This window comes from Pseudomonas sp. A125, assembly GCF_055409485.1.
Map to the genome: position 1 here is coordinate 168182 of NZ_JBUZVP010000005.1, position 57671 is coordinate 225852.

At 62.0% G+C, this 57671-nt stretch carries 47 protein-coding genes and 1 pseudogene (2 of these 48 running past the window's edge); 26 read left to right on the forward strand and 22 right to left on the reverse strand.

The genetic code is table 11. From position 1 onward, the window contains the following. Positions 1 to 930, reverse strand: the 5' portion of a protein-coding gene (locus tag ACZRN6_RS09115) for an acyl-CoA dehydrogenase family protein (RefSeq protein WP_322145487.1). The gene continues 234 nt to the left of window position 1, outside the view; the window shows 930 of its 1164 coding nt (coding positions 1–930); it begins with the start codon at positions 928 to 930; its stop codon lies off the left edge, out of view. Positions 931 to 961: 31 nt separating this feature from the next. After that, complete coding sequence (locus tag ACZRN6_RS09120; protein ID WP_464007765.1) at positions 962 to 1780, reverse strand: HTD2 family dehydratase; 819 nt, start codon at positions 1778 to 1780, stop codon at positions 962 to 964. 128 nt (positions 1781 to 1908) lie between these two features. On the opposite strand from ACZRN6_RS09120, the gene ACZRN6_RS09125 reads away from it, so the two are divergent. The 4 genes from ACZRN6_RS09125 (at position 1909) to ACZRN6_RS09140 (ending at position 6080) form a co-directional block, all read left to right on the forward strand. Continuing rightward, positions 1909 to 2820 (forward strand): LysR family transcriptional regulator, encoded by a 912-nt coding sequence (locus ACZRN6_RS09125; protein ID WP_322145489.1) that lies wholly within the window; start codon positions 1909 to 1911, stop codon positions 2818 to 2820. A 43-nt stretch (positions 2821 to 2863) separates the two neighbouring features. After that, positions 2864 to 3352 carry a GFA family protein gene (locus ACZRN6_RS09130; protein ID WP_322145490.1) on the forward strand — a complete coding sequence of 163 codons (489 nt, stop codon included), beginning with the start codon at positions 2864 to 2866 and terminating at the stop codon, positions 3350 to 3352. Between the two features lie 94 nt (positions 3353 to 3446). Next, positions 3447 to 5270: a serine hydrolase domain-containing protein gene (locus ACZRN6_RS09135; protein WP_464007766.1), complete on the forward strand. Its 1824-nt coding sequence runs from the start codon at positions 3447 to 3449 to the stop codon at positions 5268 to 5270. Between the two features lie 6 nt (positions 5271 to 5276). After that, complete coding sequence (locus tag ACZRN6_RS09140; RefSeq protein WP_464007767.1) at positions 5277 to 6080, forward strand: MipA/OmpV family protein; 804 nt, start codon at positions 5277 to 5279, stop codon at positions 6078 to 6080. A gap of 132 nt (positions 6081 to 6212) precedes the next feature. On the opposite strand, the gene ACZRN6_RS09145 is transcribed toward ACZRN6_RS09140, so the two are convergent. Further along, positions 6213 to 7490, reverse strand: a complete 1278-nt coding sequence (locus ACZRN6_RS09145) for an ATP-binding protein (protein ID WP_322145493.1) — start codon at positions 7488 to 7490, stop codon at positions 6213 to 6215. Further along, positions 7491 to 8198 (reverse strand): response regulator, encoded by a 708-nt coding sequence (locus ACZRN6_RS09150; protein WP_322145494.1) that lies wholly within the window; start codon positions 8196 to 8198, stop codon positions 7491 to 7493. It lies immediately after the preceding gene. Positions 8199 to 8352: 154 nt separating this feature from the next. Here ACZRN6_RS09150 and ACZRN6_RS09155 point away from each other — a divergent pair, with 154 nt between their 5' ends. Beyond that, on the forward strand, positions 8353 to 9558 hold the full coding sequence (locus ACZRN6_RS09155) for an MFS transporter (RefSeq protein ID WP_464007768.1): 1206 nt from the start codon (positions 8353 to 8355) through the stop codon (positions 9556 to 9558). Here ACZRN6_RS09155 and ACZRN6_RS09160 read toward each other — a convergent pair. Beyond that, positions 9514 to 10116, reverse strand: a complete 603-nt coding sequence (locus ACZRN6_RS09160; RefSeq protein ID WP_464007769.1) for a MiaE family protein — start codon at positions 10114 to 10116, stop codon at positions 9514 to 9516. The genes ACZRN6_RS09155 and ACZRN6_RS09160 overlap by 45 nt on opposite strands. Before the next feature lie 151 nt (positions 10117 to 10267). Here ACZRN6_RS09160 and ACZRN6_RS09165 point away from each other — a divergent pair, with 151 nt between their 5' ends. Continuing rightward, positions 10268 to 11128 (forward strand): universal stress protein, encoded by an 861-nt coding sequence (locus ACZRN6_RS09165; protein ID WP_322145497.1) that lies wholly within the window; start codon positions 10268 to 10270, stop codon positions 11126 to 11128. A 789-nt stretch (positions 11129 to 11917) separates the two neighbouring features. Here ACZRN6_RS09165 and ACZRN6_RS09170 read toward each other — a convergent pair. Then, entirely contained in the window at positions 11918 to 12388 is a 471-nt protein-coding gene (locus tag ACZRN6_RS09170) for a DUF1289 domain-containing protein (protein ID WP_322145498.1), read from the reverse strand. A gap of 394 nt (positions 12389 to 12782) precedes the next feature. On the opposite strand from ACZRN6_RS09170, the gene acnB reads away from it, so the two are divergent. The 5 genes and pseudogenes from acnB to poxB all read left to right on the forward strand — a co-directional run bounded on the left by acnB (position 12783) and on the right by poxB (position 20306). Beyond that, positions 12783 to 15383 (forward strand): bifunctional aconitate hydratase 2/2-methylisocitrate dehydratase, encoded by a 2601-nt coding sequence (gene acnB, locus ACZRN6_RS09175; protein WP_322148698.1) that lies wholly within the window; start codon positions 12783 to 12785, stop codon positions 15381 to 15383. A gap of 267 nt (positions 15384 to 15650) precedes the next feature. Continuing rightward, a complete protein-coding gene (locus ACZRN6_RS09180; RefSeq protein WP_322145499.1) occupies positions 15651 to 15965 on the forward strand; it encodes a hypothetical protein in 315 nt (104 codons plus the stop codon). A 157-nt stretch (positions 15966 to 16122) separates the two neighbouring features. Then, a complete protein-coding gene (locus ACZRN6_RS09185) occupies positions 16123 to 18243 on the forward strand; it encodes a TonB-dependent receptor (protein ID WP_322145500.1) in 2121 nt (706 codons plus the stop codon). Between the two features lie 89 nt (positions 18244 to 18332). Next, positions 18333 to 18467 (forward strand): annotated as a pseudogene (locus ACZRN6_RS09190) (2,4-dienoyl-CoA reductase); the annotation flags it as partial. 114 nt (positions 18468 to 18581) lie between these two features. Further along, on the forward strand, positions 18582 to 20306 hold the full coding sequence (gene poxB, locus ACZRN6_RS09195; protein WP_464007770.1) for a ubiquinone-dependent pyruvate dehydrogenase: 1725 nt from the start codon (positions 18582 to 18584) through the stop codon (positions 20304 to 20306). A 117-nt stretch (positions 20307 to 20423) separates the two neighbouring features. Here the strand turns inward: poxB and ACZRN6_RS09200 are convergent, their stop codons facing one another. Further along, the gene (locus ACZRN6_RS09200) at positions 20424 to 20981 is read right to left on the reverse strand and encodes an NADPH-dependent FMN reductase (protein WP_322145502.1); all 558 of its coding nucleotides are present in this window, start codon (positions 20979 to 20981) and stop codon (positions 20424 to 20426) included. Positions 20982 to 21209: 228 nt separating this feature from the next. Here ACZRN6_RS09200 and ACZRN6_RS09205 point away from each other — a divergent pair, with 228 nt between their 5' ends. Continuing rightward, complete coding sequence (locus tag ACZRN6_RS09205) at positions 21210 to 21446, forward strand: hypothetical protein (RefSeq protein WP_010171188.1); 237 nt, start codon at positions 21210 to 21212, stop codon at positions 21444 to 21446. A gap of 4 nt (positions 21447 to 21450) precedes the next feature. Here ACZRN6_RS09205 and gspG read toward each other — a convergent pair whose 3' ends face one another. After that, a complete protein-coding gene (gspG, locus tag ACZRN6_RS09210; RefSeq protein ID WP_322145503.1) occupies positions 21451 to 21879 on the reverse strand; it encodes a type II secretion system major pseudopilin GspG in 429 nt (142 codons plus the stop codon). A gap of 175 nt (positions 21880 to 22054) precedes the next feature. Between gspG and ACZRN6_RS09215 the strand changes: the two genes are divergently transcribed. Next, positions 22055 to 22948 (forward strand): LysR substrate-binding domain-containing protein, encoded by an 894-nt coding sequence (locus ACZRN6_RS09215; protein ID WP_464007771.1) that lies wholly within the window; start codon positions 22055 to 22057, stop codon positions 22946 to 22948. 5 nt (positions 22949 to 22953) lie between these two features. On the opposite strand, the gene ACZRN6_RS09220 is transcribed toward ACZRN6_RS09215, so the two are convergent. Next, a complete protein-coding gene (locus ACZRN6_RS09220; protein WP_464007841.1) occupies positions 22954 to 23535 on the reverse strand; it encodes a GNAT family N-acetyltransferase in 582 nt (193 codons plus the stop codon). A gap of 8 nt (positions 23536 to 23543) precedes the next feature. Continuing rightward, on the reverse strand, positions 23544 to 25799 hold the full coding sequence (locus ACZRN6_RS09225; protein WP_464007772.1) for an Orn/Lys/Arg family decarboxylase: 2256 nt from the start codon (positions 25797 to 25799) through the stop codon (positions 23544 to 23546). A 146-nt stretch (positions 25800 to 25945) separates the two neighbouring features. Between ACZRN6_RS09225 and ACZRN6_RS09230 the strand changes: the two genes are divergently transcribed. Continuing rightward, entirely contained in the window at positions 25946 to 27094 is a 1149-nt protein-coding gene (locus tag ACZRN6_RS09230; RefSeq protein WP_464007773.1) for a MalY/PatB family protein, read from the forward strand. 94 nt (positions 27095 to 27188) lie between these two features. Further along, on the forward strand, positions 27189 to 30536 hold the full coding sequence (locus ACZRN6_RS09235; protein ID WP_464007774.1) for a hypothetical protein: 3348 nt from the start codon (positions 27189 to 27191) through the stop codon (positions 30534 to 30536). Positions 30537 to 30662: 126 nt separating this feature from the next. On the opposite strand, the gene ACZRN6_RS09240 is transcribed toward ACZRN6_RS09235, so the two are convergent. Then, positions 30663 to 30878, reverse strand: coding sequence for a TOBE domain-containing protein (locus tag ACZRN6_RS09240; RefSeq protein ID WP_003217010.1), 216 nt, complete (start codon positions 30876 to 30878; stop codon positions 30663 to 30665). Between the two features lie 413 nt (positions 30879 to 31291). On the opposite strand from ACZRN6_RS09240, the gene ACZRN6_RS09245 reads away from it, so the two are divergent. From ACZRN6_RS09245 to ACZRN6_RS09255, 3 genes are read left to right on the forward strand one after another with little or no spacing between them, the layout of a single operon-like run. After that, a complete protein-coding gene (locus ACZRN6_RS09245; protein ID WP_322145508.1) occupies positions 31292 to 32263 on the forward strand; it encodes an aliphatic sulfonate ABC transporter substrate-binding protein in 972 nt (323 codons plus the stop codon). A gap of 10 nt (positions 32264 to 32273) precedes the next feature. Continuing rightward, positions 32274 to 33107 carry an ABC transporter permease gene (locus tag ACZRN6_RS09250; protein ID WP_464007775.1) on the forward strand — a complete coding sequence of 278 codons (834 nt, stop codon included), beginning with the start codon at positions 32274 to 32276 and terminating at the stop codon, positions 33105 to 33107. Positions 33108 to 33109: 2 nt separating this feature from the next. Then, positions 33110 to 33823, forward strand: a complete 714-nt coding sequence (locus ACZRN6_RS09255; protein WP_464007776.1) for an ABC transporter ATP-binding protein — start codon at positions 33110 to 33112, stop codon at positions 33821 to 33823. Positions 33824 to 34641: 818 nt separating this feature from the next. Here ACZRN6_RS09255 and ACZRN6_RS09260 read toward each other — a convergent pair. The 4 genes from ACZRN6_RS09260 to ACZRN6_RS09275 all read right to left on the reverse strand — a co-directional run bounded on the left by ACZRN6_RS09260 (position 34642) and on the right by ACZRN6_RS09275 (position 37922). Next, positions 34642 to 35577: a FecR domain-containing protein gene (locus tag ACZRN6_RS09260; RefSeq protein WP_464007777.1), complete on the reverse strand. Its 936-nt coding sequence runs from the start codon at positions 35575 to 35577 to the stop codon at positions 34642 to 34644. After that, positions 35574 to 36092, reverse strand: coding sequence for a sigma-70 family RNA polymerase sigma factor (locus tag ACZRN6_RS09265; protein WP_464007778.1), 519 nt, complete (start codon positions 36090 to 36092; stop codon positions 35574 to 35576). The genes ACZRN6_RS09260 and ACZRN6_RS09265 overlap by 4 nt, the downstream gene beginning before the upstream one ends. An 84-nt stretch (positions 36093 to 36176) precedes the next feature. After that, positions 36177 to 36797, reverse strand: a complete 621-nt coding sequence (locus ACZRN6_RS09270) for an LbetaH domain-containing protein (protein WP_322145515.1) — start codon at positions 36795 to 36797, stop codon at positions 36177 to 36179. Positions 36798 to 36845: 48 nt separating this feature from the next. Continuing rightward, a complete protein-coding gene (locus tag ACZRN6_RS09275; RefSeq protein WP_464007779.1) occupies positions 36846 to 37922 on the reverse strand; it encodes a sigma-54 interaction domain-containing protein in 1077 nt (358 codons plus the stop codon). A gap of 402 nt (positions 37923 to 38324) precedes the next feature. Between ACZRN6_RS09275 and ACZRN6_RS09280 the strand changes: the two genes are divergently transcribed. From ACZRN6_RS09280 to ACZRN6_RS09310, 7 genes are all read left to right on the forward strand, one after another. Next, positions 38325 to 39401, forward strand: coding sequence for an ABC transporter substrate-binding protein (locus ACZRN6_RS09280; RefSeq protein WP_464007780.1), 1077 nt, complete (start codon positions 38325 to 38327; stop codon positions 39399 to 39401). A gap of 14 nt (positions 39402 to 39415) precedes the next feature. After that, the gene (locus ACZRN6_RS09285) at positions 39416 to 40639 is read left to right on the forward strand and encodes an alpha/beta hydrolase (RefSeq protein WP_464007781.1); all 1224 of its coding nucleotides are present in this window, start codon (positions 39416 to 39418) and stop codon (positions 40637 to 40639) included. A 13-nt stretch (positions 40640 to 40652) separates the two neighbouring features. Beyond that, positions 40653 to 41861, forward strand: coding sequence for an LLM class flavin-dependent oxidoreductase (locus ACZRN6_RS09290; RefSeq protein ID WP_322145519.1), 1209 nt, complete (start codon positions 40653 to 40655; stop codon positions 41859 to 41861). Positions 41862 to 41865: 4 nt separating this feature from the next. Then, positions 41866 to 43422, forward strand: coding sequence for an ABC transporter substrate-binding protein (locus tag ACZRN6_RS09295; protein WP_322145520.1), 1557 nt, complete (start codon positions 41866 to 41868; stop codon positions 43420 to 43422). A gap of 148 nt (positions 43423 to 43570) precedes the next feature. Beyond that, positions 43571 to 46132, forward strand: coding sequence for a TonB-dependent receptor plug domain-containing protein (locus ACZRN6_RS09300; RefSeq protein WP_464007782.1), 2562 nt, complete (start codon positions 43571 to 43573; stop codon positions 46130 to 46132). Positions 46133 to 46151: 19 nt separating this feature from the next. Continuing rightward, the gene (locus ACZRN6_RS09305; RefSeq protein WP_464007783.1) at positions 46152 to 47231 is read left to right on the forward strand and encodes an LLM class flavin-dependent oxidoreductase; all 1080 of its coding nucleotides are present in this window, start codon (positions 46152 to 46154) and stop codon (positions 47229 to 47231) included. A 167-nt stretch (positions 47232 to 47398) separates the two neighbouring features. After that, positions 47399 to 47857 carry an REP-associated tyrosine transposase gene (locus ACZRN6_RS09310; protein WP_322145523.1) on the forward strand — a complete coding sequence of 153 codons (459 nt, stop codon included), beginning with the start codon at positions 47399 to 47401 and terminating at the stop codon, positions 47855 to 47857. Between the two features lie 68 nt (positions 47858 to 47925). Here ACZRN6_RS09310 and ACZRN6_RS09315 read toward each other — a convergent pair whose 3' ends face one another. The 7 genes from ACZRN6_RS09315 to ACZRN6_RS09345 all read right to left on the reverse strand — a co-directional run bounded on the left by ACZRN6_RS09315 (position 47926) and on the right by ACZRN6_RS09345 (position 56253). Further along, a complete protein-coding gene (locus ACZRN6_RS09315) occupies positions 47926 to 49704 on the reverse strand; it encodes a dipeptide ABC transporter ATP-binding protein (protein WP_464007784.1) in 1779 nt (592 codons plus the stop codon). After that, positions 49701 to 50537, reverse strand: a complete 837-nt coding sequence (locus ACZRN6_RS09320; RefSeq protein WP_464007785.1) for an ABC transporter permease — start codon at positions 50535 to 50537, stop codon at positions 49701 to 49703. The genes ACZRN6_RS09315 and ACZRN6_RS09320 overlap by 4 nt, the downstream gene beginning before the upstream one ends. Next, a complete protein-coding gene (locus ACZRN6_RS09325) occupies positions 50534 to 51580 on the reverse strand; it encodes an ABC transporter permease (protein WP_322145526.1) in 1047 nt (348 codons plus the stop codon). The genes ACZRN6_RS09320 and ACZRN6_RS09325 overlap by 4 nt, the downstream gene beginning before the upstream one ends. Further along, positions 51573 to 53123 carry an ABC transporter substrate-binding protein gene (locus ACZRN6_RS09330; protein ID WP_464007786.1) on the reverse strand — a complete coding sequence of 517 codons (1551 nt, stop codon included), beginning with the start codon at positions 53121 to 53123 and terminating at the stop codon, positions 51573 to 51575. The genes ACZRN6_RS09325 and ACZRN6_RS09330 overlap by 8 nt, the downstream gene beginning before the upstream one ends. A 3-nt stretch (positions 53124 to 53126) precedes the next feature. After that, entirely contained in the window at positions 53127 to 54302 is a 1176-nt protein-coding gene (locus ACZRN6_RS09335) for an LLM class flavin-dependent oxidoreductase (RefSeq protein ID WP_464007787.1), read from the reverse strand. A gap of 159 nt (positions 54303 to 54461) precedes the next feature. Beyond that, positions 54462 to 55193 (reverse strand): class II aldolase/adducin family protein, encoded by a 732-nt coding sequence (locus tag ACZRN6_RS09340; protein ID WP_322145529.1) that lies wholly within the window; start codon positions 55191 to 55193, stop codon positions 54462 to 54464. A gap of 16 nt (positions 55194 to 55209) precedes the next feature. Continuing rightward, the gene (locus ACZRN6_RS09345) at positions 55210 to 56253 is read right to left on the reverse strand and encodes an ABC transporter substrate-binding protein (RefSeq protein WP_322145530.1); all 1044 of its coding nucleotides are present in this window, start codon (positions 56251 to 56253) and stop codon (positions 55210 to 55212) included. A gap of 410 nt (positions 56254 to 56663) precedes the next feature. Between ACZRN6_RS09345 and ACZRN6_RS09350 the strand changes: the two genes are divergently transcribed. Continuing rightward, positions 56664 to 57671 carry the 5' portion of an acyl-CoA dehydrogenase family protein gene (locus ACZRN6_RS09350; RefSeq protein WP_464007788.1) on the forward strand. 225 nt of this gene lie beyond the right edge of the window, so the window shows 1008 of its 1233 coding nt (coding positions 1–1008); the start codon lies at positions 56664 to 56666; its stop codon lies off the right edge, out of view.

Genomic DNA, 57671 nt, shown 5'->3' on the forward strand with positions numbered 1-57671 from the left:
GTCGTACTCCTCACAGGCACGCCAGCGCATCAGGTCGGCCGCTTCGATCTCGATATGCGCTTCGGCAATCGGGAACTGCACGCCCTGGTTCTGCCCGATCGGCCGGCCAAACACCACACGGTCGCGGGCATAGGCGCTGGCCTTTTCGATAAACCAGCGGCCGTCGCCGATGCACTCGGCGGCGATCAGGGTGCGCTCGGCGTTGAGCCCGTCGAGGATGTAGCGAAAGCCCTTGCCCTCCTCACCAATCAGGCTGTCCAGCGGCAACTCCAAGTTGTCAAAGAACAGCTCGTTGGTCTCGTGGTTGACCATATTGGCGATGGGCTGCACGGTCAGGCCGTTGCCGATGGCTTCGCGCAGGTCGACCAGGAAGATCGACATACCCTCGGATTTTTTCTTCACCTCGGCCAGCGGCGTGGTGCGCGCCAGCAGGATCATCAGGTCGGAATGCTGCACCCGCGAGATCCACACTTTCTGGCCGTTGATCACGTACTTGTCGCCACGCTTGACGGCGGTGGTCTTGATCTTGGTGGTGTCGGTGCCGGTGGTGGGCTCGGTCACCGCCATCGATTGCAAGCGCAGTTCGCCGCTGGCGAGCTTGGGCAGGTAGAAGCTTTTTTGCGCTGCGCTGCCGTGGCGCAGCAAGGTGAACATGTTGTACATCTGCCCGTGGACGGTGCCGGAGTTGCCACCGCAGCGGTTCACTTCTTCCAGGATCACCGACGCTTCTGCCAGCCCGAGGCCCGAGCCGCCGTACTCTTCGGGGATCATCGCCGACAGCCAGCCGGCTTCGGTCAGGGCCTTGACGAAGGCTTCGGGGAAGCCTTTTTCTTCATCAACCTTGCGCCAGTAGGCGGCGTCGAATTCAGCGCACAGTGCGCGCACGCCTTCGCGGATGGCATTCAGTTCTTCGTTGTCATTAGGGTTCATCAACGGCTCTCCGCCTGTTGTTCTTGGAGGTTTATTCGAAATGCAGTTCGGCGCGCTGGGCCAGGCCGCCAGCGTTGCCGGCCCAGAGTTCAGCCACGCCAGGCGCGGTGATTCGCCCACCGACTTCAAACGGCTGCGGGGCGATCAACGGCCGCACGCCGCGATACGAGAAACGGCGCAATGTGGCCCCGGGGTTTGCCCGGCAAAACGCACGCAGACTCAAGGTGGCGATCAACGGCCCATGCACTACCAGCCCCGAATAACCTTCGGTGCCGGTGACATAGGGATAGTCGTAGTGAATGCGGTGGCCGTTGAAGGTCACCGCGCTGTAGCGAAACAGCAGGGTTGGCGTTGGGTCGACGGCTTCGCGCCAATCGCCTTCAGGCAACGCGTCACCATTGCCCTGCTTGGGCGGCGTGGGTTCGCGGTAGACAATGTCCTGTTCTTCGCGCTGGGCCAGGCGGCCGCCCTGGGAGTAGTCGTGGCGCACGGTGACAAACAGCAGCGAGCCGGTGCGGCCGGTTTTTTCTTCCACCTGGGTGATGGTCGACACGCGAGTGGCGGGCTCACCGGCACGCAACGCATGGAAGAACTCAATGCGCCCGCCGGCCCACATGCGGTTGCGGTTATCGGCCGGCGGCAGGAACCCGCCACGGGCCGGATGGCCGTCACCGCCCAGGGCCGATTCGGGCAGCGGGTCCTGGAAAAAGCACCATTGCCACAACGGTGGAACCGCCTCGCCGTCTGCCGGTACCGCTTCGCCAAAGGTGGAAGCGATGCGTTTGAGCAGGTTGTGGCTCAAGTGATCGTGGGCTGTTTCGCTACGGCCGATCCAGTCTGTGGCGCTCATCAGGTGCATGTCCTCGGGCAGGGAATCTGAACCGGATGATGCTGGGCCGTGGCCGTTCTGAGAATTTGCATTTCAATAAAGCAGCGTTCGGCTATGCTGAACGCCGCTGACCGAAACCGGAGCCTTCCATGCACTTTGATCTGGCTGACTTACGCCTGTTTATCCATATCGCCGAGTCCCCGAGCCTGACCCAGGGCGCCAAGCGTGCCTTCCTCTCGCCGGCCGCCGCCAGTGCGCGGATCAAGGCCCTGGAAGGTCAACTCGACACACGGCTGCTGTACCGCGACAGCCGTGGCGTGGAGATCACCCCGGCGGGCGAACGGCTGTTGCACCATGCGCGGTTGATCATGCGCCAGGTGGATTACCTGAAAAGCGAGTTCACCCAGTACGGCATCGATTCGGCCGGGCACATCCGCATCTTTGCCAACACCACTGCCGTAACCGAGTTTCTCCCGGAAGTACTGGCCGGCTTCCTGTCCCAGCGTCCCGGTGTGACCGTAGACCTGCAGGAGCGGCTGTCACGGGACATTGTGCGAGGTGTGCTCGATGGCACCAGTGACATGGGCATCATTGCCGGCCCGGTGGAAGCGTCGGGCTTGCAGGTGTTGCACTTCAGCACCGACCATCTGGTGCTGACGGTGCCGGTGGGGCACCCGCTGGCGGGCCAGCCTTCAGTGACGCTGGAGCAAACCCTGGCCTATCAGCATATCGGCCTGCATGACGGCAGCACGCTGTTGAGCTTCCTGCGCGAGCATGTGGAGCGGCTGGGCAAGCACTTGTCGCTGCGCATCCAGATGTCGAGTTTCGAAGCGATTTGCAGGATGGTCGAGGCTGGCGTGGGTATCGGCATCATCCCCGAGTCGGCGGCGGTACGGCACAGCCGGACGATGCAGTTGGTGACAGTGAAGCTGGATGAAGCCTGGGCGGTGCGTGAGCGCAGTATCCTGGTGCGCGAGCTTGAGGCGCTGCCGGGGACTATTCGGGCGCTGATCGCGACCTTGATGCCGGAGAAGGAACCCCCACGCCTGGCGAACGCCTAAGGTGTTGTGAAGGACATCCACCTTGTGTAAAGGAGATCAGGCCATGCAACTTGAAGGTTCCTGCCATTGCGGCGCGGTTACGTTCAGCCTCGAAAGTACTCATCCGTACCCCTACCAGCGGTGCTATTGCTCGATTTGCCGCAAGACCCAAGGCGGCGGCGGGTATGCGATCAACCTTGGGGGCGACGCCAACAGCCTCAAGGTACGGGGGCGCAAGGCAATTTCGATTTATCACGCACGGATGAAGGCCCCGGGTGATAGCCGGGCGCATGCGAGCACGGCCGAGCGGCATTTTTGTTCACAGTGTGGCTCGGGGTTGTGGTTGTTCAGCCCGCAGTGGCCGGAGTTGATTCATCCGTTTGCTTCGGCGATTGATACGCCATTGCCGGTGCCGCCCGAGCATACGCATTTGATGCTGGGGTCGAAGGCGCCGTGGGTGGAAGTCAGCGTGCGCAAGGGCGACCTGCAGTTCGAAGAATACCCACAGGAATCCATTGCCCAGTGGCATGAACGATTGGGCCTGGGCAGTTAACAGTCTTTGACAGTTTACCGACAAAGCTGGCAAAGACTGTCGACCGCCCTGCCCCTAGCATTTGAGCATCCAAACCACCCCCAGGGTGCTCATTATGTTTCGCACATTGCGCAGTATCCCGTTGCTGGGTTGCCTGCTCGGCAGCCTGGGCTGTCACGGCCAGCCACCGGCCCCACCGCCGATCCCCAAGGGCGACTACAGCGCAATCATTCGCTATCTGCAACACCGTATCCCCTATGAGATGGCCAGGCAAAACATCCCCGGCCTGTCCATCGCCCTGGTCAACGGCCAGGAGCTGATCTGGGCCAGGGGCTTTGGCCTTGCCGACAAAGCCCAGGGCATTCCGGTCACCCCGAATACCGCGTTCCGCGCCGGCGCGATCTCCAAACTGCTCACGGCCACCGCCGCCCTGCAACTGGTGGAACAGCAGCGCCTGGCCCTTGATGCGCCGATCCAGGACACCCTGCGTGAGTTCTACGTACGCTCGCGCTTCCATACCGACCAGGGCGCCGCCGACCGCGACATCACCCTGCGCCGCCTGCTCAGTCACCAGTCCGGCTTGCCCAGCGAACACCTGCGTGACCTGCGCAATACGTTCGCCATGAGCCAGATGCCGTTGCGCGTTTCCGGGGTGTGGTTGAGCACGCCCCCGGGAACCCAAGTGGCCTACTCCAACCTCGGTTACGCCCTGGCCGGCGCCGCCATCGAGCGCAGCAGCGGGCAAGACTTCGAGAACCGGCTGCAAAGCAACCTGTTCAAGCCTCTGGAGATGAACCAGTCGAGCTTCCTCGGCACGGGCGCACAACTGGGTTACCGGGCCCTCGGTTACGAGAACGGCACTGCCAGCGTCGACGCCCAGGTGCGCGACCTTGCGGCAAGTGGCCTGTGGTCCAGCCCCAAAGATCTCAGCCACTACGTGCGAATGCTCTTCGCCCAGGGCCGCTACAAAGACCAACAGGTACTGGGCAGCGCGTCGATCGACGAAATGTTCGCCCGGCAAAACACCGGCAACGCCCTGGACTTCGATTGCCAGATGGGCCTGGGCTGGTTTCTGGCCCCCTGTGGTGACGAACCGGTTGGCCCCGGCATACGCACCTACCAGCACAGCGGTGGCGGGGATGATTTCGCCGCACAATTGACGGTGCTGCCAGACCAGCAACTGGCCGTGATCGTGATGGCCAACGACAGCAATGCCGAAGAGATGGTGGTGTCCCTGACCACTGACGCCCTGCGCCTGATGCTCCAGGCCCAGACCGGCGACCCGGTGTGTGCCGATAGCTGCCAGGCGCCGACCCACGGCCTTAAAATCCGCCAGGTACCCGCCGCCATTGACCGCCAGCGCCTGGCCGGGTTCTACGCCACGGCCTGGGGTATTTTCCGTATCAAGGACGAAAACGGCCAGTTGTACGGCGAGTTGGCCGACACCCGTTTTGAACTGCTGCGCGACGGCCAGGGCTGGCTGCGGGCCCAGCAGAAATTGCTCGGTTTCTGGCTCAAGGACCTGGGTGAACTGGGCCGCGTACAGCTGGATGTGGTGACGGTGCAAGGACGCCAGATGCTCACCGCCCGCAGTCATGGCCAGCGGGTGCCCGTGGGCGAGCGTATCGCACAGACGCCTGTGAGCCGCACTTGGGCCGACACCATCGGCACCTATCAAGTGCTCAACACCCACGAGCCCGACGCGCCCTTGAGCGGCATCAGCGTACGCCTTGAAGACGGCTTCCTGGTGATACGCGGCCAATTGCACGACGAACCGCTGACCGACTACATCCTGCTGCCCGTGGACAACGCCCACGCGGTGCTTGCCGGCAACGGCTACGGCCTGGGCGACACCGTGAGCCGCCAGGTCAACGGCCTGAGCGCCTCCGGCTACCACTTCAAACGTACCGACTCCCCCCACAACCCCTTGAGCCTCTGACCTCACATGAAGACCACCACGCGCACCAAAAACCTCTGCCTGTACTTCACGTCACTGTGCCTGCTGGCCGGCGCTGACACCCTGCTGGCCGACGACTGGGAATACACCCTCAAGGCCGGCGTGGCCAACCTGCCCCGCTACAGCGGCAGCGACGAGCGAGTGACCGCGCCGCTGCTGGGAGCAGCAATCGTGAGCCCGTGGGGGATCTTCCTCGACACCGACAAGGGCCTGGGCTGGGGGTATGACGGCGCCGGTGTGAGTTTGAGTGCCTACGTCGGCGCCAGCGGCTCACGCAAGGACGAGAGCAGGAGCGGGCGCCCGGGCTCGAAGAAACTCAAGGGCATGGGCGAGATCAAGACCCGTGCCCAAGTGGGTGTGAGTGGCAGCTATAACCTGGGCGGGGTGATTGTCGGTGCGACCCTGGAGCATGCGCTGGAGGAGGATGATCACAAAGATGCCGGCAAGGCCTTCACCCACCTGGAACTGAGCCTGGGCACCAACCTGTATGACGGCGACTACGGTTCCCTGGATGCCAGCGTCAGCAGCCATTTTGGCGACAGCAATTACCTGCAGACGTGGTACGGGGTAACGACCGGCCAGGCCGCGCAAAGTCGCTTCAAGGCCTACAAGACCAGCGGCGGCAATATCAGCAACGGGATGAATTTGGTGTGGAGTCTTCCGATCAGCGAGCACACAAAGCTTTCGACTCTGTTGGATGTGCAGTACCTGGCGGACAAGGCCGGCCAAAGCCCGATTGTGGAGCGACGGTTGCAGACGTCGGTGATGGGGATGGTTGAGTACACCTTCTAAGGTGACAACCCAATCAGAATGTGGGAGCCGGCTTGCCTGCGATACAGACACCTCGGTCTTTCAGTTAGACACGGGTGATGCTATCGCAGGCAAGCCAGCTCCCACAGTTGATCTTCTCAGCCTTCGAGAGGGCTACTCGACATACGCCCAGGTCATCCGGAACGACGCCCCGCCCCACTCCGAATCCAGCACTTCAACCTGCCCGCCGTGCCACTGGCACACCCGCCGCACCAGCGCCAGGCCGAGGCCAAAGCCGCCGGTGCGGCGGTCGCGGCTGGCGTCCAGGCGCAGGAACGGCTCGAAAATCTTAGCCCGCCCCTCCATCGGTACCCCGGGGCCGTCGTCATTGACCCGCACTTCATAACCGGCGCCAAACTTCACCAGCGACACTTCCACGCGCCGGTCGGCGTAGCGAATCGCGTTGCGCAACAGGTTGATCACGGCCCGCGCCATAAAGCGCGGTTCGATGCGGATGCAGTCGACTTCGCAGGTGCGCAGCAGCAACTGCACGCCCGCCGCCTCGGCTTCCAGGGCCACACTGCCGATCACGCTGTCGAGCCAGCTGTGGGCCTCGATGCTTTCCCGGGTGATCTGCGTGGCGCCGCGCTCCAGGCTGGCGTAGGTCAACAGTTCCGAGACCATTTCTTCCAGCTCGCCGAGGTCGGCGTACATGTCGGCGATCAGTGCGCGGCTCTCCCGTGGATCGGCCTGTTGCTTGAGCTGGTCGAGTTCAAACGACAGCCGCGCAATCGGTGTACGCAGTTCGTGGGAGACCGCATTGGTCAGTTCACGCTGATTGGCGATCAGGCTTTCGATACGCTCGGCCATCTGGTTGAAGTGGCCCGCCAGCTCGCGCACGGTGGAACGGCGTGGCAGCAGGATGCGCGACCCGAGGTCGTTGTCGCCAAAGCGTTGAGCGGCCAGGCGGATGTGCTCCAGGTCGCGCCAATGGGGCCGTACCCAAAAATACAACACGATCGCCAGGCACAGGCCGAGGAAGCCATAGGCCCACAGGTACAGCCACTTGGGTTCTTCAGGCAGTTTGATTTCCAGCAGTTGCTGGCCGCCGTCGATGCTGGCGATGAACTCCATGAAATCACCGCGCACCACCAACAGCCCACCCGCCAGTAATTGCTGCTCGCGCTCGGTCAGCTTGAGGCTGTCCTGCTGCACCAGGGCCAGGCGCAGCCCGTAGTGCGGTTGCAACTCGGCCAGGCGGGCCGTGCGCGCTTCACCGGCCAGCGGCCGCAATTGCTCCACCAACCCGTACGCCGGGCCGCGCAGGGCTTCACGGTTGTAGGTTTCGTTGGCCTCCGGCAGCAACTCATCGAAGGTGTAGTTCACCAGCCAGATCGCCCCTGCCAAGCCAATCGCCAGGATGATATACAGCCGCAGAAACAGCCTTAACATCTAAACCTCCCAGGCGAACGGATTGAACAGGTAGCCCTTGCCCCAGATGGTCTTGATGCACACCGGTTCCCGGGGGTTGTCGTTGAGCTTGCCGCGCAGCTTGCTGATGTACACGTCGACGCTGCGATTAAGCCCGTCAAAGGCAATCCCGCGCATGCGGTTGAGAATGTCATCGCGGGAGAGGATTTTCCCGGCGGCGCTGGCGAGCAACCACAGCAGTTCGAACTCCATGGTGGTCATGTCGATCTTCTCACCGCCCAGGCTCACCACCCGGCAACTGCGATCGATGGCCAGCCGGCCGAACTCAAGGGCACCGCGCACTGTAGGTTCCGGTGTCTGGCGCCGCTGCAGGGCACGCAGGCGGGCCAGCAGCACCGGCGGCTTGATGGGTTTGATCACATAGTCGTCGGCACCGGATTCCAGGCCGAGGATGTGGTCCAGGTCGTCTTCCTTGGCGGTGAGGATCACGATCGGCGTGTCGGACACATTGCGAATTTCGCGGCACACATGCAGGCCGCTTTGGCCGGGTAGCATCAGGTCGAGCACGACGATCTTGGGCTTGAACTCCAGGAACGCCGCCAGCGCCAGGTCACCCCGGTGCACGGCCAGCACCTCGAAGCCATGCTGGGACAGGAAATGGGCGATCAGCCCCGCCAGCTTCTGATCGTCCTCCACGAGCAATACCTTGCCGAGACCCAAGTTATCCATAATTTTCCAGTGCGCGCGCGGATTGAAGTGCAGGCATTATAGGGTGCAGCCGGCTAACCAGAGCAGGCAGCCATCACTGGCCGACGAAGCTTCATGCTTTTAAGAGTTTTTAACAAATAGCCTGCAATCTTTAACGCCATTCACAGGGAGTTGTATGCGCAAGGATTACCTGGCGTTCTTTATTTCGATGTTTTTGTCACGCCTGGCTGACCAGACCCTGTTGTTCATCGTGCCGTTGATCGTGTTCCAGACCACCAACAGTGTGTCCTGGGCGGGCCTGGCCTTTTTTGTCGAGTCCTTGCCGCGTTACCTGTCGTTTCCGGTGTGCGGGGCATTGTGCGACAAGTACCCCGCCGTGCGCATCCTGCATATCAGCCAGGTTTTCCGGGCGTTGGCCTGCGTGGTGGCGGTGCTGTTGTACGGAATGTTTGACGGGATTTACTGGATTGTCATGCTTTCAGCGCTGTGTGGCGTACTGACCACCCAAGGCATCATGGCCCGGGAAGTGCTGCTGCCGCATGTCTTCAAGCACTACAGCTATGCCAAGACTTTGTCCTATTCACAAATCGCCGACCAGGCCGGGCTGGTGCTGGGCCCCTTGGTGGCCGCGCTGATGCTGGAAATATGGGCCTGGCACTGGGTGGTACTGGGGATTGCCGGGCTGTTCCTGCTGGCGGACCTGGCGATGCGTATCTGGCAACGCAACACCACGGTCAACCTTCAGACCTTCGAACAACACAAAGACATTTGGCTGCAACCGTTGCGCATAGCCTTCAGGCATATCCGCGACCTGCCGGAGCTGAAAAAAATCATCGCCCTGGCGGTGGGTGTGAACCTGATCATCGGCGTCACCCTGGCGACTTCGGCCGCGCTGATCATCGGTCAATATGCCGCCGGCAAGGACGCTTACGCCGGGTTGCAGGCAGCGGGCGCCGTGGTGACCATCGCCATCCTGTTCTACCTAGCGCGTGCTTCGCTGCCGCTCAAGGTGCTGGGCGGCTTGTCATATTCGATGATTGCCGCGGGAGCGCTGGTGACCGCCATCAGCCCGAATATATGGGTTTATACCGTGGGTTTCCTGCTGGTGAACGGTTTTGACAAGATGTTCAATGTGTACATCCGCAGCACCCGTCAACGGGTGATTCCGGTCCAGGACTTTGGCAAGACGGTGGGTGTGTTGACCTTGCTCAACAACCTCTCGCAGCCATTGGCCGGGTTGTTGATTGCACTGCTGGCAGCGCCGCTGGGGACGCAAACGGTGATCCTGATACTGGCCGGGATCACCGCGCTGATCGGTGGGCTGGTGTACGTGGTGTCAGGCCGGCACGCCGCTGTGAAAGCGGAACTCGACGTCCGGTGACTCGATCAGCTCCTGCTCGGCGGCTCGCACCCGGTCGATGACCTGGGCAATGTCCTTGGCGTCGCCGTACTGGTAAGCCAGTTTCAGGTAACCCTGGAAATGCCGGGCCTCGCTTTTGAGCAGGCCGAAGTAGAACTTGCCGAGTTCCTCGTCCAAATGCGGCACCAGCGCTTCGAAACGCTCGCAACTGCGGGCTTCGATAAAGGCGCCGACCACCAGGGTGTCCACCAGCTTTACCGGCTCATGGCTGCGTACCACTTTGCGCAGACCCGAGGCGTAACGGCTGGCAGAGAGCTGGCGCAGTTCAATCTTGCGCTTCTTCATCAGGCGCATGACTTGCTCGTGGTGCACCAACTCTTCGCGGGCCAGGCGCGACATCAGGTTGATCAGGTCGAGGTGGGAATGGTACTTGGCGATCAGGCTCAAGGCGGTGCTGGCGGCCTTGAATTCGCAGTTCTTGTGGTCGATCAGCAGGGTTTCCTGGTCGGCCAACGCGGCCTGGACCCAGCCGTCGGGGGTGCGGCAACCGAGGAATTCGTGGATTTCTGGCAGGTTCATCGGGCTCACGGGCAAAGATTCACAAAAGGCCGGCGATTATACCGACCGCGCCGCAGACCGCCAGCCACTGGGCTTGATGTGCATCAACATGACGTGAGCCGGGCAGCAACTATAGTTGTTCCACGCCCACCCATTTTTGGAGAACCCGACTATGCAAGCCATCCGCAGCATCCTGGTGGTCATCGAGCCCGAGCATTCGGAAAGCCTGGCCCTCAAGCGCGGCAAGCTGATTGCTGGTGTGACCGGTGCACATTTGCATTTACTGGTGTGTGACAAGAAACACGAGCATTCGGCGATGTTGAGCCTGCTCAAGTCGGGTTTGCAGGAGGATGGCTACAGCGTTACTACCGAGCAGGCGTGGAATGACAGCCTGCATGAAACCATCATCGACGTGCAGCAGGCCGAGGGTTGTGGGTTGGTGGTCAAGCAGCACTTTGCTGACAGCCCGTTGAAAAAGGCCCTGTTGACGCCGGCTGACTGGAAGCTGATGCGCTACTGCCCTACGCCGGTGCTGCTGGTGAAGACGTCCAAACCGTGGGCTGGCGGGGTGATACTGGCGGCGATTGATGTGGGTAATTCCGATGCCGAGCATCAGGCGTTGCATAACTCGATCATTGATCATGGGTTTGATATCGCCAGCCTGGCCAAGGCGCAATTGCATGTGATCAGCGCGCATCCGTCGCCGATGTTGTCGGCGGCTGATCCGGTGTTTCAGCTCAAGGAGACGATCGAGGCGCGGTATCGGGAGCAGTGCAAGGCGTTTCAGGCGGAGTTTGATATTGACGACACGCATTTGCACATTGAGGAAGGGCCGGCGGATGTATTGATTCCTCATGCGGCGCATAAGTGTCAGGCGGTGGTGACCATCATTGGTACGGTGGCGCGTACCGGGATTTCCGGGGCGTTGATCGGGAATACGGCGGAGGTGGTGCTGGATGCGGTGGACAGCGACGTGTTGGTGCTTAAGCCGCAGGAGTTGATGGATCATCTGGAAGAGCTGGCTAATGGGTGATGCTGGTTTTGGGGGGCATATCCGTTGTTGTTGTCAGGGCCGCTATGGGTTCCGCTCTTACAGCGGGTCACTTTTGAAAAGCGCAAAAGTAACCAAAACGCTCTGCCCCGCCTGTCGGCACCTCGCCTAGGCTCGGTGTGCCCTCACTCCGGCATTGCTCCGCGGGCCGCCGCGACGGCCCGTCCCTGGCCCGTCGCGGCTAAACCGGCGTCCTGCCGGTTTACCCGCTCCTCAATCCCTGCGTTCGGCCTCGGGCTGAATGGGGCAGTCAGATCAAGATCAACAACAGATCAAGAACACAGCGGCCTACAGGCCGGCTTGAGTGTTAAAAGCAAAATCAACAGCGAACACGCCCGTAGGAGCTGGCTTGCCGGCGATGGCATCACCTGGGTGTATCTGAAAAACCGAGTTGCCTGCATCGCCGGCAAGCCAGCTCCTACGCCTTGCTTTTGCTTTTAACACTCAGGTCGGCTTTCAGGCCGCCGTGCTCTTGCTGTTGACCTTGAACTGCGGGCCCCGTCAACCACGATGGCCGCAAGCAGGCACGGTGGAGCGGGTAAATCGGCAAGGATGCCGATTTAGCCGCGCCGGGCCATGGATGGCCCGTCGCGGCGGCCCGCGGAGACGGGTCTGATTGCGGGCATGCCGAGCCTAAGCGAGGCACCGAGTGGTGGGGCAAAGACCTTTTGGTTACTTTTGGGGCGTTTGCCAAAAGTGACCCGCTGTAAGAGCGGAACCCTAGGAGGCCGTTACCGCAGCAACGGATATACACTCAACCCAAGAAAACCATCAGCCACCAAACGCATCCCTGAGAAACCCCGGCGCGATATACCGCTGATAATGCGCCTCGGACAGGATGAAAAACTCCCGGTCAATCGCATCCCGCAATTCAGGCAACCCCCACTCCCGAAACTCCGGCATCAACACCATCCCATAAGCCTCCAGATTGCTGATCACCCGAGCCCCCCGGGCAATCAACTGATACGCCCAGCAGTACTCCGACTGATGCGGCACAAACCGAATCTTGCGCTGCTCCAGCTGCCCCCGCAGCATTTTGGGGTCAAACACCTCAAGCTTCCCCGCCATCACCTGCACCAACAACTGCTCCAGCCGCAGCCAAACCGCACGTTTTTGTTCCTCGTTATACCCGTTCCACTGAATCACCTCATGGTGGAAACGCTTACACCCACGGCACACAAGATCACCGTAAACCGTGGAGCACAGCCCGACGCAGGGGGTCTTGATAGTTTGGTTGGACATGGTCGACAACGCACAAATCAGCGAAACAGTTGCACATGTTAGCCCTTTGTCTAAGGTTCATCACCCCGCAAACTTAGCAAGGCAACTTACGTTTAGATTTTTTTTGCCGTAGAATCATCCGGCCTTGTAAGGCGCCAATAATCCGTTGGAAGCTGTTTTCAAAGCGTCACGAGCACAGTCGTTCCTAAAGAACGGTGTTGGCGATGGTTATTTACCCGGTAAATAGCCAGCGCCAACCCTCATCAGCTCCGTTCTGCAGGCGTAAAACTTTGAAAGCAGCTTCTGTGAGGATTGCCGGCAGCGCTGGCTCTACGGCCCAAAAAGCCCCCGAGCGCATGCGTGCTGTGCATTTCTGGATGAGCGTCCCGTGGGACCACTGATGAGGGTAATAACTGTGCTTGAAGCCTACCGCAAACATATCGAAGAGCGCGCCGCCCTGGGTATCGTTCCCCAGCCGCTTAACGCCGAACAAACCGCAGGCCTGGTCGAGCTGCTGAAAAACCCCCCGGCTGGCGAAGAAGAATTCCTCGTTGACCTGATCACCAACCGCATTCCACCAGGCGTTGACGAAGCTGCCTACGTCAAGGCCGGTTTCCTGTCTGCCCTGGCCAAGGGCGAAGCCACTTCCCCCCTGATCGACAAGAAACGCGCTGTTGAACTGCTCGGCACCATGCAAGGCGGCTACAACATCGTGACCCTGGTCGATCTGCTGGACGACGCCACACTGGCTCCCGTCGCTGCCGCCCAACTCAAGCACACCCTGTTGATGTTCGACGCGTTCCACGACGTTGCAGAAAAAGCCAAGAACGGCAACCAGCACGCCAAAGACGTGATCCAGTCCTGGGCCGACGGCGAGTGGTTCCAGAACCGCCCGACCCTGGCCGACAAGATCAGCCTGCGCGTGTTCAAGGTGACTGGCGAAACCAACACCGACGACCTGTCCCCTGCCCCGGACGCCTGGTCCCGTCCTGACATCCCGCTGCACGCCCTGGCCATGCTGAAAATGGCCCGTGAAGGCATCGTGCCGGATGAGCAAGGCAAAACCGGCCCGATGAAGCAGATCGAAGAAATGCGCGGCCAGGGCTTCCCTATCGCTTACGTCGGTGACGTGGTCGGTACTGGTTCGTCGCGTAAATCGGCCACCAACTCGGTGCTGTGGTTCTTCGGCGACGACGTGCCTTACGTGCCGAACAAGCGCGCTGGCGGCTTCTGCTTCGGCAGCAAGATCGCTCCAATCTTCTACAACACCATGGAAGATGCTGGCGCACTGCCAATCGAATTCGACGTCACCAACATGAACATGGGCGACGTGATCGACCTGTATCCGCATGCTGGCAAAGTCACCAAGCACAACAGCGATGAAGTCCTGACCACCTTCGAAATGAAGACCCCGGTTCTGTTGGACGAAGTCCGTGCTGGCGGTCGTATCCCGCTGATCATCGGCCGTGGCCTGACCGAGAAGGCTCGCGTTGAGCTGGGTCTGCCACCTTCGACCCTGTTCAAGCTGCCTGAGCCTCCGGCTGAAAGCGACAAGGGCTACACCCTGGCGCAGAAAATGGTCGGCAAGGCATGCGGCGTGGCTGGCGTTCGTCCAGGCACCTACTGCGAACCGAAGATGACCACCGTCGGCTCCCAGGACACCACCGGTCCGATGACCCGTGATGAACTCAAAGACCTGGCGTGCCTGGGCTTCTCCACCGATCTGGTAATGCAGTCGTTCTGCCATACCGCGGCCTATCCAAAGCCGATCGACGTGACTACCCACCACACCCTGCCTGACTTCATCATGACCCGTGGCGGTGTATCGCTGCGTCCAGGCGACGGCATCATCCACAGCTGGCTGAACCGTATGCTGCTGCCGGACACCGTCGGTACCGGTGGTGACTCCCACACCCGTTTCCCGATGGGCATTTCGTTCCCGGCCGGTTCCGGCCTGGTAGCATTCGCCGCAGCCACTGGTGTTATGCCACTGGACATGCCGGAATCGATCCTGGTGCGCTTCAAAGGCGAAATGCAACCGGGTATCACCCTGCGTGACCTGGTTCATGCCATTCCTTACTACGCGATCCAGGCTGGCCTGCTGACCGTAGAGAAGAAAGGCAAGAAGAACGCCTTCTCCGGCCGCATCCTGGAAATCGAAGGCCTGGACAACCTGAGCATCGAGCAAGCTTTCGAGCTGTCCGACGCTTCGGCTGAACGTTCGGCTGCCGGTTGCACCATCAAGCTGTCGAAAGAATCCATCACCGAGTACCTGAACTCCAACATCACCCTGCTGCGCTGGATGATCGGCGAAGGCTACGGCGATGCGCGTACCCTGGAACGTCGTGCCCAAGCGATGGAAGCCTGGGTTGCCAACCCTGAGCTGATGGTTGCCGATGCTGACGCCGAATACGCTGAAATCATCGAGATCGACCTGGCCGACATCAAAGAGCCTGTGCTCTGCGCGCCGAACGACCCGGACGACGCCCGTCTGCTGTCGTCGGTACAAGGCGAGAAGATCGACGAAGTGTTCATCGGTTCGTGCATGACCAACATCGGTCACTTCCGCGCTGCCGGTAAACTGCTGGATCAGGTCAAGGGTCAGCTGCCAACCCGTCTGTGGCTGTCGCCGCCGACCAAGATGGACGCTCACCAACTGACCGAAGAAGGCTACTACGGCATCTACGGCAAGGCTGGCGCGCGCATGGAAATGCCGGGCTGCTCGCTGTGCATGGGTAACCAGGCACGTGTAGAGCCGAACTCGACCGTTGTGTCGACTTCGACCCGTAACTTCCCGAACCGTCTGGGTGACGGCGCGAACGTCTACCTGGCTTCGGCCGAACTGGCGTCCGTGGCTTCGATCCTGGGTCGTCTGCCGACCGTCGAGGAGTACATGGAATACGCCGCGAAGATCAACACCATGGCCAGCGACGTGTATCGCTACCTGAGTTTTGACCAGATCGCCGAGTTCCGTGAAGCCGCTGCAAACGCCAACATTCCTGTGATTCAAGCCTAAGGTTTTGTCGCTGTAACGAACGCCGCGTACCGCAAGGTACGCGGCGTTTTTTTGTGCCTGCTGAAAAAATGGGGCAACTGCGGCATAGTCTGAATATGGACTGTAAGAACAGTCGTCTATGTGCTCAGGAGATATTTACACATCGATACGGAGTACTCCCTCAGGGCCTTGAAACCACTCGCAAAGGCCAATGAATCCAAGGGCTAGAGCGGTTCAGCCAGACGCCACAAACCTGCGCAAAATGTATCAGACTGTAAACGTCAAGCTGTGAATAACAATGATTATCATTGGTTTACACATTTTAACTGGGTATCCTCCGCCTGCTTTTTACTCAAGGCTGCGCAAAAGGACTACCACTTGACGTACGAATACAGCACAAAACCGCAATTGCTACTGACTCGCTGGAGCGAGGCACGTGGCACTCCCCTCTTGCAGCCCCATCGCATCACACTCGACTCCCTGATCAACACCTTGGCACCCGCTGCCGAGCGCAGCTTGCAACGTTTGATCCAGGCGCTGTTTCGTGATGGGTTACTGCGCGCAGACGCACTTGAGTACGAAAATCACCACCGCTGCAGGTGACCCTTTGCGACCACACCCGCCCGCGCTTCGACCCTTTGCTGTCGGGCCGTAGCCTGCGCACTGACCCTGGCCTTCACCGCCGTCGCCAGTAAATGGATGGGCTGCATTACCAGCCGTTTTCTTCTGCCAACACTTCTCAACACTTAAAAAGAAAAAAATGAAAAAAATCCAACTGTCTATCTTATTGCCCTTAATCGGCTCATTGAGCACCCCGGCGTGGGCCGATCAAACCGAGACGGCGCCTGACACGTCCAACGCCATGCAGTTGCAGGAAGTGGTGGTGTCCGCCACCCGCACCGAGGCCAGCATCGCCTCGATTCCCGGCTCTGTGCAGGTGATCAATCAACAACAGATCACCCAGCAAACCGGCGCCGGGCGACGCGTCTCGGACATTCTGGGCCAACTGGTGCCGGGCATTTCTCCCGCCACCGGCGGCATGAGTAACTTCGGCCAGACCCTGCGCGGGCGTAACACCCTGGTGCTGATCGACGGGGTTTCGCAGAACTCGACGCGAGACAACTTCCGCCAGCTCAACAGTATCGCCCCGGAGAGCATCGAGCGCATCGAAGTGGTCTCCGGCGCCAGCAGTGTCTATGGTGCCGGCGCATCCGGCGGCATCATCAACATCATCACCAAGCGCAACAAAGGCGAAGACCTGGCTTTCAGCAGCAAGGTCGGACTGACGTCCGGCAACAACCTCAACAAGAAGGGCTTCGCCTACGACGTGTTCCAAAGCGCTACCGGGCGCAAGGACGCACTCGACTGGTACGTGTCGGCCAACGGTGTGCAACGCAACGACCAGTTTGACGGTAACGGGCACCGCATCCCCCAGGACACGTCCCAGGGCAGCAACATGGACACCGACACCTACGACCTGCAAGGTCGCTTCGGCTACGAGTTGGATGCCGACAAGAAGATCAGCCTGTCGCTGCAGGACTACAAAGACCAGCAAGACACCGACTACACCAAGAACCCGCGCATCACCAGCCAAGCCGTCGCCGTAAAAGGCCTGGACCTGGATGACCAGCCGTTCACCCACAACCAGGCCGTCAACCTCAACTACACCGACAAGGATTTCTACGGCCAGGGCCTGCAGGTGGAAAGCTACTGGCGGCGCGCCGATGCTTTGTTTTTCCCGGACCTGTCACGGGGGCGCGCCGGGGTTTCCGACAACAACAGCGTGCAGGATGTGTACGGCCTGCGGGCCGCCATCGAAACCGCCATGCCGGATATCGGCCCAGCCACGGGCTCGTTGGTCTGGGGCGCGGATTACAATCACGAAACCTCAACCCAACGCGGCGACCAATACCGGGTCAATGGCCTGAGCTACACCAAGACCGGGACTACCTTTGAATTGGGGCCGGACATCACCACCACCAACAAGGCGATCTTCGGTCAACTGTCCTACGACATTGGTGATTGGACACTGCGCGGCGGCGTGCGTCGCGAATGGATCGACAGCGAGATTTCCGACAGCATCGCCTACGGTGAAATCGTCCAGACCGGCAACCGTGCGACCCTTCCCGGTGGCACCCTGAAATACAACGACACCCTGTACAACCTCGGCGCGGTGTACCACCTGAGCGAAAACCAGGACGTGTTCGCCAACTTCAGCCAGGGCTTTTCCCTGCCGGATATCCAGCGCTTCCTGCGTGACGTCAACAGCACCTTCGACATCCAGAAGCTCAACGCCCAGGCCCTCAAGGTCAACAGCTATGAGCTGGGATGGCGTGGCAACTGGGACAAGTGGCAAGCCAGCGTCACGGCCTACGAGAACACCTCCGACGTCACCCAGTTCTATGATGCCAATGACCGTGTACTGCGCTTGATCAACCAGAAAGAACGGGTGCGCGGCGCGGAAACCACGCTGACCTACAACGTGACAGATCAATGGTCGGTGGGCGGCACCTACGCTTACGCCAAGGGCGAGACCAACCAGAACGGCAAATGGATCGACCTGCCCGCCACGCGCATTTCACCGGCCAAGACCACGGCGTTCGTGGGTTATGACCGCGGCGACTACAACCTGCGCGTGCAGGGCATGCGACTGGCCAACTATGACGCTGCGTTCGACGACAACAACGGTCGCGATATCAAGGGCTACACGCTGTTCGACGTGTTGGGTTCGGTAGCCTTGCCGGTGGGTCGCCTGGAGGGCGGGGTCTACAACCTGACCAACCGCAACTACCAGAACATGTTTGCCCAGGCCAACGCCCGCGCGCCCTACCCGAATGCTGAAGGCCGCACGTTCAGCCTGAGTTATGCAGTCGACTGGTAACCTCTACACGTGGGAGCGAGCTCCCACTGATCAAGCAAGGCTCGCCTTCCGGGTGAGCCTTGACGGTCGCGATCACCGCCCGCAACTCCGGGCGCCAGACCATGGCCAACCTCGGCCAGCAGGCGCTGGCGCCTTCGGTAGTATCCCTCGACCTGGGTGGCTTTTCGAAGATGTTCGCCCAGCCCAAGGCGATGACCGAGGACGATATCCAAGAGGTCATCACGCCAATATCGCGCCGCAATGACCAAATCTTCACATTGAGCGGGGAGCATTCAACGCCATGGAACTGTCCTCTACTGATCAGCAGCTTTTACCCTCACTGACGATTGGAGTTCTTCATGGCGAAAATCACCCTGGCCCAGCAACTGGCGACCACTCTTGAACAGGCGGGCATCAAGCGCATCTGGGGCCTGACCGGCGACAGCCTCAACGGCCTGACCGACTCCCTGCGCACCATGGACAGCATCGAGTGGATGCATGTACGCCACGAAGAGGTGGCTGCGTTTGCCGCCGGCGCCGAAGCGGCGGCCACCGGCGAACTGACGGTGTGCGCCGGCAGTTGTGGCCCGGGCAACCTGCACCTGATCAACGGCCTGTTCGACTGCCATCGCAACCATGTGCCGGTGCTGGCCATCGCCGCACAGATCCCCTCCTCCGAGATCGGCCTGAACTACTTCCAGGAAACCCATCCTCAGGAGCTGTTCAAGGAGTGCAGCCACTTTATCGAGCTGGTGACCAACCCCGAACAGATGCCCCACGTGCTGCACCGCGCCATGCGTTCGGCGATCCTCAATCGCGGCGTGGCGGTAGTGGTGATTCCGGGCGATGTGTCGTTGCTGGAAGTGGAAGATAAGTTCAAGCCATGGCCGGCCCTGCTGGCGCCCCGCACGCTGCCGGCCGAACAGGACCTGCAACGCCTCACCGACATTCTTGAACACAGCGGCAAAGTCACCCTGCTGTGCGGCAGCGGCTGCGCGGGCGCCCACGATGAAGTCGTGGCCCTGGCCGACGCACTGGGCGCCCCTGTGGTTCACGCGCTGCGCGGCAAGGAGCATGTGGAGTGGGACAACCCGTTCGACGTCGGCATGACCGGCCTGATCGGTTTCAGCTCCGGCTACCACGCCATGCTCAACTGCGACACGCTGATCATGCTCGGCACCGACTTCCCGTATCGCCAGTTCTACCCCACCGACGCGAAGATCATCCAGGTCGACCGCAACCCGCAGGCACTGGGCCGCCGCGCCACGCTGGACCTGGGGATCGCGGCAGACGTCAGCGAAACCCTCCAGGCGCTGCTGCCGCGCCTGACCCGCAAGACCGACCGCAGCTTCCTCGAAACCTCGCTCAAGCATTACGAGAAAGCGCGCCAGGGGCTGGATGACCTGGCAGAACCGTCCAAGGCTGGCCGGCCGATTCACCCCCAATACGTTGCACGCCTGCTCAGTGAACTGGCGGACGACGATGCAATCTTCACCGCCGACGTTGGCTCGCCTACCGTGTGGGCAGCACGCTACTTGAAGATGAACGGCAAACGCCGGCTGATCGGCTCCTTCAACCACGGCTCGATGGCCAACGCCATGCCCCAGGCCATCGGCGCACAAGCAGCGTTCCCGGGGCGGCAGGTTATTTCGATGTCTGGCGACGGTGGCTTTACCATGCTGATGGGAGACTTCATTACCCTGGCGCAGTTGAATCTGCCGGTGAAACTGGTGGTGTTCAACAACTCATCCCTGGGCTTTGTCGCCATGGAGATGAAAGCTGCAGGCTACCTGGACACCGGCACCGAGCTGAAAAACCCGGACTTTGCCGCCATGTCCAATGCCATGGGCATCCTCGGGATTCGTGTCGAGCAATCCGAAGACCTGGAGCCGGCCCTGCGCCGCGCCCTGGCCCACGACGGCCCAGTGCTGGTGGACGTGGTCACCGCCACCCAGGAGCTGGTGATGCCACCGAGCATCAAGCTGGAACAGGCCAAGGGCTTCAGCCTGTACATGCTCAAAGCGGTAATGAGCGGGCGCGGTGATGAAGTGATTGAGTTGGCGAAAACCAACTGGCTCAGATAACCCCGGCACACTGTAGGAGCGAGCTTGCTCGCGAAAAACCTCAAGACGACGCGGGCTTTCAACTAGCCCGCGTCATCGTTACCGACCTTCGCGAGCACACTCGCTCCTACAGTTTACTTATGCGCTTTGTTTTTCCACCCACTTACCGTAGGCATCAATAAACGCCTGCAAAAACGGCCTGGTCTTTTCCGACACCTTGCCCGACTCATCGAACACACTGCCCGCGCCACCCAGGTAGGCTTCCGGCTGCTGCATGCACGGCACATCAAGGAACACCAGCGACTGGCGCAAATGGTGGTTGGCACCAAACCCGCCAATGGCGCCGGGGGACACGCTGATCACCGCACCTGGCTTGCCACTGAAGACACTTTGGCCGTAAGGGCGCGAACCGACGTCAATCGCGTTCTTCAATACACCCGGCACGGAACGGTTGTATTCGGGGGTCACAAACAGCACCGCGTCGGATGAACGCACGTGTTGACGGAAAGTACTGTAGGCTGCCGGCGGTGCAGCACCGTCGATGTCCTCGTTGTAGAGCGGCAAATCGCCAATTTCGACAATGTTCAACTTGAGATTGGCGGGCGCCAACTCGGCCAATGCCAGGGCGACCTTGCGGTTGATCGACTCTTTTCTCAAGCTGCCGACCAGTACGGCAATCGTGTAGACCTTGCTCATTGAGGTTTCCCGGTTTCTGACTTAAGGAGCTTGTAGTTATAGAGCCTGCGCGGCGTGATCACCAGCCCGTTCTTGCAATCCCCAGGGACCTTTACACCGCAGATGGATTTGTAAGTAATGTCTGAAAAAGTCAACGAATAGTATTTTTTTTCCATAGGTAAACTACCCCGCTCTCCTACGGTCTACAGAACCGCAAATCGAGTGTTTATCTCCAGAGGTTCTAAGCAGATGGCAGCAGTACTTGTCGGACAGTTCCATGCCAGAGACGCAGAAGGTCGCGTTTATTCGGTGCATGAGTTCCAGGAATCCAACCCGCCCCAAGGCGACCTGACTGGCTCCGCGCCCACCATTACCTACAAGCTGGCCATTGGCGATCGTGTAGAAAAACTGGATGGCGATGAATTCAGATTGATTCAGTCGGGCACCATCATCACCCGCGAATCCGCAACGACCCACGCTTCATAAGACCTTATTCCCCATAGGCGATATCAACATTATCGCCGACGCCTCCCAGTGTCCGGTCCTTGCCGAACGAGAACAGATCAAAGTGAGTTTTGGCCTGGCTGGGAGGAGAGTGGTATTGGTAGGCCACACCCCAAGGATCAGTCAGCATGTCTTCATCCTTGAGATAGGGTCCCCGCCACTGCCCTTCCCCTGCAGGTTTAACCGTCAACACCGCCAGGCCCTCGTCATCGGTAGGATAACGCCCCACATCCTGATGAAACTGCTCCACCGCCTTGCCCAGCTCATTCAGCTGGACCTTGGCCGTGGCAATTTCCGCTTGGGTCACGTCACCAAAGAGCCGTGGCCCCACCGCAAACGCCAGCACGCCGACCACCAGCAGTACCACCAGCAAATCCCACGACGAAAACCCTCGCATCTGTGTTTTACCGAGCATCGATCAGGCTCCCCCATGGATCCCTTGGTTGATACGCCCTTTGTATGACCTGTTGGTTGCAGGTACCTGGGACTTGATCGTGCAAGTCTAGTTGGGCCGCTCCCGTGCCGGGTCTTTTTTGCGCAGCCTGGCCTAAGCCATTGAATCCACGTCGCGCTGAACATAGACTCCGGCCATGCGTTTACGTCATATCGAAGTCATTCAAGCGATTTTGCAGACCGGACACCTCGGCACGGCCGCCGAATGGTTGCAACTGCCTGTGGCCGAAGTGGACGCAACGCTCAAGGATGCCGAGTTGCAACTGGGTTTCATGCTGTTCGCCAGTGTGCGCGGACGCTTGCAGGCCACGCGTGAGGCGCAGGAGTTGCAGGGCGAAATCGCCCGTCTCTATGCCGCCCTTGAGCCTGTGCAGCGCCTGGCCAGCAGCCTGAAGCACCACCATGCCCCGCCCTTGCGCGCACTGTGCACCCCGCCGCTGGCCAATCAGTTGTTGCCCCAGGCGATTGCCGTGCTGCGCCGGCGCTTTCAAGACGTGCCGTGCAACCTCTCCAGCCACTCCACCCGGGATATCGTCAAAAGCCTGCTGCTTCACGAAGCGGACCTGGGCCTGAGCCTGCACGACCCGCAACACCCGCAAATCCACAGCACACAGCTGGCCCACGGCAAACTGCAATTGCTCGCGCCACATGGTTGGCTCAAGCCCCGGCAGAAGTACATTGCGCTGCAGGAGTTGGCCGGGCAGTCAATGATCGGGCTTGAAGGCCACGACCCACTCAGCCGCCTGCTGGACAGCAAGCTGCAAGCCCTGCGCCCGCTGCCGGTGGTGCAAACGCGAGTGCAGACGTACCAGATGATGCGCAGCATGGTCGAGGCCGGGGAAGGTTTGGCGATTGTCGACCCGTTCACCGCCACCGGCGCGCGGGAAGCCGGGCTGGATGCCTGCCCGTTGTCACCACCGATTCCGGTGACCTTGTATGCGTTGACCCTGAAGGACAGCGAGGCATCGCCGGCCTTGAATGCATTGCTGGAGATTGTCACCGAAAAGGCCGAAAGCCTGCTCGCGGGCTGATCGCTTTAGACCGTTTCCAGTTCCGACTTGAACAACCGATACCAGAAAATCGCCACCTCACGGGTCTGTGGATCAATCCCGCGATAACGCAGTTGATCGATCCCGCCCATCACATACCCGCAACGCTCATACAGCCGGCAGGCGCCGAGGTTGTTGTTCTGGGTCTCCAGCATCATCCCCGGGAGGTTCTTCTTGCGGCTCCAGAACTGCGCCACGTCCAGCAACGCCTTGGCCACCCCGTGACGCCGCGCGGGCAATACCACCGCCAGTTCATCCACATGGGCAAAGCCGTTCCAGTTGGTGCTGACCACAATGTGCCCCGCGGGCCGGTCATCCAGGTACGCCATGAACACCGCGCTGTCGGCGGCATCGCGGAAACTGGCAAACTCCTCGGGGTCGATGCCGTAGCATTTGCGGTACGGTACGATCCGCTCAACCGCCCACTGGTCGACGCGCTTGCCCATTTCCGGCACACCGTAGGCGCTGACCTCAAAGCTGAAGTCGTTACCCCACACGTAGGCGTCAAATCCCTCGTCAGCCACCCGGACACTGAGGCCCGGGTACTTCGGATTCATTACAGCTTGCATAAACATGTTTAACCCTTGATGCAATCGACGGTGTAACAACGACCATTGCCGTCATCTTCGTGTTGCAGCCCATGAACATCGGCGACAAAGCCTGGGAAACTGCTATCGAACGTCCTGGCAAACGCCAGGTAATCAATGATCGAGCGAGTCGATTCGGTGAAACGCTCCCCCGGCATGATCAACGGAATGCCCGGCGGGTAAGGCACCAGCATGACCGCTGCGATGCGTCCTGGCAAAGCGTCGATGGACACCGCCTCGACTTCGCCCTTGACCAGCAGGTCATAGGCATCGGCCGGCTTCATGGCGATTTGCGGCAGTACCGTGTACATCCGCTTCAGGTGTTTGGCCGTGGCATTGCTGCGATAACAGCTGTGCAACTGGTCGCACAGGTCCTTCAAACCCAAGCCTTGATACCGCGCAGGCCCTTGCTGGAACACCGATGGCAAACATCTGGCAAGGCTCACGTTGGCATCATAACTGCGCTTGAATTCCAGCAACTCGGTCAGCAGGGTACTCCACTTACCTTTGGTGATGCCCATGGAAAACAGCACGAGGAACGAATACAGCCCGGTTTTTTCCACCACCAACCCACGCTCCCAAAGGAACTTACTGACCACCGCCGCGGGGATTCCGCACTCACTCAAGGCCCCGCCGGCGTTCAGGCCGGGCATCACCAGGGTGACCTTGATCGGGTCCAGCAGCACATAATCTTCGGCGATTTCGCCAAAGCCATGCCACTCCGCCTGCGGTTGCAGTAACCAGTCCGCGGTCACCACCCGGTCAATGCCCGCCACCGACGGCGGCTGCCAGATGGAGAACCACCAGTCTTCGGCCGCAATATGCTGGCGCAGGTTCGCCAGGGCGCGACGAAAGCTCAGGGCTTCGTCAAACATCTCCTGCAGCAACGAACGCCCCGCCGGGCCTTCCATCATCGCCGACGCCACGTCCAACGAGGCAATGATGCTGTACTGCGGCGAGGTGGAAATATGCATCATGAACGCTTCGTTGAAACGGTCGCGGTCCAGCTTGCGTAAGCCACCATCCTGCACATGGATCATCGACGCCTGGCTGAACGCCGCCAGCAGCTTGTGCGTGGAGTGCGTAGTGAACACCAACGGGCTCTCGGGCGTGCGCGAGGTGCCCATGCCGTAGCGGCCGGCGAAGAACTCATGAAACGCCGCGTAGGCGTACCAGGCTTCGTCAAAATGCAGCACCTCGACGCTGTTGCCCAGTTGCTGCTTGATCAGCTCGGCGTTGTAGCACAGGCCGTCGTAGGTGGAATTGGTCACCACCGCCAGCTTGACCTTGGCCGGCCGCCCACGGGTCAGCGGGCTGGCGTAGACCTTGGCGCGGATCGACTCGGGGCTGAACTCGCTCAGGGGGATCGGCCCGATGATCCCCAGTTCATTACGCTCCGGGCACAGGTACAGCGGGATGGCGCCGGTCATGATGATCGAATGCAGCACCGACTTGTGGCAGTTGCGGTCCACCAGCACCAGGTCGTCGCGGCCCACCATGGAGTGCCAGACGATCTTGTTGGCGGTGGAGGTGCCATTGATCACGAAGTAGGTGTGGTCGGCGCCAAAGTTGCGCGCCGCTCGCGCCTCGGCTTCGGCCAGCGGGCCGGTGTGGTCCAGCAGCGAGCCGAGTTCCGGCACCGACACCGACAAGTCCGAACGCAGGGTATTTTCCCCGAAGAACTGATGAAACGCCTGCCCCACCGGGCTTTTGCGATAGGCCACGCCACCGCCGTGCCCGGGGGTGTGCCAGGAATAATTGGAATCCGCCGTGTGCTGCACCAGCGCCTTGAAGAAGGGCGGCAGCAGGCCATCCAGGTAGGCACGCGCCGCACGGGCCACTTGCCGGGCCAGGAACGGCACGGTGTCTTCAAACAGGTAAAGAATGCCCCGCAGTTGATTAAGCTCGCTCATGGCGTCGGCCGGGGCGTTTTCCAGGGTGACTTGCTCACCGAGGGCGAAGATCGGCAGGTTCGGCGCCCGTACCCGCGCCAGGCGGATCAGCTCCACCATGTTTTGCAGCAGATGGGTATTTTCCCCGGCACCTTCGGCGGCAATCAGCATGCAGGCCAGCCCGTGGTGGGTCGAAGCCACCAGGCGGCCCTCGGCGTAGTCCACCGCCGAAAAAATACTAAAGCCCTCCTGTTCCAGCTCCCGGGCGATACCCCGGACGCGGTCGCCGGCAACAGTGTCGGCCTTGATGTCGCGGTGTACGATCAGAACCGGGAACTTCAGGTCTTTGTACATGAGCGCTGGGTGTCCTGAGGGGTATGCCTCAAGGGTAGAAGCTTGGGGCGGATGTGGCGAATGAAGATGCGCAAATGCTGGCCTATAAAATTTATGGCGCTAGAATTGGCGCCATTCCACGCCCGCCTCCCTGACACGAGCCCCCCATGAGCTTTGATTTCGACACGATCCACTCCCGCCTCGGCACCGGCAGCACCAAGTGGAGTCGTTACCCGCAAGACGTTCTGCCGATGTGGATTGCCGACATGGACATCGCCGCACCACCGGCCGTGCTTCAGGCACTGCACCAGCGCCTGGGCCAGCAGATCCTCGGCTACAGCGTGGCCTGCGATGGCGTGCGTGAGGCGATCGTCGCCGATCTGTGGGCCAAGTACGCCTGGCGCGTGCAGCCCGATGAGCTGCTGTTTTTGCCAGGCGTCGAGCCGGGTTTCAACATGGCACTGCACGCGTTTGTGCAGCCCGGGCAACCGGTGGTGTTGCAAACCCCCAACTATCGCCCGATCCGCCTGGCGCCCGGGCACTGGAACCTGCCGAAGATCGAAGTGCCGTTTGAGTTGAGCGCCGAGGGCGAGTACCTCACGCCGTTGCCTGCCATGCGTGAGGCGCTCACCGGCGCCGGTGCCCTGCTGTTGAGCAACCCGCACAACCCGATGGGCAAGGTCTTCCCCCGTGAAGAACTGCTGGCCGTGGCCACCGCCTGCCTGGACCAGGGCGCGCTGATCGTTTCCGATGAAATCCACGCCGAACTGTGTTTTGACGGCCGTCGGCATATTCCCACCGCGAGCCTCAGCCCCGAGATCGCCCAGCGCACCATCACCCTGATGTCGGCCAGCAAGGCGTATAACGTCGCCGGGCTGAAGACCTGCTTTGCGGTGATCCAGAACCCCGCGATTCGCGAGCGCTTCAACAACGCCCGCTGCGGCATGGTCGACAGCGTCAGCCCGCTGGGCCTGGAAGCCACGCGTGCCGCCTACAGCGACTGCAGCGACTGGCTTCAAGCGCTGGTGATTTACCTGCAAGGCAACCGCGACTACCTGCTGGACGCCGTGCATACGCGCCTGCCCGGCGTGGTGATGCACGCGCCTCAAGGCACCTACCTGGCCTGGCTCGATTGCAGCGCCCTGGGCCTGGACGACCCGCAACGGTTCTTCCTCGAACAGGCCAAAGTCGGCCTCAGCGCCGGCCTGGAATTCGGCGACGACAGCCAGCAATTCGTGCGCCTGAACTTCGGCTGCCCAAGGGCCATGCTCGAAGAAGGCATTGCTCGCATGGAACGTAGCCTGCGTCACCGTTAAGGCGCAATTCACAACTTTTCGCAACGAGCGCCGAACCCCTGCTGTTACTGTTTTTGCCGACTCGCCCTACCGGTAACAGCAGGAGTTCCATGGCATGACGACCCAGCCGCTCAATCGCTCGTCCGACCCCAACGCCCTTCCCCTCGCGCCGCCCAAGTCTGGCGCGGCGTTCCATGTGCTGCTCAAGAACAGCGCCAACAACAAGAAGGTCGAGGCCGGCGACAAGACCGCGCAAGGGCTCGCTGCCAGCAAGGAACAAGGTTATGAGCTGGCCGCCAAGGATGCTGCACCGCCCACAAGCCTGGGTGACTACAAGGCCATCGGCCCGGCGGATGAAGTCGGCCCCGGCCTGATTCGCTACGAAACCCAGGACGGCAAGAAAGTCATCGTCAGCGAAAAAGACAGCCCCGACCTGTTCAAGCAAGTCAGCGCCGACTTCAAGGCACTCTCCGGCGTCAACGCCAGCGAAGCCGCCGGCTACCAGCGCCTGGGCGGCGATGCCACGGCCCCGGAAAAACTCGGCGACTACAAATCCCTCGGCCCGCCCGACGAAACCGGCCCCGGCGTGATCCGCTACGAAACCCAGGACGGCAGCAAGTTTGTCATCAGCCAGCGCGACAACCCCGAGGCATTCCAGAAAGCCAAGGAAGCCTATGAGAGCTTCACCGGCCTTACCAGCAGCGAAGACGCCGGCTACAAGCGTGCCGGCGACAACGAAGTGTGGCCGCCCTACGCCGGCACCACCGTCGGCCCCGAGGATGAAGTGGGCCCGGGCCTGATCCGCTTTGAAAGCAACGGCCAGAAAATGGTCGTGGCACGCGACGACAACCCCAAGCTGTTCGACTACCTGGCCGGCCTGCACGAGGTTTACACCAACCCGGACAAAAAGGCCGCTGTAGAATCCGCGCTCAACGATGGCTCGACCCTCGCGGACGCCAACACCAAGGCACCGGAACTGAATGACTACAAGGGCTTCGGCTGGATCGAAGGCCAGCAAGGCAATGTGCTGACCTATGAGACCCACGACGGCACCAAGGTGGTGGTGTCGGCGGATGTCAGCCCGGAACTGTTCAAGAGCGTGGCCACCGCCCAGGACACCTGGAGCAAGATCCACAGCAGCGAAGACGCCGGTTACAAACTGGCCGGGCCGAATGATTTCCTGAAAAACACCGAGATCACCTTCGGTTCACCTGATGAGCTGGGCGACGGCCTGATCCGCTATGAAACCAGCGAAGGCAAGGTCATCGTCTCCAAGGAGCTCAGTCCGCAGCTCTACGATGAAGTCGTCGCCAAGTGGGAAGCCTGGAGCGCCGGCACGGTGGATGAGACCCGGGCCAAGTACAACCTGCCGAGCAACGACGAACTGGACGTGCTCAACCTCGACACCGGCGTACATGCCGACAAGGACGACGACAAATCGCCGACCCAAAGCGTCAGCGAACTGGCTACCACCGAACTGATCGACACCTACCGCGCCGGCGTCAAGGACGGCTCGATTCCCAAGGACGACCCGCGCGCCAAACTGGTCCGCGCCCTGGAAGCCCAGGCCGCCTACCAGAATGGCCATGGCATCACCGGCTACGAAGAGTCCAAGCGTCCGTTCAATACCACCTGGCGCGAGTTCGATGACAAGCAGACCGAACTCACCTCGGCCGACATGCACGACATCATCGACGGCAAGGCGGTGCAGGAGCAGATCGGCGAACTGTTCAAAGACCCGACCGTGCAGGCCGACTACAAGGCCAAGATGGATGACGCCATCAGCCACCTGCCCAACAAGGACGAGATCAAGCAAAAGCTCCTCGACCTGACCAACAACCCCGACTACGTGCTCTACCTCAAGGACCTGCAAAAACAGGGCAAGAGCCACGAAGCCCAGCAGGACCTGAGCAACACCCTCACCTCGCTGTCGCTGTTCGACCCGGAGGCTGCTACCAAGGCGGCGCAGAATATCCAGGCCGACGGCCTCACCACCGACCTCAACGAAATCCTGTCGGACCCCAGCAAGATCTCCGACGACAACAAGGAACTGGCCACCAAGGACCTGTTCGGCCTGCTCAAGGGCGTGCTCAAGGGCAACCTGCTGGACCTGCCGCGGCGCAGCCAGGAAGTGCTGGAGAAGTTCCTCAACGAAGGCCTGGAGGGCAAGGAGAAATCCTCGGCCGTGACCAAGGCCCTGGAAGAACTCGGCGACGTCTACAAGAACAGCGGCACCATCAGTGAAGCCGATGTGAAAACCGCCCTGAGCAAACCGTATATCCCGGTGGCGGATCGCGGCATGCTCGGCGAGGTGTTCAACACCCTCAACAGCAAAGGCATCCTGGGTTCGATGGGCGCCGGTGTCAGCCTGTTTTCGGGGATCTACCAACTGGTGGGCAAAGGCGGCAAGCTCGGCGAAACCCCGGCCCAACGCATGACCATCGCCAAGGATTTCCTGAGTTTTGCCGGCGGCGCGAGCCACTTCGTCAAGCTGGGTGACAAGATCGGCGAAGCCCTGGGCAAGGGCGGCCTGGTGGACTTCCTCGGCCTGGACAAGACCCTGCCGGAAATCTGGGGCAAGGAAGGCGCGGCCGGCAAAGTCATCGACTTCAGCAAGCCCACCGAGATCGACTCCAAGGTCAGCAAGGAGATCGCCGCCGCGCTGGATGCGGTTCCCGACAGCCAGTACGACGGTGTGGCCAAGCTGTTTGGCGAAGGTGATAAAGCTGTCACTGAAGCCACCGAAGGCCTGGCCAGCCACCTGGATGATGGGCTGGCGGCAGCAGGCGCGGCCAAGCTTGGCGCGTCCCAATCGGCCAAAATCGCCGGTTCCGTTATCAAGGTGCTGGGCCCGGCAACGGATATCGCCGGTGGTTTTGCCGACATCGTGCTTGGCGCGTTGGCGATCAAAAGCGGCGTAGACAGCAAAGACCCGTTGGCTCAGGCAGCCGGTGGTTTGCAGGTGGCGGGCGGTGCGTTCGGCGCGTCGGCCGGGGTATTGGGGGCGGCAGCCCTGTTTGGTGCGGGCACGGCGGCCGCGCTGACCGGGCCACTGTTCCTGGTGGGTGTGGTGTTGGCGGTGGTGGGCGGGATCATCGGCTACTTCGTCGACCACAACAAAAAACAGAAGGCCACCGAGAAAGAAAACGACTGGTACCGCGACCTGGCTGGCGACGGCTTGTTGCAGGACAACTGGGCGGACAAGGTCGAATACGCCCACTACGAGATCCACCATTACCACGGCCGCGACACGCCGACCGATGACAGTTTGTTCCGCTTCCAGCAATCGGAGTGGGAGCATTTCGACGCTACACCGCAAAGCGGCGGCTCGTCGAGCAACCGGCTGGATGGGGATTTGCACAAGGACTACAAGGACCCGAGTGAAAAGCCCAAGGAACTGCCGGACGCTTCGGGTGAGAAGCCCGGATCTCGGCCATCAGGAGGCGGGCCCCGGCTTAACTAAATCTACACAAATCAGTGTGGGAGCTGGCTTGCCTGCGATAGCGGTGTAACAGCCGACAAATCGGTCGACAGATACGTCAGTCATCGCAGGCAAGCCAGCTCCCACATTTGGATTGGGTTCACACCGTTACAGCTTGGCGATAGAGACTTCGGTCGACTTCACAAAGGCAATCACTTCACTGCCCACTTTCAATTCCAGGTCGCGCACCGAGCGCGTGGTAATCACCGACGTCACGATCCCCGACGCGGTTTGCACGTCGATCTCGGACACCACTTCGCCGATCAGGATTTCCTTGATCACGCCTTTGAATTGGTTGCGCACGTTGATCGCTTTAATGGTCATGTCGGCTTTCCTTTGGTCTGTTGGGTCAATCCGCACGAATGCGCAGGCACTCAAAGTGCCCTATTCGTGAAAACAACAAAAGGAATATATAACTCTTTATTTATTCCATAAAAACATATGCAAGCTGTTGCACAGCCAACAGTGATTCAACAAAGTGCCCTTCTCCCCACTCCCAACCACTCCTCCGCGTAGCAGCTGTCGAGCCTAAGCGAGGCTGCGTCAGCGGTCTGCCTGACACACCGCGAACGCAGCCTCGCTTAGGCTCGACAGCTGCTACGTCAAGGTGTTGCCTTGCGCTGCAAAGATGCTGGCACAGAGACTGCATATTCCTATAACGCATGATGGAACATGCCATATGAATTTTCTGAATATAAGAAAAGCCTTCTCTTTCCCGCCTTGCCCGGAGCTGTTCCATGAAACCCTTCGTCAACACCTTGCTGGGCGCCTGCGCCCTCGCCCTCAGCCTGCAACCTGTGGCCCACGCGACAGAAACCGACCCGGCTGAAGTCCACCTCGACTACGCCTATTACTCCCCGGTGAGCCTGGTGCTCAAGCACTTCGGCTGGCTCGAAGAAGCGCTGCCGCAAACCAAGGTCGGCTGGGTGTTGAGCCAGGGCAGCAACCGCTCGCTGGAATACCTCAACAGCGGCGGCGTCGACTTCGCCTCCTCAGCCAGCCTGTCGGCGGTGTTGAGCCGGGCCAACGGCAGCCCGATCAAATCGGTGTATGTGTATAGCCGCGCCGAGTGGACCGCACTGGTGGTACGCAAGGACTCAACCTTCAAGAATGTGAGCGACCTCAAGGGCAAGAAAATCGCCGCCACCAAGGGCACCGACCCGTACTTGTTCACCCTGCGCAGCCTGCAGAAAGCCGGCCTGAGCAAGGACGATGTGGAACTGGTGCACCTGCAACACCCGGACGGCCGTACCGCCCTGGAAAAAGGTGATGTGGACGCCTGGGCCGGTCTTGATCCGCACATGGCGGCCAGTGAAATCCAGGCCGGTTCGCGCCTGTTGTACCGCAACAAGGACTTCAACAGCTACGGCGTGGTCAGCGTGACCGACACCTACGCCAAGGAGCATCCTCAGACCATCGCCAAGGTGCTCGGCGCCTATGAAAAAGCCCGCAACTGGGCGGTGAAGCACCCGGACGAATTCGCCAGGCTGCTGGCAGACGAATCCGGCCTGCCGCTGGACGTGGCCAAGCTGCAACTGTCCCGTACCGACTTGAGCAGCCCGTTACTCACGGCCCAGGACGTGGTGTCGTCCAAGGCCGCCGCGCCGATCCTGGTGTCTGAGGAACTGGTGCGCCGTGGGGTGAATGTGGACCAGGTGATTGACCAGTTGATCGACCCACGCTTCGGCCAGGCTTTGCCTCGTCCATAAGGGGAGCGTCATGAGCAGCAAAAGCGAAACCCTGCCGGTGAGCCTGGCACCCACGATCACCGCCCAGCGCAGCGCCTGGCCACGGCGACTCAAGGGCCTGGCGTTGCCGGTGCTGATCCTGGTGATCCTGGAGGTGGTGGTGCGCATCGGCTGGTTGCCGTCCTACCAGATGCCCGCACCCAGCGAGATCGCCGTGACCCTTACCGACCTCGCTGAAGGCGCACTGTGGAAACACATCAGCGCCAGCCTGTTGCGGGTACTGCTGGGGTTCACCATCGGCGCCAGCCTGGCCCTGGTGTTCGCCGCCTGGGTTGGCCTGAGCCGCGAGGCCGAGGCGTACCTGGAGCCGACTTTCGCCGGCCTGCGCTCGATCCCGAGCCTGGCTTGGGTACCCCTGTTGCTGTTGTGGCTGGGCATTGATGAAACCTCCAAGATCGTGCTGATTGCCATCGGCGCGTTCTTCCCGGTGTACCTCAACGGCGTCGCGGCGATTCGCGACATCGACCGCAAGCTGGTGGAAGTCGGGCAGATGTATGGCTTCAGCCGCACGCGCCTGGTGCGCCGCATCCTGTTGCCTGCCGCCCTGCCCGGCTTGTTCACCGGCTTGCGCAGCGGCCTGAGCTTGGCCTGGATGTTCCTGGTGGCAGCCGAGTTGATCGCCGCCACCAAGGGCCTGGGCTACCTGCTCAGCGATGGCCGGGAAACCTCACGACCCGATATTGTGCTGGCGGCGATCATCGTATTGGCCCTGCTGGGCAAGATCAGCGATGGCCTGTTGGCCGCGCTGGAAAAACGCTGCCTGGCCTGGCGCGACACCTTCAACGGCCAAGGCCCGGAGCATTGAGCATGAGTGAAGCGCTACTGGATATTCGCGTCGAGCGTAAAAACTTCGGCGCCACCACCGTGCTGACCAACGTCCATTTGGCCTTGCAGCCGCGGGAAGCGGTGAGTTTGCTGGGCCCCAGTGGCTGCGGCAAAAGCACCTTGCTGCGGATCGTCGCGGGGCTGGAAACGGACTACCAGGGTGAGCTGCTGCAAGGCGGTGGCGAGGTCGCGTTTGTCTTCCAGGAACCGCGCCTTATGCCGTGGCTGACGGTGGAGCAAAACATCGGCTTCAGCGATGACGACGGCTATGACAAGGCCTGGGTCGCGCAGTTGATTGACGAAGTGGGGCTGACCGGCTTCGGCCAGGCGTTGCCCAAGGCATTGTCTGGCGGGATGGCGCAACGGGTGGCGATTGCTCGCGGGCTGTATTCAAGGCCGCAGGTGTTGCTGCTGGACGAGCCGTTCAGCGCAGTGGATGCGTTTACCCGCATGAAGCTGCAGGACCTGCTGCTGCAATTGGCCAAACACCACGGGATCGCCCTGTTGCTGGTGACTCACGATGTGGACGAGGCGCTGTACCTGAGCGACCGGGTGCTGGTGATGGACAACCGGCCGAGCAGTATTCGCCAGGAACTGGCGGTGACGCTGGTGCATCCGCGGGATCGGCGGGATCCGCTGTTGGCGCGGCTCAAGGCACTGGCGTTGACTGAGTTGCAGCGGGCGCATGTGATCTGAAAGGCACGTGTTGGGGCTAAGTCAGGCTGGGGGCAGATCCGTTATTCAGGTGATGGCTTGTATGGGTTCCGCCCTTACGGCGGGTCACTTTTGAAAGGAGCCCAAAAGTAACCAAAAGGCTCTTGCCCCACCACTCGGCACCTCGCTTAGGCTCGGTGTGCCCGAACGAAGGCATTACTCCGCGGGCCGCCGCGACGGGGCGTCCCTGCCCCGTCGCGGCTAAACCGGCGTCCTGCCGGTTTACCCGCTCCGTAATACCTGCGTTCGGCCAGCGTGGTTGACGGGGCGCCTAAGATCAAGATCACAAGCAGATCAAGAACACAGCGGCCTACAGGCCGGCTTGAGTGTTAAAAGCCAGATCAAAAGCTAAAGCGGGCACGGTTCCAATGTAGGAGCTGGCTTGCCTGCGATGGCATCGCCGCGGCGCATCTGAAAAACCGAGTCGCCTGCATCGCCGGCAAGCCAGCTCCTACAGATTTTGATCTGGCTTTTAACACTCAGGTCGGCTTTCAGGCCGCCGTGCTCTTGCTCTTGATTTTGATCTAACTGCCCCATTCAGCCCGAGGCCGAACGCAGGGATTGAGGAGCGGGTAAACCGGCAGGACGCCGGTTTAGCCGCGCCGGGCCATGGATGGCCCGTCGCGGCGGCCCGCGGAGCAATTCCGGAGTGAGGGCACGCCGAGCCTAGGCGAGGCGCCGACAGGCGGGGCAGAGCGTTTTGGTTACTTTGCCGCTTTTGCAAAGTGACTCGCTGTAAGAGCGAAACCATAAGCCGCCGTGACCTAAATAACGGATATGTCCCCAGCTCACAGATCGCATCAGACAACCACTTTGCGCGGCACCAGCGTCACCCAATACCGCGTACGAAACTGCACCTCCAGCGCCATCGTCGACGCCAGCAGCGTAAGGATGCGATCAGTGTCGGCCAACTGAAAACTCCCGCTCACCCGCAGCGTTTCCAAGCTCGAGTCCCAACGCATTACCCCTGGCCGATACCGCTCCAACTCCCGCAAAAAATCACCCAACAGCTGGTTCTGCGCAGTCAGCACACCGTCGCGCCAACCCAATTGCAACGCATCAAACACCACCGCAGCGCCCATCCCCGACGCCTGCAACCGTACCTGCTGCCCACCCTGCAATGTCGCCACTTGCCCACGCAGGTCCTGCACCTGCACCGCGCCCTTCAACGCCGACACCAAACACCCGGAAGACAACTGCCGCACACACACTTCAGCCTGGCTGACGATCACCTGGCCATAACGCGTCTGCACCGTCAGCGCACCAGCCCCCGGCACCGTCAACGCCATCTCCCCTTCCACCAGCGTCACACGCCGCTGGGCCGTATCCACGTCCACCGCACTCGCGGTATTCAGTTGCAGGCTGCTGCCATCTACCAGCGGCACCCGCTTACGTTCGCCAGTGGCGGTGTGCAGGTCGGCGCGCCACACGTCGATAGGCAATTGCCGACTGAGCAACCACGCGGTTGGCAACAATGCGGCGACGCCCAAGGCACGCTTGAGTACTGCACGCCGTCCCGGTTGCGGACGATCGAGGCTGGCCATGGCCAACGCTGGCGGCAAGTCGGTAAACCGCTGGCGCAGCAATTGGGCTTTTTGCCAGATCTGCTCATGCTGGGGATGGCTGTCACGCCACTGCTGCAGGCGGGCATGATCACGTTCGGTGGCGCCGCCGGATTCCAGCAACGCCAGCCATTGCGCCGCTGCACGAGCCAGATCCGGCGCAGTACGGCTCACAGGTCCACCAGCAGGCAATGCTCATAGGCCTGGGCCATGTAGCGCTTGACCGTGCGCTGCGACACCTTGAGCCGCTCGGCAATCTCCCGATAGCCCAGGCCTTCCAACTGGCTCCAGAGAAACGCGCGGCGCACCACCGCCGGCAAACCGTCGAGCAATTCATCCAGGGCTTGCAGGGTTTCCAGCAATAACCAGCGCTGTTCCGGCGACGGTACGCAAGCCTCGGGCAAGTGCATCAACGCGTTGAGATACGCCTGTTCCAGGCTGCGCCGCTGGTGAAAATTCACCAGCAAGCGCTTGCCCACCGTCACCAGGTAGGCCCGGGGTTCCTGCAATTGGGCAATCGGCTGGGCGCTGGCCAACACCCGCAAAAAGGTGTCCTGGCTCAGGTCGGCCGCATCCCAGGCGTTGCCCAAGCGGCGCCGCAACCAGCTTTCGAGCCAGCTGCGATGGTCGCGGTACAGGGTGTGAAGGCTAGGTTCAGCGAGGTGCGTCGGCACTACAGCATCATTCATGGCAAGTAACCTGCGCGGCGCGAGTCAGTCTCAAATGAGATTCATTCTATTTAATAACCCGCCGGCATACCACGTTCTTTTCGACTAACCGTTATCCACTTCTCCATCGAACAGTTGGCCGCGCCCTACAACGCTTCCTGAACCGAGCACCGCGCCCGGCGCCAACACGCCATTGGCGCCCACCCGGCACTGGTCCCCCAGCAATGCGCCGAACTTGTCGCAGCCGGTGCGCCGCAACTGCCCATCAATGCGCACCTGCACTTGCTTGTCGTCACGCTCGTTCCGGTAGTTGGCAACGATGCTCCCGGCTTCCAGGTTAACCCCGTGCCCCAGTACCGAATCGCCGACAAAGTTGAAGTGCGCCAGCTTGCTGCCGCTGAAAACAAAGGAGGTCTTAAGCTCTGCACCCGGCCCGAAGATGCAATATTCATCCACCCAGCACCCCCCGCGAAGGTAAGCCCCCGCGGCAATAAAACAATGGGCACCAATGATCAACGGCGCTTTTAAAACCGCCCCCACTTCGACAACGGCCGTGCGATGCACCGCAATCTCGTCGTGAATTTCATACTCATCATCAGACAGCCCCGCCAGCAATTGGCGAACCACGCCAGGCGCCTGGCCGACCAGCTCCCAAGGCGCAAGATCAGCCCAGGGTGCCAGCGGCGAACGAGAAAAATCAGCGATGTAATCGGCGAGTCGAATCAACGTCGAGCCCTCTACAGATCAGAGAAGCCCGAAACGCTAACACCCTCGTCACTGCTCGTCGAGCAGCACCGGCTTGCCCAACTCGCCGATCTTCTCCAGCCGCGCCCGCACGATATTGCGGCTGATATTCAGCAAACGCCCAGTCTGCAACTGGTTGCCATGGCAGTAACGATAAGCCGCACGGAAGATCGTCTCTTCGATGTGCTCATAAAGGTCTGCAATGTTCTGCTCGAACAACGCATTCAACGCCGCTTCCAGGCTCACCGGCCCAGCGATTGCAGGCGCCGCCTGGTGCGCCTCGTCTTGGCGAATGCCCGAAGAACGCATGTCCACCAGGTGCAGGTCCGGTGGCTGCACCAACTGATTGCGGCATACCAGCAAGGCATGGTGAATCGCGTTTTCCAGCTCGCGAATATTCCCAGGCCAACTGTGCTCCAGCAACTTGCGCTCGGCATCGATGCTCAATGAAGCGCGGTTGTAACCGAGCCGCTGGCAGTGTTCTTCCAGAAAAAATTCCGCCAGCGGCAGGATGTCACCCGGCCGCTCGCGCAGGGGCGGCAGGCGGATGGTGGCGACGTGCAGGCGGTAGAACAAATCCTCGCGAAAATGCCCGGCCACCACCGCGTCGGCAAGGTTCACGTTGGTGGCCGCCACCAGCCGCACGTTGATCGGAATCGGCGTGCGCGAGCCCAGGCGCACCACTTCGCGCTCCTGCAAAACCCGCAGCAGTTTGACCTGCATGTTCAACGGCAAGTCGCCGATCTCATCCAGGAACAGCGTGCCGCCGTTAGCGGCTTCAAACCAGCCGGCCTTGTGGGTGGTGGCGCCGGTGAACGCGCCTTTTTCGTGGCCGAACAACTCGCTTTCCACCAGGGTTTCGGCGAACGCGCCGCAGTTCACTGCAACAAAAGGCTCCCGGCCGCGACGGCTCAGGTGGTGGATATGCCGCGCGACCAACTCCTTGCCGGTGCCGGTCTCGCCGATGATCAACGTATTGGCTTCACTGGGGGCCAGGCGTTCGATACGCGCCAGCAGTTCCTGTGAGCGCGGGTCCTTGAAGACCAGCACGGTGGCGCGCACCGACTTGGTCAATTCACGTGCGTTGGGGTGGGTGATCAGCGACATGGTGCATTCCTGGCAGTAAAAGCGCCTGTCAATAGTGCATGAAGTTTTCTATACCATTTAATTATTAATTAATATTTATATATTCCATAAAAGAATATACCAACACAACCCCCCCAACCTGCTGCTGGAGCAGCAATCGGCCAGCACCTGCCTGTGTGCAGATCAACACCAAGCCGTTGCCAGCCAGTACTTAGAAAACCCGCAAAGCCACGTTCTACAAGGCGCGCAGCGCGTTTTTCGGCTGATGGCATGCAATCTGCTCTCTCCCTCTCAACGCCACCTCCCCTGTAGGAGCTGGCTTGCCAGCGATGAGGCCCTCAAGCCTTGCACCGACCAAACGGACGCCTTCGCCGGCAAGCCAGCGCCTACAGGGCGTCGCGATCACTTAGCAGGGAGATTCCAATGAAAAGTTTCTGGCGCAACAACATCGCCACCGTGTTCGGTGTGCTGATCAGCACCGGCGTGCTGGCCGAACCGACGCCACCGGCGTCGGTAAAAATCGCCATCGTCGCCTACACCCAGGGCGGAAAACCGGTGTTCGGCGGCATCGCCGGGCGCGTTATCGAAGACGGCTGGCTCCAAGCGCAACTGCGTGAGCGCGGGGTCAAGCTGGAGTGGATCGCCCTGCCTCACGCCGGCGCCGGGCCGCAGATCAATGAAGGCTTCAGCAACAACAGCCTGGACTTCGCCGTACGCGGTGACTTGCCCTCGGTGATCGCCGGAGCCGGTGGCGTGCCGGGCAAGCTGATCGTGCCCGGAGGCAGCGGCAACAATATCTACCTCGTGGTGCCCGAAAACTCCACCGCGAAAACCATCGAGGACCTCAAAGGCAAACGCCTGGCGCTGCATCGCGGCCGACCATGGGAGTTCGCCTTCAGCAACTTCCTGGCCAGCAAGGGGCTGAAGCTCGACGACTTCAAGATCGCCAACCTCAACCCGCAGGTCGGCGCCGCCGCCGTGTCTGCCGGCAAGGTCGATGCCGCGGTGTTGCTCAGCGAGGCCTATGCCCTGCAAGACAAGGGCGTGGGCAAGATCATCTGGTCGACCAAGCAAGGCAGCAACGACTGGCGGCTGGTTTCAGACCTGTGGGGCACCGAGACCTTCGTACAGCAGCACCCGGACATCACCCAACTGCTCGCCACCGCCTGGGTGAAAGCTGCGTGGTGGATTTCCCAGCCACAGAACCAGGACGCCTATTACCAACTGTCATCCCGCGCCGGCACCGCCGAAAGCGTGTTGCGCCGCGACGACCAGGACGACCCGGTGGCCTGGAAGGATCGCTGGGCGCCGAAAAGCGACCAGCAACTCAAGGCGCACTACCAGGCGCTCACCACTTACGCCCTGGCCAACCACCTGATTCGCGACACCTACGACATCGGCCCGTCACTGGCCACCGGTTTTACCAACCAGGCCCTGATCGACCTGAAACTCACCGACTACTGGCCGGCCCTGCGTGGCCAGGTCAGCACCAATCCGTAATAGGGAAATTGATAATGAAACTGCCGCACTCCTTTGCCTTTGGCCTTAGCGTCCTGGCCCTGTCCATGAGCGTGTTTGCTGCCGACGCTTACGCCCAACCCGACCCGCTGCAAGGCGATGGCCGCGTCTCGGCGTTCTACACCTGGGAAAAAGCCATCCCGGCCGTTCCCGGCAAACTGCTGCGCAGCGAACCCCTGGACAGCACCCTGAGCCTGGCCAATGCCGCCAGCGCCCAGCGCATTCTGTACACCTCAACAGACGGCATCGATAACAAGACGCCGATTGTGGTGTCTGGCGCGCTGTTCCTGCCAAAAGGTACGCCGCCTGCCGGTGGTTGGCCGGTGGCGAGCTGGGGCCATGGCACCGTGGGCGTGGCGGACGTGTGTGCGCCGTCCTGGCAAGGTCGCTCGTATCGTGACGTGGCCTACCTCAATCGCTGGCTGGCCGAAGGTTTTGCCGTCGTCGCCACCGACTACCAAGGCTTGGGCGTGCCCGGCGGCCACCCATTGCTGAACAGCCGCATGGCGGCCTACGGGATTCTCGACGCCGCCAAGGCAGTGGTCGCCGATGTACCGGGGCTGGCCGACAAGGTGTTGATCGTCGGTCAGTCCCAAGGCGGTGCCGGCGCCTTCGCCGCAGCGGCCTATGCCGCTACCTACGCCCCCGACCTGGGGGTGAAAGGCAGCATCGGCACCGGCGTGATCTACACCCTCGACTATGCAAAGAACCCGAGCGAAGAAGTGCGTAACAAGGTCGATCCCACCCTGGCCTACGGCTTCTATACCCTGCTCGCCGCCCAACAATACGACCCAAGTATCAACCCGGCCGATTTCTACACCGACAAGGCCCTGCCGATTTTCGAGCAGGCCCGCACCAGTTGCCTGTTCGCCCTCGAAGGCGACGTCGAAGGCCTCGGCCTGAGCATCGCCAACACCAAGAAAGACTACAAAGGCAAGCAACTCGCCCCGTGGCTGGCGCAAGTGTCCTACCCGACACTGAAAACCTCGAAGCCGATCTTCATCGGCACCGGCGCCGAAGACACCACCCCCGCCGCCGCGACCCAGGTCAAACTGATGCAGGACGCCTGCAAGGCCGGCTCCATTGTCGAAGGCCACCTGTACAAAGGCTTGGGCCACAGCGCCACGGTCAACGCGTCACTCAAGGACTCGATCCCGTTTGCCCACAAGGTCATCAACGACCAGCCGATCACCCCGATCTGCGCCCCCACCGCGCAATAAGCAGGAGGCTTGCATGAGCATTGAATTCTTCACCCGCCTGCCCTTGCACGGCGAAACCCAGTTTTTGCCCGGCGACCCACGCAACCGTGGCGACTGGCATCGCGGCGGGCCCAGCACCGGCGCGGTATCGGGCTTCAGTGTCGGTGATCACTTCACCTACATCGACTACCTCGGGCAAATCGCCAGGGCTGCGGAAATCAACGGTTTTGGCGGCGCACTGATGGTCAACGCGCCCACCGGCGAGGAGCCGTGGACCGTCTGCGCGCTGCTGGCCCGGGAAACCCGCACCCTGCAATTCGTCACCGCCTTCCAGCCTTACCACTACACCCCGTGGGTGGCGGTGCAACAGGCGGCGACCTACCAGCGGGCCACCGGCAACCGCCTGGTGTGGAACATCATCAACGGTGGCTCGGACGCGATCCAGCGCCAAGTGGGCGACTTCAGCGACCACGATGAACGCTACGCACGCGCTACCGAATTCATGGACGTGGTCAAGGGCTTCTGGCACAACGAGTCCTTCCACTACGACGGCAAGTTCTACAAGGCCGACGGTGGCGGCCTGCGCGGGCCATTGAAGAAGGCCCAGTTGCCGCTGATCTGCACCGCCGGTTCGTCCATCCCCGCCCGGGAGTTTGCCGCCAAGCATGCCGACTTCTATCTTATGCGCGCCGAACACCCGGACGAGATCGCTGCACTGATCGCGGACCTGCGCGAGCGCGCGTTGAAATGGGGCCGCACCGACATTCGCTTCGGCCTGTCGATTGACGTGATCACTCGGGAAACCGAAGAGCTGGCCCGCACCGAAGCCAAACGCTTCTTCGACGAAGGCATCGCCCGAGGCGCGGTCAAGGCCGTGGCGGCCCACGCCGGGTTGCGTACGGCGCGCAAGCTCAGCTACGAGCACGGCTTCAGCGAAAAAACCGAGACCCAGGGCTTCGATGACTTCTTCATCCACCCCAATGTGTGGACCGGTTTTGGCTACATCGGTGTTCCGCCGGGTTGCGCGCTGGTGGGCAGCTACGAGAACGTGGTGGCGCGAATTCGCGAGTACAACAGCATCGGCATCGACCTGTTCTTCCTCGCCGGCTATCCGCACCTGGAAGAAGCCTACCGCCTCGGCGAGCACATCCTGCCGCACTTTCGCAGTGAACGCGGCGAACTGAGTCGTCCCCAGGAGCCGGTGCTGGAACTGCGCTCCGCCAACGGCCCGGCCGGAGTCTGATGCCATGAGCCTACTGTTCAGCCGTCGGGACTTTCTCGGCTACAGCGCGACCGTCGGCGGCGGCTTGCTGCTGGCCGGTTGCGGCCCCGCTGACACGCCCAAAAGCGTCACCGCCGACGATCAACCCCGCTACGGCGGGCGCTTGCGCCTGGGGATTCTCGACGGCAACCAGAGCGGCAACCTCGACGCCCACAAACCCATTGGCAGCGGCATCGTTCGCGGCTTTGCGTTGTACAGCAAGCTCTGGGAATGGGACGAGCAGATGCAGCCGCGCCTGGCCCTGGCCGAGTTTGCCGAGCCGAATGCCGACGCCAGCAGCTGGACCCTGCGCCTGCGCCCCGGCCTGGAGTTCCACAACGGCAAGACCATCGACGCCGATGACCTGATCTTCTCGATCCGCCGCCTCACCGACCCGCAGCTGGCCTCGCCCTACGCGGCGCTGCTGCACTGGGTGGACCGCGACAACCTGGTCAAGCTCGACAACCGCACCGTGCGCCTGAGTTTTCGCGAGGGTCGCAGCTACATGCCGCTGGCAGAAACCTGGGTCAACTTCGGCGGCATCGTGCCGGTGGATTACCACCCGGTTACCAACCCGGTGGGCGCCGGGCCCTACAAACTGAAAAGCTTCACCCCCGGCCAGCGCTCGCTGTTCACCCGTTTCGAGAACTACTACAAGGACGGCAAGCCCTACGCCGATGAGCTGGAGATCATCGACTTCAAAGACCAGGTCTCGCGCCTCGCCGCCCTGCGTTCCGGGCAGATCGACATGGCCAACGTGATGCCCACCGAACAGCTGCCGATCCTGCAAAAGGACCCGCGCCTGAAGGTGATCACCTCGGTGACCGGCAACTGGTTGTCGTTCGACATGAACCTCGACAAGCCACCTTTCAACGACCCGCGGGTGCGCGAAGCGTTTCGCCTGATGGCCGACCGTGACGAACTGGTGCGCCGCGCATTGAACGGCCAGGGCCGGGTGGCCAATGATCTGTATGCGCCCAGCGACCCGACCTTCAACCACGACCTCGGGCCACGCCCCTACGACCCGCAACGGGCGGCGCAACTGCTCAAGGACGCCGGCCAGGAAAACCTCGAGGTGGAATTGATCACCACCCCGGGGCCAGGCTTGAGTTCGGCGCTGGTGCTGGCCGAGCAGGCCAAGCGCATTGGCGTGACCCTCAAGGTCAAGCAGGTGGACCTGGCGACTTTCCAGGGCCCGTTGAAAAACGACTGGACCCTGAGCACCGGCGGCAGCATCGGCGCGCCGTTCCTGGCCAGTGCGATCCATACCGACGCGCCGTTTGCGGTGTCCAACAAGACCCACTTCAACGACCCGCAATTCAGTGAACTGTTCCTGGCCGCCATGGCCCAGCCCGACCTGGAAAAACGCAAGGCCCTGGTGCATCAGGTCCAGCAGATCCAGTACGAGCGCGGCGGGATGCTGATCTGGGGCTATGCCGATTTGCTCGACAGCGTCTCCACCCGCGTCGGCGGGGCGCAGTCGGAAGAGTCGCTGTTCAGCACCTGGCGCTTTGAAAAGCTCTGGCTCAAAGACACGGCCTGAGCCACTTACACCGTATCGCCCTGTAGGAGCCGGCTTGCCGGCGATGGCGTCCGGTCGACCGGCGCAGGGCTCAAGGGCCTTATCGCCGGCAAGCCGGCTCCTACAAGGGACCGTGCGCTCTTCATTCTTTTTATGGGGCATTTCTGCCATGCACGCTATCGCCTTGCGTTTACCTCTGCTGCTGGCCGCAAGCCTGCCAATTCAGGCCTTTGCCGCCGATACCCAACTGCAAACCGTGACCGTGCAGGCCAGTGCCAGCCAGTCCGATGACGACGCCCTGCCCACTCGCCCACCGACGTCGGTGTACGGCGGTACCGAAACCAAAGTCCTCGATACGCCGCGCTCGGTGGTGCAAATCAACGCCGAGCAGTTGGCCAACGACTCGATCCGCAGCGCCGACGACCTGGTCAAATACGCCCCCGGTATCACCCGTGGCGGCGGCCAGAACGCCGGGATCGCACCGCAGTTTCGCGCCCAGGGCTCCGAAGTGTTCCAGGATGGCCAGCGCGCTTACGGCGTACGCCACCCGGCGAATTTCAACGCCTACGAAGGCGCCGACATTGTCGCCGGCCCGTCCTCGGTCACCTACGGTTCGGTGTCCGGCAGCGGCGGTTATGTGAACTACCTGAGCAAGAAGCCCGACTTCAACGAGTTCAAGACCAAACTCAGCGGCGAACTCGGCTCGTGGATACCGGACGGCACCTCGCGCAGCTCGACCAAATTCAGCGTCGACAACACCGGGCCCTTGAGCGACAAACTGGCCTACCGCCTGAGCATCACCAAGCAGCGCCAGCAGGACTTCTACGACAACGTCGACAACAATTTCGACGCCTTCTACGGCGCCCTCGCCTGGCGCAACGACAACGTACGGGTGGACTGGAACGCCAGCTACGACAACTACTACGACTACAACATCACCCACGGCTGGAACCGCGCCACCCAGGACCTGGTGGACAACGGCAAGTACTACGCCGGCCGCGCCACACCGATTATCCAGAACGGCAACAGCCTGTGGTCGCCGGTGCTGGCCTCCGGTGCAGCCGACGCACCAACGCTCGGCTGGGTGAAACGCCAGCGTAATGCCCAGGGCCAATACAGTGTGGTGGACGGCAGTTTCCAGACCGCCTCGCCCAATACCCAAAGCAACCCCGGCAGCCTGCGGGGTTGGGTGTATGACCCGACGCTGGCGGGCAACGGCGAACGCTCGCTGTCTTCGCAAACCGGGCAGCGCAAGGAAGACGAAAGCAGCTCCCGGCGCTTTACCACGCAATTGCGCATCGAGGCCGACCTGTCGCCCACCATCACGGTGGCCAACAGCACGTTCTACCAACGCTCCAAGGACATCACCGATGCCGTGGGTTCGTTCCAGGTGCAATCCAAAGACAACATCTTCGACAACCGCTTCGAATTCCGCTCACGCAATGAAACCTGGCTGGGCGGCTGGACCCTGCGCGATGACAGCAACACCGGCCTGATCTATCGCCGCGAATTCAACCAGTCGATTGCCGCCAACAACAGTTTTGGCTCCACCATCAACGCCTATGACTTGACCCAGGACCCGTCCGGCAAAAACCCGGGCGACCTGCTGGGCCTGAACGGCGCAAACCCCGCCGGCGGCAATGGTGCGTGGATCGGCCAACCCGGCGTGCCGCAATACTCCGACTACTATGGCTGGCTGAACCTGCCGCCGATGTACCCGGCCGGGCACGGCCTGTACGCCGAATCCGTAGCGCCCTACACTGCCGAAAGCACCTGGACCACCAAGACCTTCTTCAGCCAGCACAACCTCAAGTACGGCGACTATTTCGGCCTGAACATCGGCGCCAGCCGCAGCTGGATCGAGGCCGAGATCGACAATCCGTTCGTGCTCGCCGGCGGCAACCCGCGCAAGGACAGCGACAACTATCGGCTGTTTGCATTCCAGGTCAGCCCCTACGTCAAACCCACGCAAAACACCACGCTCTACTACACCTTCGATCGCTCGCTGGCGGTCAACACCGGGTTCTTCTCCAACGGCCTGGGCTGGGGCAGCGGCAGTGGCGCCAACCAGCTCAACCCGCTGGCGTTTCAGAGCCTGAGCGTGTTGCACGAAGTGGGCGTGAAGGTGGAAGCGGTGCCCAACCAACTGTTCATGACCCTGGCCGCGTTCAAGCAGGCCCGGGACCAGGCGCCAGACAGCAACAACAGCATCGCGCGGCTGGTGATCAAGGGCGTGGAAGCCACCGTGCGTTATCAGCCGGATGAGCACCTGCGCAGCGGCTTGAACCTGTCCAAGCTCAACGCCTACAACGAATTCACCTCCCAGGCGGGCTTTGCGTCAGCCGGGTTTGTGCCCGACAACGGCACGGTATTCGGCGACAACAACAGCCTCAACCAGCGACCTTCCGGGCGTTTTGACGCGGTGCAGATTCCCGAATACACCGCCAGTGGCTACGTCGACTACCGCTTTGACTCGGGCTTTGGCGCCGAGCTGTCCGGCTGGTGGACCAGCAACTGGTACCTGAACCTGAGCAAGACCGTAAAGATCCCCAACGAATACAACCTCGACCTTGCCGTGTACTACCGCCAGCCGCAGTGGAGCACCACCTTGCGCGTGCTGAACCTGACCAACGAGCTGAACTTCGTCAGCGGCCTGGCCGGCTCCACCAATACCTTCCTGCAACCGATGCCTGGCCGCACCTTACTGGCCCAGGTCGACTACCAGTTCTAACCCTCACAGGAGCCCCACCATGTCCATTGAATTTGTCGGCATGATCTTCCCCCGCCAATGGTCCGAGACCCGTGGCGTGCGCAGCCCGGATTTCGACCTCGACTTTATCCGCCACCACGCCCGCGCCCATGAACACGCAGGCTTTGACCGGGTGCTGATCGCCAGCGGGCCCGGCAGCGCCGACAGCCTGCAAATCGCCGCCTACGCGGCAGCGCACACCGAGCGCCTGGGGTTCATGATTGCCCACCGCCCGGGGCTCACTGCGCCGACAGTCGCGGCGCGAGCCTTCGCTACGCTGGACCACACCACTGGCGGCGGGCGCATTCGGCTGCACGCCATCACCGGCATTACCGCCGAGCCCCAGGAGGGCGACTTCCTGCTGGACAAGACCGAGCGCTACCAACGCACCGACGAATACCTGGAGATTGTGCGGCGTACGTGGACCGCCGAAGAGCCGTTCGACTTCGCGGGCAAGTACTTCAACATCAAGGGCGCGTTTTCGCCGGTCAAGCCGCTGCAACAGCCGCACATCCCGATCTCGTTTGGCGGCTCGTCGGACATTGCCTATCAGATTGCGGTCAAGCATGCGGATTTGTACGCACTGTGGGGCGAGCCGTTGAGCGGCGTGGCGGAGCAGATTGCCAAGCTCAAGGCGGCAGCCAGTGCCGCGGGTGTAGAGGCGCCAAGGGTGAGTTTGTCGGTACGCCTGATTTTGGGCCCGACCGAGGAATTGGCCTGGCAGCGGGCGGAGCAGATTCTGGCGCAGATCAAGGCCAACCCGCAGTTTGCGGCGGGCAGTCCGTGGCAGAAGCGGATCAAGGGCACCGGGTCGGAGCGATTGTTGGCAGCGGCAGCGCTGGGGGATCGGCATGATCGGGCATTGTGGATGCCCACGGCGACGGCTGTTGGGGCGTATGGCGACACCACGGCGTTGGTGGGCACACCGGAGACGGTGGCCCAGGCGCTGCTGGATTATGTGGATCTGGGGGTCACGACGTTTTTGAACCGGGGGTATGACCCGCTGTATGACACCGTGGATTATGGGCGGTGGATCATTCCGGCGGTGCGCGAAGAGGCTCGGCGCCGCAAGGCCGCGTAAAGACGGCCTCCGCTATCGCCGGCAAGCCGGCTCCTACACGAAACCTGTAGGAGCCGGCTTGCCGGCGATGGCGCCCCCACAGACACACCCTGAGCCAAAAGCCCGCCCCAAATCTCGACGTTACGCACTAGCCTTTCCTGCCTGTATTACCAACAGGAGGACAGGGAATGTCCACGCTTCCCCACGCCAAACACCTACGCACCGGCCGCTATTCCGAATCCGGGCAGATTTACATGCTGACAGCCGTCACCCAGCACCGCGATCCTGTCTTCACCGATTGGCGGGTCGGCCGATTAGTCGTTCATCAATTCCGTCAGGCCCACACCGAAGGTTTGGTTGACTCTCTCGCCTGGGTCGTCATGCCTGATCATTTCCATTGGCTGGTCGAGCTCAAACACAGCACGTTGCCGCAACTGATGCTTGCAACAAAGTCCCGCAGTGCGCGTGCGGTTAACGCGCACTTGGGGCGCTCGGGGCGCTTCTGGCAGAAAGGTTTTCACGATCGGGCGATTCGCCGGGAGGAAGACCTGCAGGCCGTGGCTCGTTACATCATCACCAACCCAATACGGGCGGGGCTGGTGCGGCGGGTACATGACTATCCGCTGTGGGATGCCATTTGGGTGTGAACGGACGGACGCCATCGCCGGCAAGCCGGCTCCTACAGGGTTCGTGTAGGAGCCGGCTTGCCGGCGAATCAACCCAACGACGGCGAATGCGCAAGCAACGTCTGCGTATAGGCCGCCTGCGGCTGATCCAGCACACTGCCCACGGCGCCCTGCTCCACCACCCGCCCGACCTTCAGCACCAGCACTCGGTCAGCAATCGCCCGCACCACACCCAGGTCGTGAGTGACGAACAATAACGTCAACCCGTCCCGCTGCAACTGACGCAGCAAATCCAGGATTGACGCCTGTACCGATACATCCAGCGCCGAGGTGATCTCATCGCAGATCAACAGTTTCGGCTCACACAACAGCGCCCGGGCAATCGCCACGCGCTGGCGTTCGCCGCCCGACAGGCTATGGGGATACAGCCCGGCCACCGAAGCCGGCAGCGATACGCGCTTGAGCACCGCCTCCACCCGCTCCCGCGCGGCGGCGCCTCTGACGGCAAAGAAATGTTCGAGCGGCGCGCTCAGGGTCTGGTACACCGTCTGCCGGGGGTTCAACGCCCGGTACGGGTTCTGGAAGATGTACTGAATCTGGTGGCGCAACCCCGCCTCACGCTGCCGTGCCTGTAACGGCAGCGGTAGCCCGGCATATCGCAGCTCGCCTTCGGCATTTTCCCCCAACCCGGCCACCGCCCGCGCCAGGCTGGTCTTGCCAGAGCCGGACTCACCCACCAGCGCCAGGCATTCGCCCGGCAGCAGCTGCAGCGACACGTCAAACAGCACTTGCCGGTCATACGCCACGTTCAACCCGCTGACCTCCAACAAGGCCTGGTCGGTGCGCGTATCTACGGCTGCAATCGGCGCCAGGGCAATCCGCTGCAACGGTTGGTCGTGGGGCGCGAAACACGCCACTTCATGCGCCGCCAAAAGCGTTTGCAATAACGGTTCGTGCTGCGAACACTCAGGCCGAAAACGCTCACACCGCGGCCCGAAACCACAGCCTTGCGGGCGCTGCCCCGGCGCGGGTGCATGCCCGCCAATCGCCAGCAATTCACGGCGCCCGGCCACATCGGGAATCGCCGCCAGCAAACCGCGCGTATAGGGATGCGCAGGCCGGCTGAACAACCCGGCCCGCGTGGCCGTTTCTACGATCCGCCCGGCGTACATCACCATCACCCGGTCCACCAGGTCCTTGATCACCGCCAGGTCATGGGACACATACACCGCCGCCACGCCCTGGCTTTTGCACAGGCGGCGCAAGGTGGCGAGGATATGCGCCTGGGTGGTGACGTCCAGGGCGGTGGTCGGTTCGTCCAGCACGATCAGCCGGGGCCGCAGCACGAACGCCAGGGCCAGCATCACCCGCTGTTGCTGGCCGCCGGAGAGTTGATGGGGGAAGCGCCGTAGAAACTGCGCGTCATCAGGCAAGCCGACATCACGCAAGGTTTCAATAATCCGCTGTTGCTGCGCCGCCTTGTCCAGCCGCAGTGGATGCACCGCCAGGGTTTCGCGCAGCAGGCTGCCAATGCGCAGCGCCGGATTCAGCGCCGTGGCCGGGTCCTGCGCCACATAGCCGATCAGGCTGCCACGGGCGCGGCGCAAGGCTTCACCTTCCAGGCTCAATAACGCCTGGCCGGCGATGTGCACCTGGCCACCGATAATCTGTGCGCCGCGCCGGGCATGACCCAGCAGCGCCGTGGCCAAGGTGGTCTTACCTGAACCCGACTCCCCCACCAACCCGAGGATTTCACCCGCTTGCAGGCTGAAGGACACACCGGACAGCACATCCACCTGCCCCGCCAATTCAACCCGCAAGTCACTCACCTGCAGCACCGTCGTCGTAATCTCCGCGATGGCGTTCATGGTTGTTTTTCTCCCAGGCGTGCGCTGCTGCGGCCGATACCTTCGGCGAGGATATTGGTGCCATAGGCAAACACACCGATCAACACCGCCGGCGCCAGCACGGCCCAGGGCTGCACCAGCAACCCGGCCTGGTTTTCGTTGATCATCAAGCCCCAGTCCGCCGTCGGCGGTGCCACACCGTAACCGAGGAAACTCAGGCCCGAGAGCATGCCCACGCCCCAGGTCAGCATGTTGCCAAAGTGCACCAGCAACGGCGTGAGGATATTCGGCAGGATCTCCTTGAACAGGATCCGCCGCCGCGAATAGCCCATCATCTGCGCCGCCTCGACAAACTCCTGCCCCGCCACCGCCACCGCGCTGGCCCGCGCCAGGCGGATCACCCCCGGGATAAATGCAATCGACACCGTGAGCACAATCAACCACGGCGCACGGCCCAGCATCGACACAATCAACAACACCAGGATCAAGTCGGGAAACGCCAGCGACACGTCCGCCAGCCAGGTGATCAACTGGTCCAGGCGCCGCCGCGACAGGCCCGCGAGCAGGCCCAGGGTGCTGCCGACGGCCAGGGCAATGCCGGCCGCCGCCAGCGACATCCACAGCACCGACAGGCCACCGTTGAGCAGCCTCGACAACACGTCGTGCCCCAGGAAGTCATAGCCAAGCAGCGCCCAGCCAGCAGGAGCGCCATACACCGGCCCGACCATGTCCGTCGAGCCATGGGGCGCCAGCAACGGGCCGAACAGCGCCACGGCGATCACCAGCAAGGTAATCAGCGCGCCCTTGCGGGTTTGCGGTTCGGCCAGCCAGCGGGAGATTCGACTGTTGCTCATGCATCACCTCGCGAGCGCCGCCACCATGGGGTAATGCCCCGGCGGTTGCGCAAAATCATGGTCACGCGACGGGCCGTGCGCAGCTTGGGCGTGAGCAGCACCGTCAACAGGTCGGCCAACAGATTGATCAGCACCACCGCCAGGGTGATCACCAGCACAATGGCCTGGATCATCGGCAAGTCGCGCATCTGGATCGCCGCGTTGAGGGCCGTGCCGATGCCGGGGTAACTGAAGATGACCTCGGCCAGCACCGCGCCGCCGATCAGCGTGCGCAGGGTCAGGGCCACACCCTGGATCGCCGGGACCAGCGCGTTAGGCAAGGTATGACGCCACACGATGCGCCACTGCGGAATGCCCCGCAGCCGTGCGGCAATCACGTAGTCGGACTCCAGCGCCTCGATCATTGCCGCGCGCACCATGCGCGTGAGGTAGGGCAGCGCCGACAGGCCCAGCGCCAGCACCGGCAGCACCAGGAACGGCAACTGGCGCCACAGCGACTGGTCCGGGTCGAGGATCGACACCGCGGGCAACCAGTCCATGTGCGGCATGGAAAACAGCAGCACCAGGCCGATGGCCAACAGAAAGCCGGGCGTGGCCTTGAGGAAAATCAGCAACGACAGGCTCCAGCGGTCGAGGTGGCTGTCGCGGCGCAGCGCCAGGTACACGCCAAGGCCCAGCGCCGCAGGCACCACCACGGCGATGACCCCGGCGAGCAGCGCCAGGGTGTAGCCGAAACGGCCCCACAGGAGGCTGCTGACTGGCGCGTTCGAATCCAGTGACACCCCGAGGTCACCGCTCAGGGCCGAGCCGAGCCAGCGCAGGTATTGGCGCAGGATCGGCTGGTCCAGCCCCAGTTGATGTTGCAGGGTGAGGATGCTTTGCAGCGGCGCGTCGGGGCCGAGAATCACCCGGGCCGGGTCCGAGGGCAGCGCCTGGGTGGCGATAAACACCACCAGGCTGATTACCCAGGCGGTGAGCAGGCCATAGCCCAGCCGGCCAATAAACCACGACAGCCAGGCGGGTGTTCGCAAGGGTTTAGACATGGTTCAACCACAGCTCGTCAAAGCGCCAGGAGGCGAAGGTGGTCTGTTCTGGCGTAAGGCCGCCAACCCGCACCGACGCGGCGTCCAGCACATCGCTGAAGCCCCAGATCAGCAGCCCGCCGCGTTCGTGCTGGATCTGCTGGGCCTCGTGCACCAGGCCTTTGCGCAACTGCACATCCGGCTGCGCCAGCGCCTGGCGGTACAGCGCATCGAAACGCGGGTCATGGAAATTGCTGCGGTTGTAGATCGCCAGCGGCGCATCGTTGTGCAACGCCGACGCGAGGAAGCCACGGGCCGGGGTCGAACCCGGCGAGAGTTGCCACTGCTCACGCTGCGGGCCGTTGAATACGGCGCCGTCGACCTGGGTAACGCGGACCTCCACGCCAGCCTTCTTCGCCTGCTGGGCAAACACCAAAGCGGCATTCACGCCGGAGCCGGACGGGGTCGTCAGCTCCACCCGCAAATCGGTCTGTCCGGCCTGGCGCAGCAGCGAGCGTGCCTGGTCCAGGTCCTGGGGACGCTGCGCAATGTCGTGGTTGTAGGTGGGGTCGTGGGGCGAATACAGGTCGTTGGCGATGCGTCCGAAACCGTTGAGGCCACGGCCCACCAGCTCTTGCCGATCGGCCAGCAAACGGAACGCCTGGCGCACCCGCACGTCGTCAAACGGCGGCTTGGCCAGGTTCAGGTTGAAACCGGTGAACGAGGTGCTGGGCGACACACACAGCGACAGGCGCGAGTCGGCCTTGAGCAGCGCACTGTGCTCGGCCTGCACGCCGCTGGCGACGTCGATCTGCCCGGCACGCAGCGCGGCAACCCGTGACACCTGGTCCTTGAACTCGATGATCTCCAGTTCGTCGGCATAGGGCTGGCCGGGTTTGTAGTAATTCTCGAACCGGCTGTAGAGCGAGCGCTGGCCGGGCACGAAGCGCTTGAGCTTGTAGGGGCCGGCGCCCACGGGGTTGGTGATGGGGTGGTAGTCGGTGGGCACGATGCCGCCGAAGCTGATGAGGGTTTCGTCCAGAGGGAAAAAACTCTGGCCCTGTTTGAAGCGGATTTCGATGGTGCGCTCATCCAGCTTGCGCAGCGCATTGCGGTCGATGGCGCCCACCAGGCCGGCAAATGGCGAGGCGAGTTTCGGGTCGGTGAGGCGCAGCAGCGAGAACAGCATGTCGTCGGCGCCGATGGTCTTGCCGTGGTGGAACTCCAGGCCCGGCTTGATGCGGATGGTCCATGCGCTGGCGTCGGCGTTCGGCTCGGCGAACTCGGCCAGGGCAAGGCGCGTGCTGACGTCGGTGTTCCATTCCCAGAACTTGCTGTACAGCGCCCAGCCGCGAATGATCCCGCCGCCCACCGGTTTGTGGGCATCGAGGTTGCCGGACTGGTCGCCGTCGATGATGCCGATGCGCAGGCGTCCACCAGTGGTCGGCGTGGTCGACAATACCGCTGCCGGCGCGGCACCGCTGTCACAGCCGCCCAGCAGCAAACCGCCGCCGATGGCCAGGCTGTTGCCGAGGAACACCCGGCGGGAAAATCCTTCGTTCATCAGCTACGCCTCGTGGTGTTGCACGGCGTTCAGACGCGGCACTTCAAAACCGTGGTCCAGGTCCAGCAGCGGAAATAGCAGGTCCGCCACCCGGTGCGCCTCATCGATCAGCGGGAAACCCGACAGGATGAATGCCGAGGTGCCCTGGGCTTCGTACTCGCGGATACGCTCGGCCACCTGTTCGGCGCTGCCCACCAGGTAAGTGCCGGCGGCGGGGCCAAGGATGTTGAACCCGAACAGGCTCGGGCCGAGCCATACGTTGGGGTAAATCTCCAGGTCGCGGGCCTCGGGCAGGCGGCCGGCGCGAATAGTCTCGACGTTGCGCTGGGTTTGCGGGTCGTCGCTGTGGAAATCCTCGAAGCTCACACCGGGTGGCAACTGGCGCTCGATGGCGTTACGTGCGGTTTGCAGCGAGGTGCGTTGCAGCAGTTTCTCGGCGTGGGCCCAGGCCTCTTGTTCGGTCTCGCGCACGATGATTTGCAGGCGGGTGCCGAAGGTCAGTTCACGGCCGATCTTCGCGGCTTCGGCGGCGACCTTGCGGAATTTGTCCCCCAGCTTCGGCGGCGTATTGGCGAAGCTCAGGTACACGTCGAGCAACTGCACCGAATGCTCAACGCCCGGGCCCGACGTACCGGCGCCCCACAGCGGGATGCCAGGCTTCTGGTACGGCGGGTGCCAGCCGCCCAACGGATGCTTGGCCGCCCCCGGCGCACGCGGTGCGAGCTTGACGTATTGGCCGTCATAACCCCGAGTATCGCCGGCATAGAAACCCTGGAAGGCGCGCCAGTATTCGAGGCTGAAGGCGTAGCGTTCGTCATGGGGGTAGTGCACGCCGAGGGTCGCCAGGCCCGCGTCGTTGCCATTGACCACGTTGAACAGCAGGCGGCCATTGGAGAATTGGTCAAAGGTCAGGGCCCACTTGGCCAGGACTGCCGGTGACAGCTCGCCCGGGTGTTGCGCCACCAGGAAGCGCAGGCGCTGGGTGGCGTCGATCAGCGAGGCGGCTACCGCCAGGCTTTCGTTGGGGCTGGAGCCCAGCAGCGAGCCGTAGAAACCCAGGCGGTCGCTGGCGACCGCGAGTTGCTTGAGGTGTTGGAAGTCGGTCTTCCAGCGGCCTTCGGGTTCCCATGGATAAGGGCCGTCGGGGGTGGTGAGGTACCAGAGAATTTTTACCGCCATGGGGCAACGTCCTTGAATGGAACCGCCCCTTATAGGAGCCGGCTTGCCGGCGATGACGGTGGCACATCCAACAGGAATGTCGCCTGATGCACCGCTATCGCCGGCAAGCCGGCTCCTACAGGGGTCGTGGTGGTTTCAGTCACCGTGATAAGGGTGTGTTCAGTTTTTGCGGTCGATGGCGGGGACCAGGCCCAGCGCCGTGGCCTGCTCAAACAACCCACTCATCTTCCACTGCTGGGTCAACACCCCCGGGCCGTAAGCCCGCGAACCACCCAGGGCATCCGCCAGCAATTGCAGCTGCGCACCCTCCTCCAGCAACAGGATGAATTCGGCCGTGGCGCGCAGCCCTTGCTTGCCCCATACGGTGGAGCCGCCGTTGGCTTCCAGAATCGCCAGGTTGAAGGGGTTTTCAGCAATCTTGTCGAGGATGAAATCCACTTCCTGCTGGCGGCGGTCGATGTACACCGGCAGCTCGCGCGCCAACTGGTAACGCTGCACCGGCACGTAGTGGAACGGCAGCGTGCGGTGGGTTTGCGCCCAGGCGCCGAGGTACGGCGAGTGCACGTGAGACACAGTGGTCACGTCCGCATGCTGCTGGAACAGTTTGGTGTAGCGCCCCAGGCCGCCCTTGCCTTTGCCGAAGATCACGTTGCCGGCAAAGTCGGTGACGGTGGCCTGCAGCGGCTTGCGGTAGTTCCACGGGCCGCCGTAGTTGACCGACACCAGCAGTTCCTGGCCCGGCACACGTTCGATAAAGCCCACGGTGCCATTGGCGGTGATGGTGTTGGTCTCACGGAAGACGGTGAAGGCTTCTTCGGCTTCCAGCAGCACCTTGTCGATAAAGTCCTGCAGTTGCTGGGTGATCGGTTGGGCGTGGACAATGGCAGTCATGGCAGTTTCTCCGGGTTCAGGCGCGGCGCTTGGCCAGCAGTTCATGGGCAGCTTGCAGGGGGCGCGGGTCGACCCAGTCGGCGATCAAAAAATCGCGCTCCAGGAAGCCGTGCAGGTACAGGAAGTTTTTCTGGACGCCGAGAAAATCCAGGCGCTGGGCCGACAGGTCTGGCGCCAGGGTGGTATGGAAGTCGCCGCGATAGGCCTCGGCCACCCCGGCACTGCCGGCACGGGTTTCTTCTTCGAGAATCGCGTTCAGACCCTCGCGATTGTTCGCGGCCCAGTCAGCCGCGCTGAGGGTTTGTGCGAGGAAGCGCACCACCAGGTCAAAGTGGTTGTCCAGCAAGCTCTGGTGGACGGTGATCGGGCGCGGCGTGCCGTTGTTGATGCGGTAGCGCGGCTCGGCGATCAGGTCCAGGTCGATGCCTACCACCAGGCCCAGACGCCGCGCCGCGTCGGCGGCCGAAGCCCCCTTGACGTACACCGCATCCACTTCGCCGCGCACCAGGTAATCCAGGCCCGACCACAGGCGTTGCAAACCCTCCTGTGGGTTGGGCGCCTGCTGCTGGTCATGCAGCGCCACCTCCACCAGTTGCACATCATCAAAGCCCAGGCCGGCCAGGCTCAACGCGCCTTTATAACCGTGCAGGCTCATGGCGCGGGCGATACTGCCGGGGCGGTTATCGCCCCAGGCCGGCAAGGCCAGGCGTTTGCCTTTCAGGTGTTCGGGACGCGTGATGCCAGAGTCCGGGCGGACCAGGATGGTTTGCCATTCCTCGATCCAGGTCAGGCCGATCAAACGGCTCGGGGCACCGGCGGCACGGGCGGCCAGGGCCGGCACATTACCGCCCTCGCGAAACAGCCCTGGCAGTTCGTGATCGTAGTGGTGATGGCCCAATTGACGGGCCTCTTGCAGGGTCGAGACCGGCAGGCCGTCGGCGGCGAACTCTTCACTCAGCCAGCCGAGCTTGTAGGCGATGCCGGAAGCGGTCGGCACCGGGCAGCGAGTAAACCAGATCTGCTCAAGCGCAGGCTTGGGCAGGATGGCGGAAAGGGTCATGGGCAGCTCCATTAAATTGGGCAAGGCAGTCGCTGGGGCTATTGCAGAGGCCGTGCCAATTGGCCAAAGCCCCGGCCTGCAAGGCTTTGGCCCATCCACCTGAAACACCGCTGCTGGCCTGTCAGCAGCACTGCTGCTGGCCCAGCAGTCACCCGCCCGACACTGCTTCCCCAGCAACACCGCCTTCTCGCAGGGCCCGCCAGGCGCGGTTTTTAGCGTTGGCGCAGAACTTGCTCAAGGCACCTTCAATGCCCGACATCCAGCGCAATCCCCTGTAGGAGCTGGCTTGCCAGCGATGGTGGTTAACGATGACGTGTACTGACGGGTTTACGCGGTGCACTTGAGTCCATCGCTGGCAAGCCAGCTCCTACAGGGGCTTAAACACACGGGCCAAATCAGGGGAAGAAACTATGAGTACGTTCGAACAGGTACCGGTACGCCAACTGCACAGCGAGGCCGAGGCGATTGCCGCGGCCAAAGAGATCGCTGTGGAGATCGCCGCGATCGCCGCCGACAGCAGTCAGAACGGCCAATTGCCGTGGCGCCAGGCGCAATTGCTGTCCCAGAGCGGCCTGACCGCCATCGGCGTGCCCAAGGCATATGGCGGGCTGGGTGCCTCGGTGCAAACCATCGTCGAAACCGTGCGCCTGGTCTCGGTGGCCGATGGTGGCGTGGGGCAGTTGCTGCAGATCCACAATGTGATGCTGCGGGGTATCTTCAACGGCTATCCGGATGCAGCGCGTGATCGCCTGGTGGCTGACGTATTGGCCGGCAAGCGCTTTGGCAATGCCCTGGCGGAAGTCGGTGGCAAGAACAAGTTCGCCCTCAAGACCCGCGTCGAGCGGCGTGCCGACGGCAAGCTGGTACTCAACGGCAGCAAGTTTTACTCCACCGGCTCCTACCTTGCCGAATGGATCTCCCTCACCGCCGCCTCCGATGACGGCGGCGCAGGCGTGCTGCTCAACCGCAACGCGCCCGGCCTGACGCTGGTGGATGACTGGGAAGCTTTCGGCCAGAAAAACTCGGTCAGCGGCACGGTGAATTTCGACAACATCGAATTGGACGAAGACTTCGTCTCCCGGCGCAAGGGCCCGATGAAGCGCACCGGGCTGACCTTCCCGCAGATCCTGCACGCGGCAATTGATACCGGGATTGCCTCGGGCGCACTGACGGCGGCAGTGGAGTACCTCAAGCACAACGCCCGGCCGTGGGTAGAAAGTGGCGTGGACCACGCCAACGAAGAGCCGCACATCATCAAGCAGATCGGCGAATACGCGGTGGCCCTGCGCGCGGCCGAGTCACTGCTGCGGGATGCGGCGCGGGTGTTTGACGAGCATGAACTGGACCCGGAAAACAAGGCACTACAGGACGAATTGATCCTGTCGGTAGCCACTGCTCGGGCGCACTCGGACAGCGCG

Coding starts and splice junctions, on each gene's coding strand:
- ACZRN6_RS09200 (WP_322145502.1), bottom strand. CDS start 20,981: ATGAGCAAGGTCTACACGATTGCCGTACTGGTCGGCAGCTTGAGAAAA.
- poxB (WP_464007770.1), top strand. CDS start 18,582: ATGGCGAAAATCACCCTGGCCCAGCAACTGGCGACCACTCTTGAACAG.
- ACZRN6_RS09255 (WP_464007776.1), top strand. CDS start 33,110: ATGAGTGAAGCGCTACTGGATATTCGCGTCGAGCGTAAAAACTTCGGC.
- ACZRN6_RS09130 (WP_322145490.1), top strand. CDS start 2,864: ATGCAACTTGAAGGTTCCTGCCATTGCGGCGCGGTTACGTTCAGCCTC.
- ACZRN6_RS09145 (WP_322145493.1), bottom strand. CDS start 7,490: ATGTTAAGGCTGTTTCTGCGGCTGTATATCATCCTGGCGATTGGCTTG.
- ACZRN6_RS09150 (WP_322145494.1), bottom strand. CDS start 8,198: ATGGATAACTTGGGTCTCGGCAAGGTATTGCTCGTGGAGGACGATCAG.
- ACZRN6_RS09275 (WP_464007779.1), bottom strand. CDS start 37,922: ATGTCGCTGATCACCCACCCCAACGCACGTGAATTGACCAAGTCGGTG.
- ACZRN6_RS09345 (WP_322145530.1), bottom strand. CDS start 56,253: ATGACCCTTTCCGCCATCCTGCCCAAGCCTGCGCTTGAGCAGATCTGG.
- ACZRN6_RS09215 (WP_464007771.1), top strand. CDS start 22,055: ATGCGTTTACGTCATATCGAAGTCATTCAAGCGATTTTGCAGACCGGA.
- ACZRN6_RS09205 (WP_010171188.1), top strand. CDS start 21,210: ATGGCAGCAGTACTTGTCGGACAGTTCCATGCCAGAGACGCAGAAGGT.
- ACZRN6_RS09285 (WP_464007781.1), top strand. CDS start 39,416: ATGAAACTGCCGCACTCCTTTGCCTTTGGCCTTAGCGTCCTGGCCCTG.
- ACZRN6_RS09240 (WP_003217010.1), bottom strand. CDS start 30,878: ATGACCATTAAAGCGATCAACGTGCGCAACCAATTCAAAGGCGTGATC.
- ACZRN6_RS09125 (WP_322145489.1), top strand. CDS start 1,909: ATGCACTTTGATCTGGCTGACTTACGCCTGTTTATCCATATCGCCGAG.
- ACZRN6_RS09165 (WP_322145497.1), top strand. CDS start 10,268: ATGCAAGCCATCCGCAGCATCCTGGTGGTCATCGAGCCCGAGCATTCG.
- ACZRN6_RS09290 (WP_322145519.1), top strand. CDS start 40,653: ATGAGCATTGAATTCTTCACCCGCCTGCCCTTGCACGGCGAAACCCAG.
- ACZRN6_RS09120 (WP_464007765.1), bottom strand. CDS start 1,780: ATGAGCGCCACAGACTGGATCGGCCGTAGCGAAACAGCCCACGATCAC.
- ACZRN6_RS09230 (WP_464007773.1), top strand. CDS start 25,946: ATGAGCTTTGATTTCGACACGATCCACTCCCGCCTCGGCACCGGCAGC.
- ACZRN6_RS09300 (WP_464007782.1), top strand. CDS start 43,571: ATGCACGCTATCGCCTTGCGTTTACCTCTGCTGCTGGCCGCAAGCCTG.
- ACZRN6_RS09295 (WP_322145520.1), top strand. CDS start 41,866: ATGAGCCTACTGTTCAGCCGTCGGGACTTTCTCGGCTACAGCGCGACC.
- ACZRN6_RS09155 (WP_464007768.1), top strand. CDS start 8,353: ATGCGCAAGGATTACCTGGCGTTCTTTATTTCGATGTTTTTGTCACGC.
- ACZRN6_RS09170 (WP_322145498.1), bottom strand. CDS start 12,388: ATGTCCAACCAAACTATCAAGACCCCCTGCGTCGGGCTGTGCTCCACG.
- ACZRN6_RS09140 (WP_464007767.1), top strand. CDS start 5,277: ATGAAGACCACCACGCGCACCAAAAACCTCTGCCTGTACTTCACGTCA.
- ACZRN6_RS09315 (WP_464007784.1), bottom strand. CDS start 49,704: ATGAACGCCATCGCGGAGATTACGACGACGGTGCTGCAGGTGAGTGAC.
- ACZRN6_RS09335 (WP_464007787.1), bottom strand. CDS start 54,302: ATGGCGGTAAAAATTCTCTGGTACCTCACCACCCCCGACGGCCCTTAT.
- ACZRN6_RS09250 (WP_464007775.1), top strand. CDS start 32,274: ATGAGCAGCAAAAGCGAAACCCTGCCGGTGAGCCTGGCACCCACGATC.
- ACZRN6_RS09235 (WP_464007774.1), top strand. CDS start 27,189: ATGACGACCCAGCCGCTCAATCGCTCGTCCGACCCCAACGCCCTTCCC.
- gspG (WP_322145503.1), bottom strand. CDS start 21,879: ATGCTCGGTAAAACACAGATGCGAGGGTTTTCGTCGTGGGATTTGCTG.
- ACZRN6_RS09220 (WP_464007841.1), bottom strand. CDS start 23,535: ATGCAAGCTGTAATGAATCCGAAGTACCCGGGCCTCAGTGTCCGGGTG.
- ACZRN6_RS09320 (WP_464007785.1), bottom strand. CDS start 50,537: ATGAGCAACAGTCGAATCTCCCGCTGGCTGGCCGAACCGCAAACCCGC.
- ACZRN6_RS09340 (WP_322145529.1), bottom strand. CDS start 55,193: ATGACTGCCATTGTCCACGCCCAACCGATCACCCAGCAACTGCAGGAC.
- ACZRN6_RS09225 (WP_464007772.1), bottom strand. CDS start 25,799: ATGTACAAAGACCTGAAGTTCCCGGTTCTGATCGTACACCGCGACATC.
- ACZRN6_RS09305 (WP_464007783.1), top strand. CDS start 46,152: ATGTCCATTGAATTTGTCGGCATGATCTTCCCCCGCCAATGGTCCGAG.
- ACZRN6_RS09330 (WP_464007786.1), bottom strand. CDS start 53,123: ATGAACGAAGGATTTTCCCGCCGGGTGTTCCTCGGCAACAGCCTGGCC.
- ACZRN6_RS09185 (WP_322145500.1), top strand. CDS start 16,123: ATGAAAAAAATCCAACTGTCTATCTTATTGCCCTTAATCGGCTCATTG.
- ACZRN6_RS09135 (WP_464007766.1), top strand. CDS start 3,447: ATGTTTCGCACATTGCGCAGTATCCCGTTGCTGGGTTGCCTGCTCGGC.
- ACZRN6_RS09310 (WP_322145523.1), top strand. CDS start 47,399: ATGTCCACGCTTCCCCACGCCAAACACCTACGCACCGGCCGCTATTCC.
- ACZRN6_RS09160 (WP_464007769.1), bottom strand. CDS start 10,116: ATGAACCTGCCAGAAATCCACGAATTCCTCGGTTGCCGCACCCCCGAC.
- ACZRN6_RS09265 (WP_464007778.1), bottom strand. CDS start 36,092: ATGAATGATGCTGTAGTGCCGACGCACCTCGCTGAACCTAGCCTTCAC.
- ACZRN6_RS09245 (WP_322145508.1), top strand. CDS start 31,292: ATGAAACCCTTCGTCAACACCTTGCTGGGCGCCTGCGCCCTCGCCCTC.
- ACZRN6_RS09280 (WP_464007780.1), top strand. CDS start 38,325: ATGAAAAGTTTCTGGCGCAACAACATCGCCACCGTGTTCGGTGTGCTG.
- ACZRN6_RS09325 (WP_322145526.1), bottom strand. CDS start 51,580: ATGTCTAAACCCTTGCGAACACCCGCCTGGCTGTCGTGGTTTATTGGC.